General features: G+C 59.5%; 51 protein-coding genes and 7 pseudogenes. 42 read left to right on the plus strand and 16 right to left on the minus strand.

Annotated features, from left to right (window positions below):
* Positions 1-87 precede the first annotated feature (87 nt).
* Positions 88-1223, plus strand: a protein-coding gene (locus AYJ54_RS23500; RefSeq protein ID WP_136623864.1) for an IS3 family transposase whose coding sequence is annotated in 2 segments (ribosomal slippage) — positions 88-346 and positions 346-1223 — 1137 coding nt in all. Because the reading frame shifts where the segments join, the coding sequence is not laid out codon by codon here.
* A 172-nt stretch (positions 1224-1395) separates the two neighbouring features.
* A complete protein-coding gene (locus AYJ54_RS54060) occupies positions 1396-1650 on the plus strand; it encodes a hypothetical protein (RefSeq protein ID WP_063677074.1) in 255 nt (84 codons plus the stop codon).
* Positions 1651-2135: 485 nt separating this feature from the next.
* Here the strand turns inward: AYJ54_RS54060 and AYJ54_RS23510 are convergent, their stop codons facing one another.
* Entirely contained in the window at positions 2136-2798 is a 663-nt protein-coding gene (locus tag AYJ54_RS23510) for a tyrosine-type recombinase/integrase (protein WP_063677073.1), read from the minus strand.
* A gap of 94 nt (positions 2799-2892) precedes the next feature.
* Here AYJ54_RS23510 and AYJ54_RS52670 point away from each other — a divergent pair, with 94 nt between their 5' ends.
* From AYJ54_RS52670 to AYJ54_RS47720, 3 genes and pseudogenes are all read left to right on the plus strand, one after another.
* Positions 2893-3219, plus strand: coding sequence for an IS4/Tn5 family transposase DNA-binding protein (locus AYJ54_RS52670; protein ID WP_245315428.1), 327 nt, complete (start codon positions 2893-2895; stop codon positions 3217-3219).
* 64 nt (positions 3220-3283) lie between these two features.
* On the plus strand, positions 3284-4306 hold the full coding sequence (locus AYJ54_RS23515) for an IS4 family transposase (protein ID WP_245315433.1): 1023 nt from the start codon (positions 3284-3286) through the stop codon (positions 4304-4306).
* A gap of 129 nt (positions 4307-4435) precedes the next feature.
* Positions 4436-5021, plus strand: a pseudogene (locus AYJ54_RS47720) (transposase domain-containing protein); the annotation flags it as partial.
* A gap of 228 nt (positions 5022-5249) precedes the next feature.
* On the opposite strand, the pseudogene AYJ54_RS54065 reads toward AYJ54_RS47720, so the two are convergent.
* Positions 5250-5620, minus strand: a pseudogene (locus AYJ54_RS54065) (transposase).
* Between AYJ54_RS54065 and AYJ54_RS51375 the strand changes: the two are divergent.
* The gene (locus tag AYJ54_RS51375; RefSeq protein ID WP_201723638.1) at positions 5561-5722 is read left to right on the plus strand and encodes a hypothetical protein; all 162 of its coding nucleotides are present in this window, start codon (positions 5561-5563) and stop codon (positions 5720-5722) included. The pseudogene AYJ54_RS54065 and the gene AYJ54_RS51375 sit on opposite strands and share 60 nt — an antisense overlap.
* A gap of 161 nt (positions 5723-5883) precedes the next feature.
* Here AYJ54_RS51375 and AYJ54_RS23530 read toward each other — a convergent pair.
* Both AYJ54_RS23530 and AYJ54_RS23535 read right to left on the minus strand, forming a co-directional pair.
* Positions 5884-6279, minus strand: a pseudogene (locus AYJ54_RS23530) (ATP-binding protein); the annotation flags it as partial.
* A 48-nt stretch (positions 6280-6327) separates the two neighbouring features.
* Positions 6328-7224, minus strand: a complete 897-nt coding sequence (locus tag AYJ54_RS23535; protein WP_082905829.1) for an ISL3 family transposase — start codon at positions 7222-7224, stop codon at positions 6328-6330.
* A gap of 1541 nt (positions 7225-8765) precedes the next feature.
* Here AYJ54_RS23535 and glmS point away from each other — a divergent pair.
* Both glmS and AYJ54_RS23545 read left to right on the plus strand, forming a co-directional pair.
* Positions 8766-10592, plus strand: a complete 1827-nt coding sequence (gene glmS / locus AYJ54_RS23540) for a glutamine--fructose-6-phosphate transaminase (isomerizing) (protein ID WP_063702613.1) — start codon at positions 8766-8768, stop codon at positions 10590-10592.
* Positions 10593-10713: 121 nt separating this feature from the next.
* The gene (locus AYJ54_RS23545) at positions 10714-11994 is read left to right on the plus strand and encodes a glycoside hydrolase family 28 protein (RefSeq protein WP_063702633.1); all 1281 of its coding nucleotides are present in this window, start codon (positions 10714-10716) and stop codon (positions 11992-11994) included.
* 69 nt (positions 11995-12063) lie between these two features.
* On the opposite strand, the gene AYJ54_RS23550 is transcribed toward AYJ54_RS23545, so the two are convergent.
* On the minus strand, positions 12064-13044 hold the full coding sequence (locus AYJ54_RS23550; protein WP_245315426.1) for a pectinesterase family protein: 981 nt from the start codon (positions 13042-13044) through the stop codon (positions 12064-12066).
* 506 nt (positions 13045-13550) lie between these two features.
* On the opposite strand from AYJ54_RS23550, the pseudogene AYJ54_RS47730 reads away from it, so the two are divergent.
* From AYJ54_RS47730 to fdxB, 13 genes and pseudogenes are all read left to right on the plus strand, one after another.
* Positions 13551-14079 (plus strand): annotated as a pseudogene (locus AYJ54_RS47730) (nuclear transport factor 2 family protein); the annotation flags it as partial.
* A gap of 87 nt (positions 14080-14166) precedes the next feature.
* A complete protein-coding gene (queD, locus tag AYJ54_RS23560; RefSeq protein WP_063702635.1) occupies positions 14167-14523 on the plus strand; it encodes a 6-carboxytetrahydropterin synthase QueD in 357 nt (118 codons plus the stop codon).
* A 586-nt stretch (positions 14524-15109) separates the two neighbouring features.
* Complete coding sequence (locus AYJ54_RS23565; protein WP_063677069.1) at positions 15110-15700, plus strand: LabA-like NYN domain-containing protein; 591 nt, start codon at positions 15110-15112, stop codon at positions 15698-15700.
* 223 nt (positions 15701-15923) lie between these two features.
* Positions 15924-16736 (plus strand): SDR family NAD(P)-dependent oxidoreductase, encoded by an 813-nt coding sequence (locus AYJ54_RS23570; RefSeq protein ID WP_245315432.1) that lies wholly within the window; start codon positions 15924-15926, stop codon positions 16734-16736.
* A gap of 550 nt (positions 16737-17286) precedes the next feature.
* Positions 17287-18177 (plus strand): nitrogenase iron protein, encoded by an 891-nt coding sequence (nifH, locus tag AYJ54_RS23575; protein ID WP_063677067.1) that lies wholly within the window; start codon positions 17287-17289, stop codon positions 18175-18177.
* A 74-nt stretch (positions 18178-18251) separates the two neighbouring features.
* Positions 18252-19754 carry a nitrogenase molybdenum-iron protein alpha chain gene (gene nifD, locus AYJ54_RS23580; protein ID WP_063677066.1) on the plus strand — a complete coding sequence of 501 codons (1503 nt, stop codon included), beginning with the start codon at positions 18252-18254 and terminating at the stop codon, positions 19752-19754.
* A gap of 79 nt (positions 19755-19833) precedes the next feature.
* Positions 19834-21393 carry a nitrogenase molybdenum-iron protein subunit beta gene (nifK, locus tag AYJ54_RS23585; RefSeq protein ID WP_063677065.1) on the plus strand — a complete coding sequence of 520 codons (1560 nt, stop codon included), beginning with the start codon at positions 19834-19836 and terminating at the stop codon, positions 21391-21393.
* A gap of 110 nt (positions 21394-21503) precedes the next feature.
* Positions 21504-22884: pseudogene (nifE, locus tag AYJ54_RS23590) on the plus strand (nitrogenase iron-molybdenum cofactor biosynthesis protein NifE); the annotation flags it as partial.
* 91 nt (positions 22885-22975) lie between these two features.
* Entirely contained in the window at positions 22976-24358 is a 1383-nt protein-coding gene (gene nifN / locus AYJ54_RS23595) for a nitrogenase iron-molybdenum cofactor biosynthesis protein NifN (RefSeq protein ID WP_063702617.1), read from the plus strand.
* A gap of 23 nt (positions 24359-24381) precedes the next feature.
* On the plus strand, positions 24382-24777 hold the full coding sequence (gene nifX / locus AYJ54_RS23600; protein ID WP_063677091.1) for a nitrogen fixation protein NifX: 396 nt from the start codon (positions 24382-24384) through the stop codon (positions 24775-24777).
* A gap of 11 nt (positions 24778-24788) precedes the next feature.
* On the plus strand, positions 24789-25259 hold the full coding sequence (locus tag AYJ54_RS23605; RefSeq protein ID WP_063677063.1) for a NifX-associated nitrogen fixation protein: 471 nt from the start codon (positions 24789-24791) through the stop codon (positions 25257-25259).
* Between the two features lie 7 nt (positions 25260-25266).
* Complete coding sequence (locus AYJ54_RS23610) at positions 25267-25467, plus strand: CCE_0567 family metalloprotein (protein WP_063677062.1); 201 nt, start codon at positions 25267-25269, stop codon at positions 25465-25467.
* A 13-nt stretch (positions 25468-25480) separates the two neighbouring features.
* The gene (gene fdxB / locus AYJ54_RS23615) at positions 25481-25765 is read left to right on the plus strand and encodes a ferredoxin III, nif-specific (RefSeq protein ID WP_063677061.1); all 285 of its coding nucleotides are present in this window, start codon (positions 25481-25483) and stop codon (positions 25763-25765) included.
* 84 nt (positions 25766-25849) lie between these two features.
* On the opposite strand, the gene AYJ54_RS23620 is transcribed toward fdxB, so the two are convergent.
* Complete coding sequence (locus AYJ54_RS23620) at positions 25850-26164, minus strand: hypothetical protein (protein ID WP_063677060.1); 315 nt, start codon at positions 26162-26164, stop codon at positions 25850-25852.
* Between the two features lie 19 nt (positions 26165-26183).
* On the minus strand, positions 26184-26600 hold the full coding sequence (locus AYJ54_RS23625) for a hypothetical protein (protein ID WP_136623883.1): 417 nt from the start codon (positions 26598-26600) through the stop codon (positions 26184-26186).
* A gap of 243 nt (positions 26601-26843) precedes the next feature.
* Here AYJ54_RS23625 and AYJ54_RS52675 point away from each other — a divergent pair.
* Positions 26844-27239, plus strand: a pseudogene (locus AYJ54_RS52675) (Rieske (2Fe-2S) protein).
* A 9-nt stretch (positions 27240-27248) separates the two neighbouring features.
* Here AYJ54_RS52675 and AYJ54_RS23635 read toward each other — a convergent pair.
* A complete protein-coding gene (locus AYJ54_RS23635; protein WP_063702619.1) occupies positions 27249-27839 on the minus strand; it encodes a hypothetical protein in 591 nt (196 codons plus the stop codon).
* Positions 27840-28181: 342 nt separating this feature from the next.
* On the opposite strand from AYJ54_RS23635, the gene AYJ54_RS23640 reads away from it, so the two are divergent.
* The 13 genes from AYJ54_RS23640 to AYJ54_RS23705 all read left to right on the plus strand — a co-directional run bounded on the left by AYJ54_RS23640 (position 28182) and on the right by AYJ54_RS23705 (position 37926).
* Complete coding sequence (locus AYJ54_RS23640; RefSeq protein ID WP_063677057.1) at positions 28182-28502, plus strand: HesB/IscA family protein; 321 nt, start codon at positions 28182-28184, stop codon at positions 28500-28502.
* Positions 28503-28542: 40 nt separating this feature from the next.
* Positions 28543-28836: a NifU family protein gene (locus tag AYJ54_RS23645; RefSeq protein ID WP_063702621.1), complete on the plus strand. Its 294-nt coding sequence runs from the start codon at positions 28543-28545 to the stop codon at positions 28834-28836.
* Between the two features lie 12 nt (positions 28837-28848).
* A complete protein-coding gene (gene nifS / locus AYJ54_RS23650) occupies positions 28849-30045 on the plus strand; it encodes a cysteine desulfurase NifS (RefSeq protein ID WP_063702637.1) in 1197 nt (398 codons plus the stop codon).
* Positions 30042-30263 carry a putative nitrogen fixation protein NifT gene (gene nifT / locus AYJ54_RS23655; protein ID WP_027555682.1) on the plus strand — a complete coding sequence of 74 codons (222 nt, stop codon included), beginning with the start codon at positions 30042-30044 and terminating at the stop codon, positions 30261-30263. The genes nifS and nifT overlap by 4 nt, the downstream gene beginning before the upstream one ends.
* A complete protein-coding gene (locus tag AYJ54_RS23660) occupies positions 30263-31129 on the plus strand; it encodes an SIR2 family NAD-dependent protein deacylase (RefSeq protein ID WP_063702623.1) in 867 nt (288 codons plus the stop codon). Before nifT ends, AYJ54_RS23660 begins: the two co-directional genes overlap by 1 nt.
* Before the next feature lie 767 nt (positions 31130-31896).
* Positions 31897-33453 (plus strand): nitrogenase cofactor biosynthesis protein NifB, encoded by a 1557-nt coding sequence (nifB, locus tag AYJ54_RS23670; protein WP_063702625.1) that lies wholly within the window; start codon positions 31897-31899, stop codon positions 33451-33453.
* 16 nt (positions 33454-33469) lie between these two features.
* Positions 33470-33688, plus strand: coding sequence for a 4Fe-4S binding protein (locus AYJ54_RS23675; protein WP_063677053.1), 219 nt, complete (start codon positions 33470-33472; stop codon positions 33686-33688).
* Between the two features lie 333 nt (positions 33689-34021).
* Entirely contained in the window at positions 34022-34339 is a 318-nt protein-coding gene (locus AYJ54_RS23680; protein WP_063677052.1) for a nitrogen fixation protein NifZ, read from the plus strand.
* Entirely contained in the window at positions 34336-34596 is a 261-nt protein-coding gene (locus tag AYJ54_RS23685) for a nitrogen fixation protein NifZ (protein WP_063677051.1), read from the plus strand. The genes AYJ54_RS23680 and AYJ54_RS23685 overlap by 4 nt, the downstream gene beginning before the upstream one ends.
* Positions 34589-34939, plus strand: coding sequence for a DUF3024 domain-containing protein (locus AYJ54_RS52680; RefSeq protein ID WP_063677050.1), 351 nt, complete (start codon positions 34589-34591; stop codon positions 34937-34939). The genes AYJ54_RS23685 and AYJ54_RS52680 overlap by 8 nt, the downstream gene beginning before the upstream one ends.
* Positions 34940-35396: 457 nt before the next feature.
* Complete coding sequence (gene nifH, locus AYJ54_RS23695; protein WP_063677049.1) at positions 35397-36281, plus strand: nitrogenase iron protein; 885 nt, start codon at positions 35397-35399, stop codon at positions 36279-36281.
* A gap of 71 nt (positions 36282-36352) precedes the next feature.
* Positions 36353-37072, plus strand: a complete 720-nt coding sequence (locus AYJ54_RS23700; RefSeq protein ID WP_245315424.1) for a nitrogen fixation protein NifQ — start codon at positions 36353-36355, stop codon at positions 37070-37072.
* Between the two features lie 266 nt (positions 37073-37338).
* Positions 37339-37926, plus strand: a complete 588-nt coding sequence (locus tag AYJ54_RS23705; RefSeq protein WP_063702627.1) for a GNAT family N-acetyltransferase — start codon at positions 37339-37341, stop codon at positions 37924-37926.
* 185 nt (positions 37927-38111) lie between these two features.
* On the opposite strand, the gene AYJ54_RS23710 is transcribed toward AYJ54_RS23705, so the two are convergent.
* Entirely contained in the window at positions 38112-38369 is a 258-nt protein-coding gene (locus AYJ54_RS23710; protein ID WP_136623884.1) for a LexA family protein, read from the minus strand.
* Positions 38370-38408: 39 nt separating this feature from the next.
* Between AYJ54_RS23710 and AYJ54_RS23715 the strand changes: the two are divergent.
* The 7 genes and pseudogenes from AYJ54_RS23715 (at position 38409) to AYJ54_RS23750 (ending at position 45409) form a co-directional block, all read left to right on the plus strand.
* Positions 38409-39529 (plus strand): annotated as a pseudogene (locus tag AYJ54_RS23715) (IS630 family transposase).
* A gap of 748 nt (positions 39530-40277) precedes the next feature.
* On the plus strand, positions 40278-41480 hold the full coding sequence (nifV, locus tag AYJ54_RS23720) for a homocitrate synthase (protein ID WP_063677045.1): 1203 nt from the start codon (positions 40278-40280) through the stop codon (positions 41478-41480).
* A gap of 15 nt (positions 41481-41495) precedes the next feature.
* Positions 41496-41825: a nitrogenase stabilizing/protective protein NifW gene (gene nifW, locus AYJ54_RS23725; protein WP_063677044.1), complete on the plus strand. Its 330-nt coding sequence runs from the start codon at positions 41496-41498 to the stop codon at positions 41823-41825.
* 69 nt (positions 41826-41894) lie between these two features.
* A complete protein-coding gene (locus tag AYJ54_RS23730; protein WP_063677043.1) occupies positions 41895-42104 on the plus strand; it encodes a hypothetical protein in 210 nt (69 codons plus the stop codon).
* A 544-nt stretch (positions 42105-42648) separates the two neighbouring features.
* On the plus strand, positions 42649-43776 hold the full coding sequence (locus tag AYJ54_RS23740) for an electron transfer flavoprotein subunit alpha/FixB family protein (protein WP_063677041.1): 1128 nt from the start codon (positions 42649-42651) through the stop codon (positions 43774-43776).
* Positions 43773-45080: an FAD-dependent oxidoreductase gene (locus AYJ54_RS23745; RefSeq protein WP_063677040.1), complete on the plus strand. Its 1308-nt coding sequence runs from the start codon at positions 43773-43775 to the stop codon at positions 45078-45080. The genes AYJ54_RS23740 and AYJ54_RS23745 overlap by 4 nt, the downstream gene beginning before the upstream one ends.
* Before the next feature lie 32 nt (positions 45081-45112).
* Positions 45113-45409: a ferredoxin family protein gene (locus AYJ54_RS23750; protein WP_063677039.1), complete on the plus strand. Its 297-nt coding sequence runs from the start codon at positions 45113-45115 to the stop codon at positions 45407-45409.
* 58 nt (positions 45410-45467) lie between these two features.
* Here the strand turns inward: AYJ54_RS23750 and AYJ54_RS23755 are convergent, their stop codons facing one another.
* The 7 genes from AYJ54_RS23755 to AYJ54_RS23780 form a co-directional block, all read right to left on the minus strand.
* Positions 45468-46043, minus strand: coding sequence for a Fic/DOC family protein (locus AYJ54_RS23755; RefSeq protein WP_063677038.1), 576 nt, complete (start codon positions 46041-46043; stop codon positions 45468-45470).
* A gap of 6 nt (positions 46044-46049) precedes the next feature.
* Entirely contained in the window at positions 46050-46262 is a 213-nt protein-coding gene (locus tag AYJ54_RS49660; protein ID WP_136623885.1) for a hypothetical protein, read from the minus strand.
* A gap of 635 nt (positions 46263-46897) precedes the next feature.
* Entirely contained in the window at positions 46898-48433 is a 1536-nt protein-coding gene (locus AYJ54_RS23760; RefSeq protein ID WP_063702631.1) for an acyl-CoA synthetase, read from the minus strand.
* A gap of 155 nt (positions 48434-48588) precedes the next feature.
* Positions 48589-50196: an acyl-CoA carboxylase subunit beta gene (locus tag AYJ54_RS23765; protein ID WP_063677036.1), complete on the minus strand. Its 1608-nt coding sequence runs from the start codon at positions 50194-50196 to the stop codon at positions 48589-48591.
* A 1-nt stretch (position 50197) separates the two neighbouring features.
* Positions 50198-50701, minus strand: a complete 504-nt coding sequence (locus tag AYJ54_RS23770) for an acyl-CoA carboxylase biotin carboxyl carrier protein subunit (RefSeq protein WP_063677035.1) — start codon at positions 50699-50701, stop codon at positions 50198-50200.
* 1 nt (position 50702) lies between these two features.
* A complete protein-coding gene (locus tag AYJ54_RS23775; protein WP_063677034.1) occupies positions 50703-52175 on the minus strand; it encodes an acetyl-CoA carboxylase biotin carboxylase subunit in 1473 nt (490 codons plus the stop codon).
* Between the two features lie 932 nt (positions 52176-53107).
* Positions 53108-54243, minus strand: a protein-coding gene (locus AYJ54_RS23780; protein ID WP_136623864.1) for an IS3 family transposase whose coding sequence is annotated in 2 segments (ribosomal slippage) — positions 53108-53985 and positions 53985-54243 — 1137 coding nt in all. Because the reading frame shifts where the segments join, the coding sequence is not laid out codon by codon here.
* Positions 54244-54330 lie beyond the last annotated feature (87 nt).

Below are 54330 nucleotides of genomic sequence, written 5' to 3' on the forward strand. Positions count from 1 at the left end.
AGAGCTGGCTCCGGAAATCTGGACAGGGCGATAAGTGGAGTTTCTGCCTGACGGCGGGCAAGATTGTCCCGCGAATCAGGAGAGACGATGAGCAGACGAGCCCGCCGGCACCACGCACCGGCATTCAAGGCCAAGGTAGCGTTAGCCGCAATCAAGGGCGAGATGACGCTGGCCCAGCTGGCTGAGCATTTCGACGTGCACCCGAACCAGATCACGCAGTGGAAGTCCCAGCTTCAGGAAGCGGCGGCCGAGGTATTTGGTGCTGGCGGTGGCAACAGAACGAGCGAGCCGGCGGTGGACGTGAAAACGCTGCACGCCAAGATCGGGGAGCTGACGCTGGAGAACGATTTTTTAGAAGGCGCGCTCAGCAAAGCCGGTCTGCTGAGCGCAAAGCGATGATCGACCGTGAGCACGGCCTGCCGATCACGAAACAGGCGGAAGTTTTGAAGATCAGCCGTGGCAGTGTCTATTATCTACCACGTCCGGTGTCGCCCGCCGACCTCGCGATCATGCGCCGGCTCGACCGGCTGCACCTGGAGTTTCCTTTCGCCGGTTCGCGAATGTTGCGAGACCTGCTGGCTGCCGAGGGGTGCAAGATCGGCCGCCGGCATGTCAAAACGCTGATGCGGCGGATGGGGATAGAGGCGCTCTACCGCCGTCCGCGCACCACCAAACCCGAACCCGGGCACAAGATCTATCCGTATCTGCTGCGCGGGATCGAGATCACACGACCGAACCAGGTCTGGGCAATGGACATCACCTACATCCCGATGGCGCGCGGCTTCGTCTATCTCGCGGTGGTGCTTGACTGGTTCAGCCGCAGGGTGCTGTCGTGGCGCGTCTCGATCACGATGGAAGCCGCATTCTGCGTCGAGACGCTGGAGGATGCTCTTGCTTGCCACGGCAAGCCGGAAATCTTCAACACCGACCAAGGCTCGCAGTTCACGGGCGCCGCGTTCACCGGCGTGCTCGCCAGTCAGGGCATCGCCATCAGCATGGACGGCCGGGGCGCCTGGCGCGACAATGTGTTCGTCGAGCGGCTGTGGCGCAGTGTCAAATATGAGGAGGCCTATCTGCGCGCCTACGACACCGTGTCCGACGCCCGCGCCTCGATCGGCCGATACCTCGACTTTTACAATGGCCGGCGCCCCCACTCGAGCCTTGACCGCGGCACCCCGGATCAAGCTTACTTCAACCCGCTGCCGTTCCGCGCGGCAGCCTAACTCTGGCAGAAGCTCCACTTATCGACGCGGAATTGCTGTTCAGACAACCGAGACCATCTCACATCTCCAAAAGCCAACCGTCCTCGCCGAATGAGGACGATGCATGCTGACCTTGCTCCGCGGGCTTAATCCAGGTTGAAGTTCGCTCTGGCAAAAGACGAGGACAGAGAGGATGAAGCGCAGCTGCGTTTCGGAAGAGCAGATCATCTGGATTTTGACGGAGCACGAGGCCGTGTGTAGCGCGACGATCTGGGAGAGAGGCGCGCTGCCGCGCACGCTCGACCAAGCCATACCGGCGTCGTTGGCTCTCGAGATTGTTGACGACCTGATACGCTGTGGATTGGCGGATATACACGAAAGCGGCGCGTACCAGGTGCGCGGGGGTAATCTTATTCATTGCCTGCTCCCTTTTTGCCGTTGGCTGTAGGCTCGTTAGCCGGCTTCGTCGCTGCTTCCATCAGCAATGCTCGCAGAAGGGCCGACGCCTTCTGGTGTTTGGTGCCAATCATGTCGCTGGGCTGGGTTAGGGGAAGGAACAGATCCATTTGCGTACGACACTGCCTTATCCTCCGGGGCTTTCTTCCTCCGGACGACAGGGTACGAGATGATCAACCAGATTACGCAATTGAAGGAGTTGGCTGACGGGAAGGCGGGGACTCGTTACAATCTCTGTCGAACATGCCGACGGATCGAACATCCAGCCTGGCACCTGGAAGGAGCCGCCATGCGGTTTCCGAATCAGGCAATAATGAACACCGTCGTGCTCATGGTCGCCGGTCACCAGGACCATCCTGGCCAGCCAGCGGGTGGAACGGATAGGTTATCACGGCTTCGAATGTCAAAAACCCGGCACTATCGCCCATGTCTCGGCGCCTTCACTGCCGGCGAACAAGTAATTCTTCTTTCCCAGGCCTATCGGCTTGATGCTGCGCTCGGCCGAGATCTCAATCGCGCGTCGAGATCGCCGAGCGGGCTTCTGGCCCGTGCGATCAGATTGGTTGCGACTTGCGTGTAGCGCTCCGTCGATGGCAGTGGCGCATGGCCAAGAAGGACTTGGGTGAGCTGGATGTCGGTACCGCGCCCGTAAAGGCGTGTAGCAAAGCTGTGCCGCAGAACATGCGCAGTCACCTGCTTATCGAGGGCGGCATGTTGACGAGCTTTGCGGCAAGCCTCTTGCAGCGTGGCGACGCTCACCGGATCGTCTGGATTGCGCCCCGGAAACAGCCAGTGGCGCGGTTTGGTCAGACACCAGTAGGATCGCAGGATGCTGAGCAGCCGCGGCGACAGCATCACGTAACGATCCTTGCCGCCCTTGCTAGCGGTGATCAGGATCAGCATGCGCTTGCTGTCGATGGCGCTGGGCTTCAGGCGGCTGACCTCGCCGACCCGTAACCCGGCAGCATAGGCCGTCACCAGCGTAACGCGGTCGCGCAGGGCCGGTACAGCCTCCAGGAAACGGGCGACTTCCTCCGCACTCAGCACCAGCGGTTGCTTGATCGGCTCGCGGGCCGGAATAATGTTCTCGACCGCCTCCTTGCGCCGTATGCGTCCGGTGAAGCTTTCAATTACCCACATTTGGCCGAGTAGGCTGAGGGGAGCGCATAAGCTGTTTCATCGCAGGAATCGACCGTGATTCCTTGTCTGGCACCGATTCGCGGGGGCGGTGCCAATGGACGGAGAAGCAGACGCATGGTTTGATCGGGAGCTCGCAGGCTGTAGCCTTGCAGACGAGCGCCTGAACAAGCGGCTCCGCAAACTGGTAGCGCAGATCGGTGGCGCCATGGGCCAAAGCATCCCGTTGGTCTGCCAGGATTGGGCTAACACCAAGGCGGCCTATCGCTTTTCTCAAATGACCGAGTTAGCGAGGCGGAAATCCTGGGTGGTCACTTTCGATCGACGCGTGACCGCACGGTCGCCGCCGATGGTCCCATTCTTGTACTCCATGACACGACGGAGTTCACCTATCAAAGAGAGAACACGGAAGCGATCGGGATAACCAAGAGCATAAACAGCGGGCGCGACAAGGCGGGCGTCTAAGATCGCACACGGTTTGCGGCATCCTGATGCACTCGAGCCTTGCGGTGACGATCGAGGGGCTGCCGCTCGGGCTGGCGGCCGTCAAATTCTGGACCCGGAAGAAATTCAAAGGAACCGCGGCGCTAAAGAAGAAGATCAATCCAACGCGTGTTCCCATTGAGAAGAAGGAAAGCATCCGGTGGTTGGAGAATGTCCAACAATCCACCGAGCGTCTCGGTGACGCGGGACGATGCGTCCACATCGGCGATCGCGAGAGCGATATCTACGAGCTTTTCTGCGCCGCTCGCGAAGCCGGAACGCATTTCCTGATCAGGACCTGCGTCGATCGCTTGGCTGGAGACGGCGATCACACGATCGCTGACGAAATGGAAGAAGTCGCGGTCAAAGGCGTGCATCGCATCGATCTCAGAGACAACAACGGCAATCCGGATCAAGCCGTTCTCGAGATCAGGTATCGCAAGCTTCGCGTCCAGCCGCCGATCGGTAAGCAAAGGCGCTATCCCACGCTAACCTTGACGGTAATCCATGCCGAAGAGCGCGGCACGCCGAAGAACCGAAAGAAGATCGAGTGGAAATTGATTACCGATCTGCCTGTTTGCTCTCGCGGGGACGCCATCGAGAAGCTCGAATGGTATGCTTTGAGATGGAAGATCGAGGTGTTCCACAAGATCCTCAAATCGGGTTGCAAGGCGGAGGAATCGAAGCTCAGGACCGCCCAGCGCCTCGCCAACTTGATCTCCGTCTTTTGCATTCTGAGCTGGCGCGTCTTCTGGATGACGATGCTCAATCGTTCAGCCCCCAACGCACAGCCGACTCTCGCATTGACTGCGACCGCAATTACTGTGCTCGACCGCCTTGTGAACGACAGGCCCCGAGCTCGAAGAAAAACGCTCTCGCATTATCTGAACAAGATTGCCAGGCTCGGTGGCTATCTCGCCCGCGCCAACGACCCCCCACCCGGCAACACCGTCATGTGGCGCGGCCTATCTCGCCTGACCGACATCGCGTTGGGCGCCGCGGTCGGGCCAGAAATTGTGGGTAATTGAAAGCCGGTGAAGGCCGCCTTGTCAGGTGAGGCGCGGTATTGAGAACTGTCCTTATGGACAGTGATAAGGTCAGCGCCCAAGTCGGGCGGATCGAAGTGGTTGAGACGCGATATAACGACGCTGAAGGCAATGCTGCGTGCCGAGCGTGCGGCCCGGTTAGCCGCGGAAGCGGAGGCCCAGGCGCGGACATTGCTGATCGAGAAGCTCAAGCTCACGATCAAGAAGCTGCGGCACGAGCAGTTCGGGCAATCCTCGGAGCGCGGAGCGTTGTTGGATCAGCTCGAGTTGCAGCTCGCCGATCTGGACGTGACTGAGACGCTGGAGCTCATTCCACGGCAGTGGAAAGTGATCCAGCATGTGCGCGAGAAGTTCGTCTGCAGGGCCTGCGAAGCGATCACGCAACCGCCGGCCCCCTCCTCACACCCGATCGCGCGTGGACGTGCGGGAGCCACGCTCCTCGCTCACATCCTGTTCGCCAAATACGGCCTGCACCTGCCGCTCAATCGTCAGAGCGATGTCTACCAGCCACGAAGGCATCGACCTCGATGTCTCGACGCTCGCCGACTGGGTGGGCGCGGCCGCGGCAACCCTGATGCCGCTGGTCGAGGCGATCCGGAACCATGTCTTCGCTGCTGAGCGCATCCACGCTGACGACACCACGGTGCCGGTCCTGGCCAAGGGCAAGACCCGGACCGGTCGGCTCTGGACCTATCTATGGACGGTCCCCGCTTTGCAAGAACATTTGCTTTGTTACGGCTAACGATCGTTTGCAGCTATCTATCCGGCTTTATGGCATTGCCACGAGCCTTGATGAGATCCGCGGATCGGCGCCCAATTACGTTGGCGAGCTCGATGCTCGATAGGTCCAACGGGCTTAGCCGACCCCGGTCCGACCGGTTGCCATCACTCTGCTATTGCCCTCGCAAACGGAACCATGCTCGACTCACACTGGAGAGGGGTATTCTTCACCATTAGCCATGATCGCCCAAGCGATCCGGGCAGTTTTGTGAGCAAGGGCCACCGTCACCACGTTGAAGGGACGCCTGTCCAACAACTCTGTTATCCAGGTATTTGTCACCTGATGGATACGGACGCGATGAACGGCTGCTCTGGCGCCATGTATCAACAATTTGCGAATATATCCGTCGCCCCGCTTACTGATGCCGCCCAAACGCTCCTTCCCCCCGTCGAGTGCTGCTTCGGTACCAACCCAAGCCAGGCCGCAAAATGCCTGGCCGAAGCGAACTGTTGTGGATGATCGACGGCCGCCGCCAGGGCGGTGGCAGCGAATGGACCGATGCCGGCCACTTTCATAAGACGGCGACAAACCTCGTTATCGCGCGCGGTTGCGAGGATCACCTTCTCGGAGCTTTCAATCTTGAGCTCAAGGTCTTCGATCTGTTCGACAAGGGTTGAAAGAGCGCGGCGTGCGCCACTATGAAGCGCAAAGAGGAGACCTGCACCAAATATGCGGAAGACCCCAATCTGGATGGCGAGTCAGTGTCGCGGCGAGGTGATGATTGCCGCGCAGATTGTCGCGCGCAAGAGTTTTGTTGAACTCTGATTGTCGCGGAGCGTCAATCAGCGACGGTTTTGGGTGTCGCGTGCGCGGGCGGCCGTCCCGGACCGCGTTTTCGATCGAGCGCGGTGCGCCTGCGATAGCTCTCGACGTTCATCTCCACGATGGTGGCGTGGTGAACGAGACGATCGATGGCGGCGAGCGTCATGGCGGGGTCCGGGAAGACCTTGTTCCATTCGCCGAACGGCTGATTGGCGGTGATCAGCATCGAGCGCCGCTCGTAGCGCGCGCTGATGAGTTCGAACAGCACGCTAGTCTCGGCCTGGTCCTTGGTGACGTAGGCAAGGTCGTCAAGGATGAGGAGATCGAAGCGATCCAGGCGGTTGATCGCGGCCTCGAGGTTGAGCTCGCGGCGAGCCACCTGGAGCTTTTGCACGAGATCGGTGGTGCGGGTGCTGCCTTGGAAATGGAAGCTCCTGCGCCAAGCCGACAAGGACATCTATCAGCAGGCCGGCCTGCCCCTCATGCAACGCCATCGGAACCGCTCGGTCTGCTGATCGAGCGATCGAGGCTCTTTGCTCAGGAGCCGCGCACAGTTGCGGCGCGAGGGCGGTCGCCACCGCACATTTGACGCAGCCGTCGATGAGCGTTGCTTGCGGGCAGCAGTCCATCGGGAGATGATGGTTTTGCTGCCTTCAAAACCGCGGCGCTTGATTTCGGTCCACAATTGCTGCCCGCGGCGTTCACCTTCCTCCCAGCGCTTTTCCAGATAATCTCGGAAAGGATCGACGAGGACGCAGCGCGCGCATCCCAGCCAGGACGCGACCGCATTGGCATTCCGATTCGGCAAAAGATCGATGACGCGATTGCGCTCCAGATCGCAGATGATGGTGCCGTAGCGTTGCCCCTTGCGCCAGGCCCAGTCATCGATGCCGATCACACGCGGCGGCTCTAGCGGCTTGAATTCGGCTGCGCGGATCATCCGTAGCAGCGTGTCTCCGCTGGTCGGCATGCCAAGTCTGTGCGACAGACGTGCGCCCGGCTCGCCGCCGACCGCGAAACCGATCGCCAGTTGCCTGTCGCGGAGACGGGACGTTCGTCTCGCTTTCGGTCGCGCGGTTTCCGGCAACCGCTCAGTAAATATCTGGCGCGGGCACTGCGAATTCGCGCATCGAAAGCGTCGCGCGTTAAGCCGGATCTCGACAATCCGCTCTTGCCACGGCAGATCAGTTAAGCGTCGTACGTAATGGCTGTGGACGCGGCCCGTCCGGCAGCCGCAGCAAGGACAGAACGAGACCGCTGACTTCGTCCGAGCCACGAGCATCACCTTATCGGCCTGGGGAAGGATCTGGACAATCGAAAGCTCGGGGGAGACCAGCGAGCATAAGGCATGGAACAAGGGCGAATCACGGGCATCGACTGCGATTCTGACCTTATGGCCTTATTCGTGCCTTCCGTGAATCCGCCAACTTGCATCAAATATGCGGAAGAACCATTGATTGTCGCACTCTTCCCACCCAGATCGTCGCGCTATATCCGATCATGATGTATTCAGGCGCATTCTCCGTGCAATCGATTTGTCAGCGATCGATGCCACCATCGGACGCGCGGGGCCGGCCGGCTGGAAACGATACCTTAACGAGCTGTGTGAGGACGTCAACGCCGCTTATGAGCGGGAGAGCGATGAGAGGTGAGGCCGGACGAGCTTGGCACCGGATGCGCGACCCGATTCGCCAATTTGTGGGTGCGCGGGGAGGCTGAAAGCCTCGCCCGGTGGCTGTGGGCGAAGCCGACTGCAAGAATACATATCTAGGATGGATGGATCGTATCAAAACAATTGATTTTACTGATTGTGGAGGCTGACCAATATAGAGCCATCGGTCTGACTAGTTGAGCTCGTTTCAATGATTGACAATTCTGGCGCCTCCGTTTCGCGCAATTCTGGCCTGTGTGCGGACTGTCGAACGAGGCATATGGCGACTTCGCCTAGCATTCTTCCCGTATTGGCAAGCTGGATGGCCCCGATCCCACACCGCAATCCGTCCGGAAATCTGGTGGTCGGCGAACCTTGCATGGCTCTTTGGTGCGAGGCTCGCGCCCTCCGAGCAACTGAACCTGCGTCCTCCTCGTAACGAGCCGACGCAAACGCCAGGAGCTTTTCAGCCGGGCCAAGGGCTCGCATCTCCGCACGTCGTCAAACCGATTGACGGAGATGAGGGGACCGGCCTCCTTGAGTGCGAGAGAGGTCCTTCTTACGCGCTCGAGCCATTCTGATGCGGTGGCAAGATCCTCGCGCCAGCTCTCAGCCGACTCAAGGGGCTTATCTGCGGCACAGCTAGATGCGGAGAAGACCAGTGCGAGGCAAGAGCGTCTGTGATGCGCAGCTTTGCCCTGCGACCGAGAATCGGAGCAGAGCATCAGGAATCGATCTGGTGCAGAACTGGCCGGCAATCATGAAGTGCATATTAGTGAATCGTAGGATGCCGTACGGAGTCTCCCTCTGCGCGGAGTGTCACCGCCCCCTCGAAGGAGGCTACGTACGCGATATGTCTACGCGGGCAGCCTTACTGCGATTACGATTGTTATCTTCACGAGCAGACGAGGCGCCTGTTTATGCCGTGGCGACTTATGACAGGATCCGAGAGTGGCGGAGCGCTCGACTATTCGGCCCATGTGAGAGCTTTCACGTCCTTGGTGGCTGCGTCCTGCTGGTACTCGATCTCATTTGCCAGAGCTGCGCTGCGGGTGGGGCAGCTGATGACCGCAGAACTCTTGAGGAAGTAGCTTGCGCACGATTGCTCAAAGCTGTTGGGGCTGACAGCGGCGGGCGGTCGTACCTTATTGCCGTTCTGCAGGACTGACAGCTGGTCCTGACGCGTGAATTTCGTGAGTGACGCTTGCCGTTTTTGAAGATGATTCGAGCTGGAGTTCGTTACCGTCGTGTGTGGCATTATTGGTATTGTGGGCCGCGAACCGGTTGTGGATCGTTTGATCGATTCACTCAGACGGCTCGCATATCGCGGCTATGATTCTGCAGGTATTGCGACGCTGGAGCACGGAGCCCTTACCTGCCGGCGTTCCGTAGGCAAGCTGAACAATCTCGAGCACTGTTTGCGAGAGGGGCCGGTGGGCGGACACACCGGGATCGGCCACACCAGGTGGGCTACACATGGCAGACCGACGGAAAGCAACGCGCATCCCCAAATAACCGCGAATGTTGCCGTGGTCCATAACGGCATCATCGAAAACTTCCGCGAGCTGCGTGCCGAGCTCGAAGCCGAAGGCGCCAGATTCGTCTCCGAAACCGATACCGAGGCGGTTGCGCAGCTTGTCGAATTCTATCTGAAACGGGGTTATTCGCCACAAGAGGCGGTGAAGGCATCCTTGCCGAGGCTACAGGGCACCTTTGCGCTCGTCTTCTTGTTCAAGGGCCATGATGATCTCATGATCGGCGCCCGCAAGGGCTCGCCGCTCGCGATCGGATATGGCCGCGGCGAGATGTATCTGGGCTCGGACGCCATGGCGCTCGCGCAGCTCACCGAAGACATCTGCTATCTTGAAGAAGGCGACTGGGCCGTGCTGACGCGGAACGAGAGCGTGATTTATGACGCGCAAGATAGGCTTGCCCGCCGCGAGGTGCTGAAATCCGACATATCGCCGTTCCCGGTAGACAAGGCGAACTACCGCCACTTCATGGCCAAGGAAATTCATGAGCAGCCGGAGGTGATGGGCCGCACGCTAGCGCGCTATGTCGACGTGACGGCCGAGCGCATTAAGCTGTCGCAAGAACTGCCCTTTCACTTTTCGGACATTCAGCGGATCTCGATCACGGCTTGCGGCACCGCAAGCTATGCCGGCTCTATTGCCAAATATTGGTTCGAGCAGCTCGCCCGTATGTCGGTCGAACTCGACGTCGCCTCAGAGTTCCGCTATCGCGAGCCGCTTCTGCGAAAGGGCGATCTCGCAATCTTCATCTCACAATCGGGCGAGACGGCCGATACGCTCGCGGCGCTGCGCTATGCCAAAACACAACAGGTGCACACGCTCTCGGTCGTCAACGTGCCGACCTCGAGCATTGCGCGCGAGAGCGAGACCGTGCTGCAGACGTTCGCCGGTCCGGAGATCGGAGTCGCCTCGACCAAAGCATTTACAGGCCAGCTCATGGTGCTGGCAGCGCTCGCCGTGGCGGCGGGAAAGGCTCGCGGCGAGCTGTCCGAGTCAGATGAGATCCGGCTCGTGCGGGAATTGTTGGAGATCCCAAGGCTGATTGCCGCCGCGCTTGGGAGCGAGCCCCAGATCGAAAAGGTCGCACGCGAGATCGCCAAATCGCGCGACGTGCTCTACCTTGGCCGCGGCACTTCGTTCCCGCTGGCGCTCGAAGGCGCGCTGAAACTGAAGGAAATCTCCTACATCCACGCGGAAGGCTACGCCGCCGGCGAGCTTAAGCACGGACCGATTGCCCTCATTGGCGAGAACATGCCGGTGGTGGCGATTGCGCCGTATGATCAGGTATTCCATAAGACTGTCTCGAACATGCAGGAAGTCGCAGCACGTGGCGGCAACATCATCCTCATGACGGATGCGAAGGGTGCCTCGGAAGCAATAGCACACACGCTCGCCACCATCGTGCTCCCGGATATGGCTGCCACGTTTGCACCGATGGTCTATGCCATCCCGGTCCAGCTTTTGGCCTATCATGCTGCGGTGATGATCGGCACGGATGTCGACCAGCCGCGCAATCTGGCGAAATCGGTGACCGTCGAATAGGTCGTCTCCGAGCTAGTTCGAGCACCTGGCGCTGTGCCTCCGGATCAGACGAGCTGCGGCGCTCCGCTTCACGATTGATCAGCCACTCCAAGCGAGGTGAGCAAGACATATGGCGCTATCGATGAGAAATGCCCTCCGCTACCCGCCATTGCTGTCCGCCGTTATCGTGCTGGCTCTTTACGCCGTCGCCCAGGCGCAAGATCGCCGCCACGTCGTCCAACCCGTTGCGCCCACAGACGTCTGCGCCCGCCTGGTGCCCTCCAGCACGAACGAGACGGCCAGGCTACAAGAGGCCATTGCCCACTGTCGCGCCGGCGCAGCTGTCTATTTGTCAGGCGGGGCCTTTCTCGCAGGCCCTCTTGAGATGAAATCCGGCGTAACGCTCTGGATCGAGCGCGGCGCGACACTTTTTGCGATCGCCGACCCGACCCTCTATGACAAGGGCCCAAGAAGCTGCGGTCGCATCGATCGCAGAGGAGACGGCTGTCGCCCGTTCATCAGCTTTTCGAAGACGCGCGGCGGCGGCGTCATGGGGGAGGGCTCCATCGATGGCCAGGGCGGTGCGGTCATGACTGGCACCAAAGAGACTTGGTGGCAGCTGGCGCGGCGCGCGCAAAGCGAGGGCGGCAATCAGAACGTCCCGCGCCTCATACAGATCGATCATGCACAAGACATTGCCTTCCACCGCATCACCTTGCGCAATGCGGCGAACTTCCACGTGGCGATGAACCGGGTCGAAGGTGCGACGTTCTGGGGCGTCACCATCGATGCCCCGGCCGACGCCCGCAACACCGATGGGATCGATCCGGGCGCAAGCGAGGATGTGACCATCACCCACAGCTCTATCCGCACCGGCGATGATAATGTGGCCATCAAAGCCGGCAACAACGGCCCTAGCCGCCATATCTCGATCGTCAATAATTACTTCGGTTGGGGACACGGCATGTCGATCGGAAGTGAGGTGAACTCTGGGGTCAGCGACATATTGGTGCGCGATCTCGCCCTGGACGGCACGACCTGGGGCTTGCGCATCAAAAGCGACGTCAGCCGGGGCGGCCCCGTGGAGAGGGTAAGTTATGAGAATGTCTGCCTGCGTGGTAACCGTTGGCCGATCTATTTCGATACACGCTACGATGCTCGCGCGCGCGGCGACAAAATTCCGGTGTACCGCCAGATCGCTCTGCGTCGTGTGCGCGGCGGTGATGGCGCATTGGTCATGCGCGGACTGGACCAGGGGCACGCTCTGAAGCTCCTGCTTGACGACGTGCGATTTTCCGATCGCGCAACCTGGCAGGTGGAGAATGCCGATGTGGCGGCTTCCGGCATTTGGCCGCCTTTGCAGGGGGCAGCTGGCGCGCCGGCCTCCGGCTCGTGGGTCGGATGCGCCAAGGCATTTCGCTGACATCTTTCCTTGGACCGGTCGTCGTGAGACCAAAGCGGCGGCAAGCGGTCCAAGACGCCATGGCTGCTCCTATTTCATATCTTGATTGCCGGCTGGAAGCCAGGCGGTGTCGTTGCCGAAAAATGCCCTTAGCGACCATCCTCCGGCTTCGCTGTCTGTCAGCTGATGGGAGTAAGGCTCGCGTCGTCCGGGAGTGGCCCCGATACCCGTCGATTTGTATTCGGCATAAAAGGCTGTCTTCAGTCTCTCGGTCTTGTCGCGATCCCACTCGCTCCAGCCTTCTGCGATCACCGGCGCATCCATCTTGGTGAAGAGGAAAATCACCGTTGCGTAAGGGCGCCAGGGGCGACCGAGCACAATTTCGTGTGCACGAGGATCAGCCGTCAGGATGCAATGATCGAAGACATAGGCACTGTCCTGATCCGGCGCGTCCTTGCTTTGAGCAGTGTAGACGACGGCGTGATTAGCAATGCCGTGCAACTCACAGTGATCAAAATAGGCCCTGGCATTGCCGAATACGAAGTCCACGTGTCCCTCGATGTAGCAGTCCGAGAAGTATTGCCGCGACATTTTGCCCTTCGACTTGCTACCTGCAAACAGCGTGTCCTGTGCGCCCAGCAGGCGGACGCGAGTGATAACGTTCCTGTCTCCGACAAGCGACAATGCCACGGCCTGCGACGGCGGATTGTCGGGATTTTGCGAGTAATCGTTTTGGATGCTCAGATTGTCGAGCCGAAAGTCGTCTCCAGACGATTCCAAGGTCGCGGAATGCGAGGTTCCTCCCACTTTGATGGCACCGTCGCCATAGAGTAAAATTGTATCGTTCGGCCTCTTTCCAGTGCCCCGCAGATGAACGCCGGGTTTGAACACCTTGATCTTCTCACGATAGATGCCCGGCGCTATCAGGATATCGCCGCCCAGCGCTGGTAAGGCGTCTATGGCCTCCTGTACGGAGCGGTAGGCTCTGCCGCCGGATTGAGAGACCAGAAGTGGCTCGGCGCGTGCCTGAAGGCCGAAGCATCCGGCCAGGACGGCGGCGGGAATCGACAAGAATCGTATAAGCAGCGCAATCTCCTTCTGGTTAGCTGCAGGACTGATTTGTCGGACGCCTCGAACCGACACTCGACTTCTGACGGTCCGAGCCGAAATGAAATTCCATCAATAGCTACAGTGTTGGATCCGAGCCAAGTCAGTCCTCCAGTCTAGCCGGAGCGTCCCAAACGTTACATCCTGACATCCTTTCATACCGCCACAGACGACGGCATGAGCCGGAGTAGGGGAGCGGCGCATCGCATCGGTCCCGGCGTAAGCGCAAGCGCGCAGCACGACGCAATCGCGTGGCATTCCGCCGTGTCCATTTTGCGACATCCATGTCCGAAGCACGACGCGAGGATTGAATGGATTGTCACTCCAACACGAAATGTGGCCTTTGCCTTCTGCGCTCCAAGTCGCACAAACCGGCTTTTGGCACGCCGATTGCTGTAGCCAAAAGGCCATTTGAGGCGCCGCTCGCGGCTCGAGGCGACGGCCTCTGATCAGCTTAAGGTAATTGGTGGATGCAACCTCGGGATTTGTCCGAACTCCTCGATAGAGAAGCGATTCGCGATTGCATCTACCGCTATTGCGGGGGCATCGACCGGGCCGACGAGGCTACCCTGCGGAGCACCTACTGGCGGGATGCAACGGATCAGCATGGTATCTATGCCGGCCGGTACAAGGCTTCTTTGAGTGGGCACGCGAGATTTTCAGAACGAACGGCCGCAGCTTCCACATGGTCGGCAACAGCCTGATTGAATTTCTCGTTTCGGATCACGCGGCTGCAGAGACTTATTTCATGGCCTTTCAGCGACTTCCGATGCCAGATGACGTTGTCGAGCAGCTTCTGATCGCAGGGCGATATTGTGACCGTTTCGAGAAGCGCGGCGACGAGTGGCGGGTGTCCAAGCGAATTGTGGTCTTCGACTGGATCGAAGAGCAGTCAACGCCGCGCGAAAGCGAAGAACTCAAGTTCGGTTCGCGAACGCCGATCGGAGCAAGGTTCCGGACGACCCGATATACGACGGGCTCAACCGTTCACGCAGTCCGTCGAAATTGGCGTCTTGTTCAGATCCGCGCCAAACAGCTGATTGGTTCAGCTCAATCCTATTGATGCGATCCAACATGGGGCCTGCCATGAAGATATCACAAGCGTTCAAGTTTAGAGCCGCTCACCGGCTCCCGAATGTGCCGTCGACGCATGGGTGTAGCCGCGTGCACGGACATTCCTATAGAGTCGAAGTTTATCTTGAGGGGCCCGTGGATCCGGTCAATGGAATCGTCGCCGACTTTTCCGCCATCGACGAATCCATTGTTGGAATCATGACGACACTTGATCACCGCTATCTGAACGAAGTTCAGGGTTTGGAGAACCCGACGGCAGAAAGGATTGCGGAGTGGATCTGGGAGAGACTGAACGACGGGTTACCTCGAATGTCGTCCGTTCGAGTTTATGAAACCGCGGACTGTTGGGCTGAGTACGATGGACGATGAAGAAGGCTGCCGCCGAAGAAGCGAGTGTGGAGATCTCGGTTTGGTTCAGCGTCAGCGTGTCCTCAAACGGCTTGCGTCGCCGTCATGGACGACGACTTTTCGTCACCACGAAAGGGCAGTTTGGCAAAGTACAATGTGACGCAACGTCAGGTTCAATAGGTTTGCGAGATTCCGAGAAAGATATTCGCTGCCGCTTGCAGAGTGGGTTTGTTGGCCTAAGTTTTGCCACGCTACTCGTTTCATTCAACTCGGCATCATCACGGATGTACCGGTGGTGCAGAGGGGGACCCGGCGCGCTTTTTAAGACCTGGCAAGGTGCGTCGGGTACCTCGGCTGGCGCGGGCGATCTCCCTCAGAACGTATCCGGTTACGCAGCGGAATGGCTCTCTCAAAGGCGTTGGGAGCTTCCCGGCACGCCGTCCGAGAGGGGCATTATCTCAAGTCGAGGAACTTAGAAGCAGATATGATGTTGTCTTGCTCCTTCGCAAGCAGCTGATCTGGTTCGCGGCTAACGGTTGGGTCGGTCGGAGCCGCTTTGTCTTACAATCGAATTACTCGCGGAACTTTCGCGGCAGGTGAACAGAGCATGTCCTATTCCAAACGCAAGATCGCACTCTTTATCGATGGGCCAAATCTCTATGCCGCAGCCAAGTCGGTCGGATTCGATATCGACTACAGGCACTTGCTCAACGAATTCAAAGACCGCGGCTCATTGCTGCGTGCGTTCTATTATACGGCGATCATTGAGGATCAGGGGCACCCGCCGGTCCGTCCGCTCGTCGACTGGCTCGACTACAACGGTTACACCGTCGTCACCAAGCCAGGTAAGGAATTTGTCGATGTCGGCGGACGCCGCAAGGTTAAAGCCAACATGGACATTGAGCTCACCGTCGATGCGATGGATCTCGCTCAACACATCGACGAGATGGTTCTGTTCTCCGGCGACGGCAACTTCCGGTCACTTCTCGAGGCCGTGCAGCGACGGGGCGTCCTTGTCACCGTAATCTCCACGCTTGCTAGTCAGCCGCCGATGATCGCGGATGAGTTGCGTCGTCAAGCCGACGTCTTCACGGACCTTGTCGAATTGCGACCACGGATTGGACGCGACCCGTCCGCTCGCGCCTCGTTCCGCGAGCCGCGTCTCGTACGCAATAGCGCCGTCGGCGTGCCTTCATGATCTAGAAGCTAGCTTCCTTTCAGCTAGAAGACGATAGCGTTTGGCTAAAGCAAGCGTGGCTCTCGTTTAAGCCCACCATGGTGCCGCGAGGCCGATGTCGGACCGGAGGTTCTGATCCGCTGCTCATGGCCCAGTTCTTGCTCAGAGCGCCGCTGTGGATGTCGCGCCACATCAATAATGTTTAGGAGCTAGCTTGCCTCTCGATCGACCGTATCGCGACAGTATTGCTGGTCCGATCTCTCAATCGGCCCTCGCGCTTTGTCCGGCTCACGGCGACAGGTCGCCTGCGCAACGATATGGTGAGGTAAAAACGGTTGTCTTGACCGGCGCCTCGCGCGGTATCGGTCACGCCACGGGGAAACTGTTTTCGGAGGCGGGTTGGCGGATCATTTCCTGCTCACGCCAGCCCTTCGATGGCGGTCGATGCCCATGGCATTCCGGGACCGACAACCATATCCAGGTTGAGCTGAGCGACCACCGCGCATTGCCGCGCCTGATCGCCGAGATCAAGGCGCGCCTGGACGGTGAGCCGCTTCATGCCTTGATCAACAACGCCGGCATTTCACCAAAGACGGCAAACGGCAGCCGGATGAATTCGCTGAGCACGCCGGTCGACACTTGGATGCAGGTATTCCACGTCAATCTACTCGCGCCGATCTTGCTGGCACAGGGTTTGTTTGACGAATTGAAGGTGGCGTCAGGCTCTATCGTCAATGTCACCTCAATTGTCGGTTCTCGCGTGCATCCGTTCGCCGGGACCGCCTATGCGACCTCCAAGGCCGCGCTTGCCTGCTTAACGCGCGAGATGGCGCACGACTACGCGCCGTTCGGCATTCGCGTCAACGCGATCGCGCCCGGCGAAATCAAGACCGATATTCTGTCGCCAGAAACCGAGGCTCAACTGGCGCCGGTCATACCCCTGCACCGTGTCGGCACGCCGGACGAGGTTGCAAAGGTTATCCTCTTCCTTTGCTCGAACGCGGCGAGCTACATCACGGGTGCGGAAGTGCCAATCAATGGCGGACAGCACGTGTGATCTACGAAAGGCCGGTCGCGAAAATCCACGACTTGTGCTGAAAAAAGCCAATAGGTCTCTTTCGCGATACGCCACGGGATGCATCCGCAGAAAAAGAGACGATTGCGCTAAGGCGGAGCGCCGGCATCGGATGTGCCCTAGAGTCGCTTGTCAGTAGGACTGATCGCCAGCTTCTCCACTCGGGGCAAGTTGCTTTGCAAGAAACCGAAACGAGTTGATGGACGCCCGTGGAGTGAGCGTTACATCGTGATCGATCCAGCCTCGCCGGAGCATGGCCGATATCACTTCTCACTCACTGTTTCATTTCTGACACGAGACTTCGAAGTCAAACTCGGATGCTGGCCGCGCGTCGCATTTGCGACAATCTCCATCTGCGCCCGTATCTATCTCTACTTGCGCGGTTTTTTCTGTCGGGCCTGGGCTGGCACACTCGTTGCACAACACTTGGCAAGTCGAGCCCACGTATCAGGAGAGGATGCGAGCCGGGCAAGTGGCGATGGGACATGAGAGAGCAGGACGGCGATCGTCGATCGGCCGGAGGGAGAATAGAATGTCTTCACTGAGACAAATTGCGTTTTACGGCAAGGGTGGTATCGGCAAATCGACGACATCTCAGAACACGCTCGCAGCGCTTGCGGAGATGGATCACAAGATCCTGATCGTCGGCTGCGATCCCAAGGCGGACTCGACCCGACTGATCCTGCACGCCAAGGCGCAGGACACGATCTTGAGCCTGGCAGCGAACGCCGGCAGCGTTGAGGACCTCGAGATCGAAGACGTCATGAAGGTCGGCTACAAGGATATCCGCTGCGTCGAGTCCGGCGGGCCGGAGCCAGGGGTGGGGTGCGCAGGCCGGGGCGTCATCACCTCGATCAACTTCCTGGAAGAGAATGGGGCCTATGAGGACATCGACTACGTGTCCTACGACGTGCTCGGCGACGTCGTCTGCGGCGGGTTTGCAATGCCGATCCGGGAGAACAAGGCACAAGAGATCTACATCGTGATGTCCGGGGAGATGATGGCGATGTATGCCGCCAACAACATCTCGAAGGGCATTCTGAAGTATGCCAGTTCCGGCGGCGTGCGCCTCGGCGGGCTGATTTGCAACGAGCGGCAAACGGACAAGGAGTTGGAGCTGGCGGAAGCACTTGCCAAGAAGCTCGGAACCCAGCTGATCTACTTTGTGCCGCGCGACAATATTGTGCAGCACGCGGAGCTGCGCCGCATGACGGTGCTGGAATATGCCCCCGACTCCAAGCAGGCGGATCACTATCGCAATCTCGCGGCGAGAATCCACAACAATGGCGGCAAGGGCATCATTCCGACCCCGATCAGCATGGACGAACTTGAGGACATGCTGATGGAGCACGGCATCATGAAGGCGGTCGACGAGGACCAGGTGGGCAAAACCGCCGCCGAGCTGGCAGTCCAGTCGGCCTGAGACGGACGCCAAATTCGGGGTCTTGAGCGAGTATCGGTTTGTATAGCGCAGAGGATGACACGAAGGAACTTCGTATGACCCAAGCCACCAGCCAGAGCGCCGCAGAGATCAAGGCGCGGAATAAACAGCTCATCCAGGAAGTTTTGAAAGTCTATCCGGAGAAGACCGCCAAGCGGCGCGCCAAGCACCTCAACGTCCATGAGGCCGGAAAATCCGATTGTGGCGTCAAGTCGAATCTCAAATCGATCCCCGGCGTGATGACCATCCGTGGCTGCGCCTATGCCGGCTCCAAGGGTGTGGTGTGGGGGCCGATCAAGGACATGGTCCACCTCAGCCATGGTCCGGTCGGCTGTGGCCAGTATTCCTGGGGGTCTCGGCGCAACTACTATGTCGGCACCACCGGCATCGATACTTTCGTGACCATGCAGTTCACCTCCGATTTCCAGGAAAAGGACATCGTCTTCGGCGGTGACAAGAAGCTCGTCAAGATTATCGACGAGATCCACGAGCTGTTTCCGCTCAACCACGGCCTCACCATCCAGTCGGAATGCCCGATCGGTCTGATCGGCGACGACATTGAAGCCGTGTCGAGATCCAAATCCAAGGAATATAACGGTAAGACCATCGTGCCGGTGCGCTGCGAGGGATTCCGTGGCGTGTCGCAGTCGCTGGGTCACCACATCGCCAACGACGCCGTGCGCGACTGGATATTCGACAAGATCGCGCCGGATAAGGCCCCGTCCTTCGAGTCAACGCCCTACGATGTCGCGATCATCGGCGACTACAACATTGGGGGCGACGCCTGGTCCTCGCGCATTCTCCTGGAAGAAATGGGGCTGCGAGTGATTGCGCAGTGGTCTGGTGACGGAAGTCTTGCCGAGCTCGAGGCGACGCCGAAGGCGAAGCTGAACATTCTGCACTGTTATCGGTCGATGAACTACATATCTCGCCACATGGAGGAGAAGTTCGGCATTCCCTGGTGCGAATACAACTTCTTTGGTCCGTCGAAGATCGCCGAGTCGCTGCGCAAGATCGCAACGTACTTCGACGACAAGATCAAGGAAGGCGCCGAGCGCGTCATCGCCAAGTATCAGCCGCTGATGGATGCGGTGATCGCCAAGTACCGCCCGCGCCTGGAAGGCAAGACGGTGATGCTCTTCGTCGGGGGGCTGCGGCCGCGCCACGTGATCGGTGCCTATGAAGATCTCGGCATGGAGGTCGTCGGCACAGGCTACGAGTTCGGTCACAATGACGACTACCAGCGCACCGCCCAGCGCTACGTTAAGGACGGAACGCTGATCTATGACGACGTGACCGGCTACGAATTCGAGCGCTTTGTCGAAAAGATCCAGCCGGATCTTGTCGGTTCCGGAATCAAGGAGAAATACGTCTTCCAGAAGATGGGCGTGCCGTTCCGGCAGATGCATTCATGGGACTATTCGGGCCCGTATCACGGCTATGACGGATTTGCGATTTTCGCCCGCGACATGGACATGGCGATCAATTCGCCGGTCTGGAAAATGACCAAGGCGCCTTGGACGAACTCCCCTCAGCCGACCCTGATGGCGGCGGAATGAGCAAACGACACGGCTCGCCCCAAGCGGTGCGAGCTGGTGCGACAGGCGATGAAACAGGAAGCCGATAAAGAGTGCCACAATGACGCAGAACGCCGAACACGTGCTCGATCATCTTGAGCTGTTCAAAGGCCAGGAATACCAGCAGATGCTGGCCAATAAGAGGGCGCTATTTGAATGCCCGCATGATCCCGCAGAAGTCGAGCGCATCCGGGAGTGGTCCAAGACACCTGAATACCGAGAGAAAAACTTTGCTCGCGAAGCCTTGACTGTGAACCCGGCGAAGGCCTGCCAGCCTCTCGGAGCCGTGTTTGTTTCCGCCGGCTTTGAGGGAACGCTGCCCTTCGTGCATGGTTCGCAGGGCTGCGTGGCCTATTATCGCAGCCATTTGTCCCGGCATTTCAAGGAACCCAGCTCCTGCGTCTCCTCCTCGATGACGGAAGATGCAGCCGTGTTCGGCGGCCTGAACAACATGATCGACGGGCTTGCCAACTCTTACAACATGTACAAACCCAAAATGATCGCGGTCTCCACCACCTGCATGGCCGAGGTGATCGGCGACGATCTCAACGCCTTCATCAAGACCGCAAAGGAAAAGGGCTCAGTGCCGGCGGAGTTCGACGTTCCGTTCGCCCATACGCCAGCTTTTGTCGGCAGTCACGTCAACGGTTACGATCATGCACTCAAAGGCATATTGGAGCACTTCTGGGACGGCAAGGCCGGCAGCGCGCCCAAGCTAGAGCGCAAGCAAAATGGTAAGATCAACGTCATCGGCGGCTTCGATGGCTACACCGTCGGCAACCTTCGCGAGATCAAGCGAATTCTGGAACTGATGGAGATCGAGTACACGATTCTCGGCGATAACAGCGACGTGTTCGACACGCCGACCGATGGCGAGTTCCGCATGTATGGCGGTGGCACCAGCTTGCACGACGCGGCGAATGCGGTTCACGCCAAGGCAACCATCTCTATGCAGCAGTATTGCACGGAGAAAACGCTGCCGTTTGTTGAGGATCATGGCCACAAGATTCTCGCATTCAACTATCCCCTCGGCGTCGGCGCCACCGACGATTTCCTGATGGCCTTGTCGCGTATCACGGGCAAGCCAATACCGAAGGCCTTGGAGCAGGAGCGTGGGCGGCTGGTCGACGCCATCGCGGATTCCAGCAGCCACATCCACGGCAAGAAGTTTGCAATCTACGGCGATCCCGACCTGTGCTACGGACTTGCAGCCTTCTTGCTCGAGCTCGGTGCCGAGCCGACCCATGTGCTCTCGACGAATGGCGGCAAGGCCTGGGAAGAGAAAATGCGGACGCTGTTTGCCAGCTCGCCCTTCGGGCAGAATTGCCATGTCTATCCTGGCAAGGACCTCTGGCACATGCGCTCGCTCTTGTTCACCGAGCCGGTCGACTTCCTGATCGGAAATACCTATGGGAAATATCTGGAGCGCGACACAGGCACGCCGCTGATCCGGATCGGCTTTCCGATATTCGATCGACATCACCATCACCGATACCCCGTCTGGGGATATCAGGGCGGTATCAACGTGCTGGTGAAGATCCTCGACAAGATCTTCGACGAAATCGACAAGCACACGAACATCGCGGGCAAGACGGACTACAGCTTCGATATCGTTCGCTGATGCGGCCACGCATCTTGGCCTTATCGCCCGTTGTCGCAGCTTCCGGCGCGGGCGCAGACTATCGTCTGCGCCTGGACCGGGAAGCCATCGGCCCATGCAAGGGGACATTGATGAGTTCGCTATCGACCAAGATCCAGGATGCCCTCAGCGAGCCGGGCTGCGCGAGGAACGTCAATAAATCGGAAGCCGAGCGCAGGAAGGGCTGCACCAAGCAGCTGCAGCCGGGCGGCGCCGCCGGCGGCTGCGCCTTCGATGGCGCAAAGATAGCGCTGCAGCCGGTGACCGATGTCGCCCACCTTGTCCACGGCCCGATCGCCTGCGAAGGCAATTCCTGGGACAACCGCAGCTCCGTCTCCTCCGGCCCCGACCTCTGGCGCAGGAGCTTTACGACGGACATGGATGAGATGAACATCGTGTTCGGTGGCGAAAAGCGGCTCTATAAAGCGATCCGGGAGGTCGTCGAGAAGTACGATCCGCCGGCCATCTTCGTCTACCAGACGTGTGTGCCCGCCATGATCGGCGACGATATCAATGCAGTCTGCAAGGCAGCTGCGAGGCGGTTCGGAAAGCCCGTCATTCCCGTCAATTCGCCGGGTTTCGTTGGCTCAAAGAACCTCGGCAGCAAGCTTGCCGGCGAGGCGCTGTTCGAGCACGTTATCGGCACGCAGGAACCCGACATCACGACACCGTACGACATCAATCTCGTCGGTGAGTTCAATCTGTCCGGCGAGCTCTGGCAGGTCAAGCCGTTGCTCGACCAGCTCGGCATCCGCATTCTGTCCTGCATCTCTGGCGATGCCAGATATCGCGACATAGCCTGCTCGCACCGCGCAAAAGCCGCGATGGTCGTTTGCTCCAAAGCGTTGATCAACGTCGCGCGCAAGATGAAGGAGCGCTACGGTATCCCCTTCTTCGAAGGCTCGTTCTACGGCATTCAGGATTCCAGCGACTCGCTACGCAATATTGCGCGCATGCTGATTGCACGCGGCGCGCCAACCGAGCTGATGACCCGGACCGAGGCCGTCATCTCCCGAGAGGAGGCAAAGGCCTGGGCCGCGATCGACGGTTTCAAGCCGCGGTTTGCCGGGAAAAAGGCGCTGCTGGTCACGGGCGGCGTAAAGTCCTGGTCGGTCGTGGCCGCGCTGCAGGAAGCGGGCCTCGAGATTGTCGGAACGTCCGTGAAGAAGTCGACGAGGGAAGACAAAGAACGCATCAAAGAGCTGATGGGCCAGGACGCTCACATGATCGAAGAGATGAGCGCGCGCCAAATGTACGAGATGCTGAAGGACGCGAAGGCCGACATCATGCTGTCCGGCGGAAAGTCGCAGTTCGTTGCGCTGAAGGCCGCCATGCCGTGGCTCGACATCAACCAAGAACGGTCTTACGCCTATTTGGGGTATGCCGGCATGGTGAAGCTCATGGAGGAGATCGACAAGGCGTTGTACAATCCGATCTGGGACCAACTCCGCAGACCGGCGCCATGGGAATCCGTAAGCCACAGCGCTTGCGAGGGGAGGATGCGTGACAGACCGGCTGTGCATGCTGCGCCTCGCCTGCAGGCGGCGGAGTAGGGCAGCGCGGCATGGCGACCGTCACAATGTCGAAGAAAGCCTGCTCGGTCAATCCGCTCAAAATGAGTCAACCGGTCGGCGGCGCTTTTGCCTATCTCGGCGTGCGCGGCGCTATGCCCCTGTTGCACGGCCCGCAAGGATGTACGTCCTTTGCGCTGACGCTATTGGTGCGGCACTTCAAGGAAGCTGTGCCGCTGCAGACGACTGCGATGAGCGAAGTCGCTACGGTGCTCGGCGGTTACGACAACGTCGAGCAGGCAGTCCTGAACATCTATAGCCGGACCAAGCCCGAGATCATCGGCATCAATTCAACAGGCGTCACCGAGACAAAGGGCGACGACGTCGAGGCGTTCATCCGACAGGTCCGGCAGAAGCACCTGCAGCTCGAAAAATGTCCGCTGGTCTACGTCGCGACTCCAGATTTCAAGGATGCGTTTCAGGATGGCTGGGGCAAGACGGTGGCGCGAATGGTAGAGGTCCTCGTCGACCCCGTTGACGCGGCGGCGCCGCGCGACCTCTCGCGCGTGAATGTGCTGCCGGGCTGTCATCTGACGCCCGGCGACATCGACGAGTTGCGCACGACTTTTGAGGACTTCGGACTGGATCCATCCTTCCTTCCTGATATCGGCGGCTCGCTGGATGGCCACATACCGGACAAGTTCACGCCCACCACGATCGGAGGAATCGGCGTCGAGGAAATCGCGAGCATGGGGCGCGCGGCCTGGACGGTCGCAATCGGTGCACAGATGCGCCGGGCAGCGGCCGCCATGCATGCCAGAACCGGGACGCCAGTCCGCCTGTTCGAGCGGCTCTGCGGCCTCATCCCCAATGACGAATTCATCGCCTTCCTGAGCGAGATCAGCGGGCGGCCCGTCCCGCTCAAATACCGTCGTCAGCGCGGACAGCTCGCAGACGCGATGCTGGATGCTCATTTTCACATCGGAGGCCGCAAGCTCGCGATCGGCGCCGAGCCCGACCTGCTGTTTGATGTTTCCAGCATGCTGCACGAGATGGGCGCCCAGATCGCGGCAGCAGTGACCACAACCGCCTCGCCGGTGCTCGAGCGCGTCAAGTCCGAGGAGGTGCTGATCGGCGATCTCGAGGACCTGGAAGAACGCGCCAGGGTGCGCAACTGCGATCTCCTGATTACCCACGCGCACGGGCGCCAGGCAGCCTCGCGGCTGAAGATCCCGTTCTACCGCGCCGGCTTTCCGATATTCGACCGGGTCGGCGCCGGGCATCTGAAGACCGTCGGCTATCGCGGCACGCGGGAGCTGATCTTCGATCTGGCGAACCTCATTATCGCCGATCGCGAGGACAATCGCCAGCCGACGCCGGACACTTGGCGGACCTGCGATCCCGGCTTCCAGGTCGTTCCGCCGCAGCTGCACTGATGCCAGAGGAGGGACCCAAGTCGATGAAGGTCGCATTCGCCACTCAGGATTTGAAGCGCGTCGATGCCCATTTCGGCTGGGCCAGAAACATCGCCATCTATGACGTCCAACCGGACGGCCATCGCTTTGTCGAGGCAATCCAGTTTGACGGAGATCTCAAGGAAGACGGCATTGAGGATAAGCTCACGCCGAAGATCGAGGCGATCAAGGACTGCGCCATTCTTTATGTCGCCGCGATCGGCGGCTCGGGGGCCGCGCGGGTGGTTGCTCAGAAAATCCATCCAATGAAGGTAGCCGAGCCGGAGGCGATCGACGATCTCTGTGTCAAGCTCGAAGGCGTCCTGAAGGGCTCTCCGCCGCCTTGGCTGCGCAAGGTGCTCGCCAAGGGTGGGGAACGCAATCTGGAGTTCGAGGACTGATGGGACCTGTCATGAACAAACCGGCTGAGCCCACTCCTCGCGATCAGGTGGTGGACGCGCCCTTCGTCCGGGAGCTCGTCAAGATTTGGCGGGCGCAGGACACCCACGGCGCGTGGGAAGGCAAGAGGGATATCGACCTCCTCGAGCCCTACCTGCTCGACAAGGAGAAGCGGCGCATCCTCCCAATCGTCGGCGATCCAGATCCGGATACGATCTGGCGGCTTGAGCTCTTCTTCGATGCCGTTGCGCTTTCGATCGAAAGAGAAACCGGAGTAGGGGTGTCCCCGATGCTGAAGATGCACCACGAAGGCTTCGGTCGGCTGGTCCTGATCGCAGGGCGGCTTGTCGTCGTGAGCAAGCGGCTACGTGATGTACATCGCTTTGGCTTTGACAATCTTGCAAAGCTCGCCGCCGAGGGCGACGGGCACGTCAACAGCGCGGTCGAGATGATCCGCAGGTTTCCGGAAGTTGCGAACTACTGAGGCGATCATGCGCGATCTTGAATCACTGAAAGCCGAGGTCAAAAAACTATCGACCAAAGCGACCCAGGCTAAGATGGATCTCCACGATCTCTCCGAAGATCTGCCCGCCAACTGGACCTCGATCCTGGAAGTCGCTCAGAAGGCCTACGACGCCTTCGCCGTTCTCGAACGCAAGCGTCAAGAGCTCAACAAACTGGAAAGAGCATAGGCGATCAACGATTATGGCATCAGTAACCCGCGACGGCCGCGAGTGGAGCCCGGAATACCTGATCTCGATCGACCCGGAGAGGTGCATCGGCTGCGGCCGCTGCTACAAGGTCTGCGGCCGCGACGTCATGACGTTGAAAGGTCTCAATGAGGACGGCGAGATGATTGACCTCGATGACGATGATGACGAGATCGAGAAGAAGATTATGGTCATGACCGATGTCGGCGCTTGTATCGGCTGCGGCGCGTGCGCCCGCGTCTGTCCCACCAATTGTCAAGTTCACGCTGTCGTCGCCTGAGCCGCTCACTTGCGAGGTCGCTCGCTTTCGAAGCTGGGGCCTAACGGCGGCGATATCCCCATAAGCCAAAAATGTGAGTAGGTCCTATTCGATCCCCTGGTCACGTGCTTTCATCATTGCAGCGACCCGAAATCGCTCATGAATGGCGACCGCACTTGCGAGCAGAGCGGTCTGCGCGCTCTTGAGGGCCTCGATTACAATCCCAGCTTCCTCGCGCGTCAACGGGACGCGCCCGGCCATGTGGCTGGCATCGGGCACGACTGCCCAGATCGCGCGGCGATAAGGATGATCCTTCACCTCGATCAGGCTGTCGCTTTCGAGTTCGCCGCCAAGTGTAATAGCGAGCCCTGTCACTTCGAGCTTGCGACCGTCCTGCGTGAGCTTCACAAAAGTTGGCATCGATGGCTCAGCTTCTGGCTTAGAGGTGGTCAGGCCATCCCCGCCAGTTCCCCTCGGGGGAGACATTCGAGGCCATCTTCCTCGACGTTTGTTGCGTGCAAGACGCTTCAACCGAGTTGACCTTGACCTTGTCCTTGCCGCGACCAGCAGAGGGATCCCCAACCATGATCCCATCCGCCCTGGCGGCACGTGCGGCGCACGGTGCGACGGCGCGGGCGGTGGGCATGGGATTGGCTGCGAATTGCGAAGCCTCCAGATCGCCGGAGGTCGCGTCGAGAACCGGCTCTTCGAATTTGAAGCTGACAGCCACGTGGGTGCAATTGACCTCGCACACCGTGATCGGGCGCGCCATCGAATACACAGTCGGCGCGGTATGATCGAGCAGAGATTTGAGTTCGTTTGCGGAGCGATGGACGAGTTGCGGCGACGTGTTCATGTCAATCTCCATGCAAGCGTATGCTTCAGGGCGAGGATCAAATCTCGTGCCATATCCGTGCTTCCGCGCCAGCGAGGCGTCGTGCAAGCGGGTGAAAAAGCCCCCTGGCGAACCCGCATGCGTGGCGTAGCACCTTGCATCGCACCTGGCCCCTGAGAGGTGGTTTGACCCGGGCGGCCGCGAGATCTTGCGCGACTCTTGCAATTGCCTGGCCGAGAGACCTGGTCCCTTAGTGAGGACGACATGGAGCGGAACATCGCGTGCGCGATCTGCAACTCCGGCGATGTTCCGAACCGGCGAGCGATCGGCTTTCAGCTCATGATTATCGGTGACGACGGTGCGCCCGGGCCAGGCCGATCGTGATCGTGCGCTCGGGTAAGGACGTGATCGGCTATCGCAGGGTTTGCCCGCATGATCACGTGAAGCTGGAGTGGGAGCGCAACCAGTTCCTGGATCCCAATGGGTTCGCGCCTGATGTGCGGCAAGCACGGCTCGACGTTCGAGCTCGGTACAGGACTTGCGGTGGACGGCCCCTGCAAGAGGCAGCGCTTGACGCCGATTGCGCTCTCAGTGCTCGATGGCGACATCTGCGTAACGGGAGTTGAGCTTGTTGAAGATGACGAGGCAAAGAGGGTCTGAGCCAAAACGCTAAACCGGACGATTCTCGTTCCGGTTTTTGACCGGCCCCATCTTTGACAGGCCCTCTTTATAAGAAAGCTCAGTGCAGGACACCTCAATGTCTTTGGCCGCGTCGATGAGGTAGTCGAGCTTGCCCGCCGTATCGAAGGTCTTGATGTCGTTCTTGTCGACACCGGCCAGGTCCATCATCTCCTTCCATACCGTCGACTCCTCGCATGGCAGCACGCAGAACGTGATGTCACCAATTTTGGTGCGGTATTTCGCGAGCAAGTCGATGTTGTTGCAGAATATGAAATATCTTCCATCCGGGCTCAGCGTACCATCAAGCACCTGTGCGACATCGGCAAGATAGGTAAAGGAGTGCAGATAGCCGGCCAATATCGGAATCGTCGGATCTCCCCGTTCCGCGATCGTCAGCACTTGTTCAATCGAATAATCTGGCGGCCTCTTCTCGTTGGCGAGTTGGGGCTGGAACCTTAATGCGATGTCGCCGCGAAAGCCAAAACGGCCCTCTTTTTTGGTCCAGCCCTTCAGCACCGCATTCACAAGCCTGCCTTCCTTCTCAAGACGGCCCAGAGCAGTGTTGTCGATCGATGTCATGAGTCCTCCTCTTCGAGTGCCGAGCGGAAATTTCGGTCCGCGGGATTTGCGCGTACCACTTTATGCAAGTTGCCTGCCGTCAAACCTACTGGGCGCGCAAGCTAGCGGCAGGTCGGCGCGGTTGCAGGGCGTGTCTCGCCGCACCTCGGGCGCCACTGGTCCGTGTGCCCGCAAATACGTCGTGTCGCACACCCGACACGCGTCGACAACCAAACAATGACGTCGGCAAATGCGAGCGCTTTTTATTGCGCAATCGATGGCATGGGACTTGCCAAGAACGACCTGTCGCGACGACTTGCCAATGAGTACGACAGCAAATCGTCCAAAGCAGTTGGAGGTAGAATGATCAATTTGACTGAGAATGCGGTGAACGCGGTGAAGAGTGCGATCGCCGCAAAGGGCGTCCCTTCGCGCGGCCTGCGAATCATGGTCGAAGCCGGCGGCTGTTCCGGATTCAAGTACACGATGGGCCTCGCAGAGGCGGCTGAACCCGACGATAGCATCGTCGAGCGCGATGGCATCAAGGTGTTCGTGGACAATGCCAGCCGGGAGCATCTTGCCGGCACCACAATCGATTTCGCGGTGACGCTCGAGGGGTCTGGTTTCACGTTCGACAATCCGAACGCGAACTCGCACTGTTCCTGCGGCAAATCGTTCAGCTGATTTTCCGCGCCAGAGCGTCTGGCAGAAAGGTCATCGCAACATGCAGGTCGAGGTCCACGACAAGAAATTTGCGACAGCCGAATCTTCTGCAGATCGCGAGCGGATCGTCCGCGCTGTGCTCGACGAACTACGGCCAAACCTCAAGCGTGATGGCGGAGACTGCGAGCTGATCGAGATTGACGGTAACAAGATCATCGTCAAGCTTACCGGTGCCTGTGTGCTCTGCAAGCTCGCGAGCGCGACGTTGGAGGGTATCCAGGCGCGCTTGATCGAGCGGCTAGGCGAGTTCGTCCGCCTGATCCCCTCTGCTGGAGCTGCTAAAGTGCGGCATTGAGTGAGGCGCTTCGTGCGGCCAATTTATCTCGACAATAACGCGACCACGCGCACTGACCCGCTGGTCATCGCGGCGATGCTACCGTTCTTCTCGGAGCGGTTTGGCAATGCCTCATCAGGGCATGTGTTCGGAAGCGATGTCGCGGGAAGCGTCAGGGAGGCCAGAAAATGTGTGCGGGCCCTGATCGGTGCGGAATTTGACAGCGAGATTGTGTTTACCTCGGGCGGTACAGAGTCCGACAACACAGCCATTCTGTCCGCGCTTGCGGTGCAGGAAGGGCGTGACGAGGTGGTCACCGCGGCGGTGGAGCATCCGGCCGTGCTATCGCTCACCAACGAGCTCACCCGTCGCGGCACGATATGCCATCTTGTTCCCGTCGATAGCTGCGGCCGGATCGACCTCGAGGCATACCGCGGGGCTCTGTCGCCTCGGACCGCGGTTGCTTCTATCATGTGGGCAAACAACGAGACGGGAACAATCTTTCCGGTAGAATATCTGGCTAAAATGGCGCGCTCGGTCGGCGCCCTGTTCCATACCGACGCCGTACAGTCCGTGGGACGGATCCCAATCGATCTCAAGAGGGCGGAGATCGATATGCTCTCGCTCTCCGCCCATAAGCTCCATGGGCCGAAAGGGATTGGCGCGCTTTACGTGCGCAAGGGCACCAGGTTCAGTCCGCTCATCACGGGCGGCCCACAGGAGCGGCGGCGCCGCGCGGGTACCGAAAACGTCCCGGGGATCATCGGCTTGGGAAAGGCGGCGGAGCTTGCCGCGGCAAGGCTCGAGCAGGAACAGGCGCGGATTGGCGCATTGCGCGACCGCCTGGAGCAACGCCTTCTGAATCTCGGTCATTGCATGGTGCTCGGCGACGTCAACAGCCGCTTACCGAACACAATTGGCATCGCGTTCGAGCATCTCGAAGGCGAGGCGATCATCCATCATCTAAGCCGCGCCGGCATTGCCGCATCCGTTGGCTCGGCCTGCACGTCCGGTTCGATGGAACCTTCGCATGTGCTGCGCGCGATGAAGGTGCCGCCAGACTCACTGAACGGAGCGATACGCTTCTCGCTGTCGCGCGAGACGACAAGCAGCGAGATTGAACACGTCGTTCAGGTAATGGCCGATGTCATTGCGAGCTTTCGGGCAACGTCAACCGCGAAGCAGGAGCGTGCGAGCGGCACCTCTCTTCCCATGGAGCTGAGCCCATGAAAGTCATGCTTCGACGGTCGCCGGAAACAGGCTTTTCAATCTACGTGCCAAAGAAGGATCTCGAAGAGCCAATCGTGGAATCGGAGAATGAGGCCTTGTGGGGTGGCTGGATCAGACTAGCCAATGGATGGGTTCTTGACCTGCCTCAGATGGCCGGCGACACCAGCCTGCCGATTACGATTAACGCCAAGAAGCGGGGCGGGGACAAAGAGGACTGATGAACGCGCTGGCCCCTCGCATCGACTTCGCCAGCTCGGCGGACGCCGAGGCCACCCTCCGAGAAGTCGCACAGCACCTGCGGAAGGGCCGCGTCGTTCCATATCTCGGGCCTGGCTTGGCCGAGCTCTCCATCTCGACAGCGCCGATGGCTCCAGATGCGCTCGCTGCATTCTTCGCCAGCAAGGTCGCGCTGCCGCGCCGGGCCAGGGGAAACGCTTGGGCCTCGGCTCAGTACATCGAAAACACAAGGCATCGTGCCACTGTGAGCGCGCTGATGGCAGAAGCATTCGCGGCGGCAGCCGCGCCGACAGCATTGCACCAATATCTGGCCACGCTGGCGCTACCATTAGTGGTCGATAGCTGGTACGATGGAGCGATGCGAGCGGCCTTCGGCCTGCGCGAGGACTGGGGCGAGATCCAGGGTATCACTCGCGCCGGAATCGGCGAGGAACGCTGGTATCGCTTCTACGATGCGGCGGGCCAGGAGGTCGATGGTCAGATCGCCGGGCGCTGGACCACCATTCTCTACAAACCGCATGGCAGCGTCGTGCCGGCAAGGAATTTCCTGATCTCGGATGCGGACTACGTTGAGGCATTGACTGAGATCGACATCCAGACGCCAATTCCGGATGAGGTGAAGGCGCGCCGTACGGATCGTAGCTTTCTGTTCGTCGGTTGCCGGTTCAACGACCAGCTCCTGCGTACCTATGCTCGACAAGTGTTGAAGCGTTCGGCGGAGACCCACTACGCTGTGGTGGATCCGAATGCGCTCTCGAAAAATGAGTTGCGCTTCCTCCTCGCGCAGGGCATCGCGCCGCTCGCCATCCCGCTTTCGCGTGCTATCGAGCTCCTGTGCGCGGCTTAGCCTTCTTTGCTCCCTTGCGCCAACAGGGACGTTCAAATCCAAAGAGACCGTGCCATCTCACCTGTTTCGGCGGTGGTTCCCAATGCGGAGGCAATGGTCGTAGTTCAGGCGCTGCTCCAGCTCCTGCGCCTGGCTTATCGATTGGTGTAGTGAATCCACGAGCCGTTTGCTTTCCGAGATAGCCCTGTCGGCCCTCTGAAGAAGCTGATCCCGCTCGCGCTCGATCGAGAGACGATGTACTGCCATCTCGCGCTCCGTGGGTCCATGCAGCCGGGAGCGTTATCAGCCTATTAGCCACGTGGAAGTCCGGAAATATCACGCCGAAAAGAAGTCGCAACAATTCGATCTGCTTCCGCCCCCTGTCTCCACCACCCTAGCCACCGTGTCAAACGATTGTACCGGATAGGGAAAGCTGTGGAGTGGCGATTTGCTTGCCGCGGACCGACTTCAGTTCGTTCAGCCTATGTCAAACCACATTATCGCTGCGCCCGGGGTCCCAGCTTCTCCGAATGGTATAAGGGAGGCGAGTAGCGATTTTTGCAGCAGGGTCGATCGACACTGTCGGAAACAGTACGGCGTGTCAGCCTTACGACATCCCTCAGCACGGTCTCCAAATTCCGTGTCCCTACACGCTTCCCCTTAAACCATTGAACCAAGCAGCTAGGTCGCGCGATGCCACCATGGCACGTGAGTTGCTAATGGTTCTACAGAACGGCTCCAGGAAATGAATCACGGAGCCGGTTCGACCCTCTATGGAGACCGGGTATATGGACGTGTCAGCGGAACGCAAGGCATCGGATGGCAGCGCCACCATGGGTAAAGCCAGACAGGCCTTCACGGAGCGCATGAGTTGCAGCGGGACCGGCGCTGGCGGAATGGCGGGCTGTACACCGCACGCAGTCTCGGCTGATCTGACGTCCGAGATCTGGGAGAAGGTCAAGAATCATCCGTGCTACAGCGAGGAAGCACACCATCACTATGCCCGAATGCATGTCGCGGTGGCGCCGGTCTGCAATATCCAGTGTAACTATTGCAACCGAAAATATGATTGTGCCAATGAGTCGCGCCCGGGAGTCGTCAGCGAGAAGCTGTCGCCTGAGCAGGCGGCGGACAAGGTGCTGGCTGTGGCTTCCACAATTCCACAGCTGACGGTGCTTGGGATCGCGGGCCCGGGTGATCCACTTGCCAATCCGGCAAAAACCTTCAAGACATTCGAGCTCGTCAACAAGGTCGCACCCGACATCAAGCTCTGTCTGTCGACCAACGGACTCGCTTTGTTGGATCACGTGGATGCGATCGCGAAATGCAACGTCAATCACGTCACAATCACCATCAACGCGATCGATCCGCATGTCGGCGCTAGGATCTACCCCTGGATATTCTACAAGCACAAGCGTCATGTCGGCATTGATGCCGCAAAGATCCTGATCGAGCGGCAGCTCCAGGGGCTTGGCGTCCTCGCAGCGCGCGGCATCCTCTGCAAAATCAACTCGGTCATGATCCCGGGGATCAACGACAGGCATCTGGTCGAGGTCAACAAGGAAGTGAAAGCGCGCGGAGCGTTCCTGCACAACATAATGCCGCTGATCTCTTCGCCAGAGCATGGCACGGTGTTTGGCCTGAACGGGCAGCGTGGTCCGACGGCATGGGAACTGAAGACGCTGCAGGATAGTTGCGAAGGGGAGATGAAAATGATGCGGCACTGCCGCCAATGTCGTGCCGACGCAGTCGGCCTCCTGGGTGATGACCGCAGAGCCGAGTTCACCACCGAACGGATCGCGGCGCTTGGGCACAAATACGATGTGGAGGCCAGAAAGGCCTATCAGGCCAGGGTCGAAAATGTGCGCCATGCCAAAGTTGCGGCCACACGTCGGCAGCTTGCGGAGCTCGCGGATTGCGCCGACGCCGTAAAGGTGCTGGTAGCGGTCGCGACCAAAGGCTCGGCACTGATCAACGAACATTTTGGCCACGCCAAGGAGTTCCAGATCTACGAACTATCCGCCACAGGCGCAAAGATCGTGGGCCATCGCCCCGTCCAGCTCTATTGCGGCGGCGGCTATGCCGAGGAAGATCGGCTCCCAACCATTATCCGCGCAATCAACGATTGCCACGCGGTCTTCGTCGCGAGGATCGGCGGTTGCCCCAAAGCCGAGTTGATCAAGGCTGGCATTGAGCCAGTCGATGAATACGCCCATGCGTTTATCGAAAAGTCGGCGATCGCCTGGTTCAAGCGCTATCTCGACAGGGTTAAAACCGGCGAGATTAAGCATGTGGAGCGTGGCGAGGCCGCGACCGCGCACGCCTCCATTATTTCAGCGGCGTGAGGCGGGGAGCAAAACAATGCCGTTCAAGATCGTCGCCTCGCAGTGCACGGGCTGTTCTGCTTGCGAACAGGAGTGTCCCAATGTCGCAATCTCGGAGAAAGGCGGGATTTTCGTGGTCGATCCAAAAAAATGCACCGAATGCATCGGCTATTTCGACGAGCCGCAGTGCGTGGCGGTCTGCCCGGTCGACAACACTTGCGTGCTTGACATGGCGCGACCGCGCTACGCCTCTTGAGGGCAATAGGCTATGAGGGGCGGGCCTTTCCCATGCACGGAACAAGTGAGACCAGCCAATACTGCGGTCGATAGGACGCCCGCGCCGTTGAACGCGGCAGCATCAAAGCTGAATCTGCCGGCCATGCAGCCGGTCGAGGACCAGATGTGGAGAGAGAGCTCGCTGAAATGGCTGCTTGGCCTATTCCACAAGTGCAAGGAAATGCTCGCTCAACCCGTGCCGCCGACGACCGACACGCGTTTCAGTGCGCGACGGGACAGTGAGCGAGACGTCGCCGCCTGAACCCTGTTCCACGTGGGCTGCGAGCGCAAACCGAGGCCGAGAGAGTTGAACATGAGCAATATGGCTGATGATGACGTCGTCGAGTTGACGTCGGCGCCCTTCTTCAATTGCGGCGAGAAAGTCCGGGCCAAGTATACGATCCGTAACGACGGCACCTACGCTGGCAAGCAGGTCGGCGACATCCTGGCGAAGAAGGGAGAGATCGGCTACGTGATCTCGATCGGCACGTTCCTGCAGAAATTCTACGTCTACGGCGTCGAATTTGTCAGGACCGGGCACCGGGTCGGGATGAGGCGGAAGGAGCTCGATCTGGTCTTGGCGAATGAGGACGCCGAGGAACGGCCTTTGCCCGGAGCTATTTGTCGATGATCGAACGCAGGCGACCGAAGTATCAGTCTGGCCAGCAAGTCAAGGCAAAGGTTGGGCTGGTCAATGACGGCTCATTGCCGGAAGCACCGCCGGAAGGCGTTCTGGTCAGCGTCGGCGACGTCGGCGAGGTCGTCCGGATTGCGCAGCACGCCGAAGCGAATTTGCCAATCTATCTCGTCAAGTTCGGCAAGCAACTTGTCATCGGTTGTCTCGAAGAAGAAATTGCACCGATCCAGGAAGGTGGAGCTGATGACTGAGGCGGTTCATGAGCCCGTACGGCCGGCACATCCTAATCATCTTGATCGTAGACGTATCGAACGAACGTTGGACACGCGTGAGTACTACCGTTATGTGTCACCGAGAGTGACTGGCGTTCCGGGTGGTTACTTGATCGAAAGTCCATGCTGCTCACGCCATATCGACATGGAAGGTGGTCTCATCGATATCGCGCTCCTGCGCCACGATTGCAGGAGCGCAAGCTGGCAGCTGTTTCGTAAGAATCACGATAACAGCCTTTGGGAACTCTACTCCACGCACAAGTGCCTAAAGGCCGCCGCCGACTTCTTGAGCGCCGATCCCGAGCGCGCATTCTGGCCATAACAAATCCGTACGACGGTCTTGGCTGCTCGAAATCGAGCTGTTGGGCTCGGCGACGCCGCATGTCGGATCGATATTTGTCGACAGGGCTAGTTGTGCCGCCCGATATGAATTGAGTCTGAACTCGCTCCGATTGACCAGGCGATTTGCGATCTGCGCTGCTTGCAGTGGCAACAAGACCGCCTCACGTTCCCCTGTCGTACATCTGACACAAGCAATTCATCTGTGCGTTTCGACGAGCTTTCATCTCCGTCGTACTGTCATGATGACGCGCGTAGCGCCCACTCGGAGAATGGCACGCCGCTTGCTACTCGCTACTGCGAGCAGGACTCAAGGACGTGCCCTCGTCAGTGGCGGCGAGATCGGTCTTCCCGAAAGCCGTCCACGCGCCGCTTAAAGAGCTTCAACATCGCTGAAGTACGGGCGAAATCATCGGCAGTGGGCTGGATGGAGAACAAGAATGTCTTCACTGAGACAAATTGCGTTTTACGGCAAGGGTGGTATCGGCAAATCGACGACGTCACAGAACACGCTGGCGGGGCTTGCCGAGATGGGTCATAAGATCCTGATCGTCGGGTGCGACCCCAAGGCGGACTCGACCCGACTGATCCTGCATGCAAAGGCACAGGACACGATCTTGAGCCTGGCGGCGAACGCCGGCAGCGTCGAGGACCTTGAGATCGAGGACGTCATGAAGGTCGGCTACAAGGACATCCTCTGCGTGGAGTCCGGCGGGCCGGAGCCGGGGGTCGGCTGCGCCGGCCGCGGCGTCATCACCTCGATCAACTTTCTGGAAGAGAACGGGGCTTATGAGGACATCAACTACGTGTCCTACGACGTGCTCGGCGATGTCGTCTGCGGCGGGTTTGCAATGCCGATCCGCGAGAACAAGGCCCAGGAGATCTACATCGTGATGTCCGGCGAGATGATGGCGATGTATGCCGCCAACAACATCTCCAAGGGCATTCTGAAGTACGCCAGTTCCGGCGGCGTTCGCCTCGGCGGGCTGATCTGCAACGAGCGGCAAACAGACAAGGAGCTGGAGCTGGCGGAAGCGCTTGCCAAGAAGCTCGGAACCCAGCTGATCTACTTTGTGCCGCGCGACAACATCGTGCAGCACGCGGAGCTGCGCCGAATGACGGTGCTGGAATACGCCCCCGACTCCAAGCAGGCAGATCACTATCGCAACCTCGCGACGAGAATCCACAACAATGGCGGCAAGGGTATCATTCCGACCCCTATCAGCATGGACGAACTTGAAGACATGCTGATGGAGCACGGCATCATGAAGCCGATCGATGAGGACCAGGTGGGCAAAACCGCCGCCGAGCTCGCCGCTCAATAGGTGGTCGCGGACACCCCAAAGATGGGCAATCACAGTCGCATGAGATGCAGGAAAATCGAGCGGAGTCGCAGGTGACCGCAGCGCGATCGAGTTCGTTGGACGAAGCGTCACCCTCGCTGGCTAGCTCTTCTACGGAAGGTCGGGACGTCGGAATAGAATTCTACCGTCTTCTGGTCGGCTGCGATCCCACGGATGCCGACCTAACCGACGATCGCGATTTTGATCGTCATGTGCTCGCCTCCGTCCTTTCCATCGCCGCGATGGATGGTGGGCCTCTTTCCGAGAAGGTCGGGCTGGTTGAGCAGGAGCTCGATCAGCTTCGCGCCAAATACTTCCCATCTGGGCCCGTTTGGCCGGTCGCTCGGACGACTAAGCCGGGCTTAACTTACGAGGACGAGATCATCATGGTGCGCGACCTCTTGCTCGCGCAGCGATCGACTGAAGGCGAGGTCAGCCGCTGGCTCGCTGCCATGATTGCGCGCCGCGCAATGGAGGCGAACCATCTGTGGGAGGATCTCGGGTTGCGCCAGCGGGCTGAATTGTCGCGTCTTTTGACACGCCATTTCGCACCACTGGCTGCACGAAATACGAAAAATATGCGATGGAAGCGCTTCATCTATCGCACCTTGTGCGAGGACGATGGCCTGGTGATGTGCACGACACCGGTGTGCACGCAATGCAATGATTTCGATCTTTGTTTCGGCGAAGAGAGTGGCGAAAGCCGCATGGCCGAGCGCCGCCGGGAATTTATGCGCGACGTCGAGGAGCATGTCAAAGCCGCCAGTCATTGACATAGGGCGACAGTTGGCGATCGAGGCGGCCCACTGATCATTGGCCTCCACGTGAACGCGACATCACGACGGCGTTACTCGATCATGAACCCATCTCGTGGGGACGCGGTCCAGGGCAGCCTTCTGAGATGGTCCATCCGATCAAGTGGTTGCTCGCGCTGCGAGCCTCGTTTCTGCAGCCGCCGGATGTCCCTGATGCGGCGGCTCCCGTGCTGTGCTCTGGGTTTTAGATCGGATCGTTGGACCGAAAAAATGGGAACGACACTATGATAGCGGAGTGCGAGATCAAATCTGCGCACGTGGAGATGCGAGTAAACACCGTCTGGACGATCGTGCTCGGCTTTGAAGCCGATCCATTGGCACGCTGGAGCTGGCCGGACTCGAACCAATATCTCAGTAGTATGCCGGAGTTCGTCGTCGCATGCGGCGGTCGAGCATTCGAGAATGGTACGGCCTACATCGCAGCAGGCCTCCGGGCCGCAGCCCTATGGCTGCCCCCCGGCGTGCAGCAAGATGAGCCGGCGCTAGACGCGCTCATGGAGCGGTCTCTGCGTCCGGAGATTGCGGAGGATATGGCCTGTCTTCGCAACGGAATGGCTGAACATCATCCGCCAGAGCCGCATTGGTATCTGCCCCTCATCGCCGCCGACCCGAACTGGGCCGGACAAGGTCTTGGCTCGCAGCTCATGCAGCACGCGCTTCGAAGATGTGATGAAGAAGGCGTCGCCGCCTATCTCGAGAGTTCAAATCCGCAAAACATAACGCTTTACAGACGCCACGGCTTCAAAATCATTGGCGAGATACAACACGGCTCCTCGCCGCCGCTCACGCCGATGTTGCGACTGCCGACTTGAGCGGAATCCTTTGGCGAGGATACACACCAGCAGCGACAACTAGGACCTTCTCATACCTTACAAGGTGAAGACGCCAGAATTGGTCAGCGTCCTTTCGACCAACAGCTGCGAGCGTAGGCATGGGCGAGAGTGCCGCCAGCTAGTAGCTCTGCACAGTGATTTTGACGGGTTGCGTTGTGCGGCAGTCAGATTAGTTCCGGCAGGCTTTTGGGATCAACGAGCACCTCGATGCTGCGAGGCGTCGCTGGCTGCCTTCTGATGAGGCCAGCTCGTTCCAGCGTCAGCACCATTTGGTGAACCGAGGGCGGGCTGACGCGAAAATATTCTTGCATGTCGGTTTCCGCCGGCGGTCTGCGGTGTAGCCGCGTATAGAGGTGGATGAAGGCAAGGTACTGCCCCTGTTTGGGCGTGAAGGTTTTTGCCGAAGGACTCACGCCGGCCATCCGATTCAGTTGTTCGTGCGAGCCTCGAAGGAGGCAGGCATGAATTTACGATATCGGGTCGAACTGAGCCAAGTCGAGCGCACCAACTCAAGACGCTGCTCGGCGGCGGCAAGCATGCGTCCCGCAGGCTCAAGCGAGCACAGATCTTGTTGGCTGCCGATGCCGGGGCCAGCGACGAGGAGATCGCCAGGAGCGTTGGCGTGAGCGGCTCGACCGTGTACCGGACCAAGCGACGCTTCGTGGAAGGCAATCTGGAGCGAGCGCTGAGCGAAGAGCCCCGTCCCGGCGCTGAGCGCAAACTCACGGGCAAGGAAGAGGCTCTGCTGGTGGCGACCGCCTGTGCCGGTCCGCCGGCGGGCCGTGCCCGCTGGACGCTCAAGCTGCTGGCAGGCGCGATGGTCAAGCTCACCGAGCACAAGAGCCTGTCCCACGAGACGGTTCGCCGGCGTCTGGCCGAAAATGACCTCAAGCCCTGGCGCAAGGACATGTGGTGCATTCCGCTGGTCGACGGCGAATACGTCGCTCGCATGGAAGACGTGCTCGATCTCTACGCCGAGGCGCCCGACCCCGATCACCCGGTGGTGTGCTTCGATGAAAGCCCGGTGCAGCTCATCGGCGAGGCGCGTCAGCCAATCCCCGCCGAGCCCGGCCGGCTCGAACGTTACGATTACGAGTATCGTCGCAATGGCACCGTCAACCTCTTCGTCCTGCTCGATGTGCATCGTCCCTGGCGCAAGGTCAAAGTCACCGAGCGGCGTGCGGCAGAAGACTACGCCCAATGCATGCGCGAACTCGTCGATATCCATTATCCCGACGCCGAGACCGTCCGGGTCGTCCAGGACAATCTATCAACCCATTCTGCCGGCGCCCTCTATCAGGCGTTCCCGCCTGCCGAAGCCAGACGGATTTTGCGACGACTTGAGTTCCACTACACCCCCAAGCACGCAAGCTGGCTCAACATGGTCGAGATCGAGATCGGCGTCTTGCGGGGACAGTGCCTCGACCGCAGGATCGACAACCCCAAGCGACTGCGCCGCGAACTCGCCGCCTGGGAACGGCAGAGGAATGCCGCACGCTCCCGCATCAAATGAATGTTCACTACAGACAAGGCGCGCACCAAAATGGGCCGCGCCTATCCCGACACTTCCAAAGAGTCATAATCACTGTGCAGAGGTACTAGTTGCGCATTCGCAGGCGGGCATCTCCAGTTGCTCGGTCAAGAGGGGGACGGCGCGCGCTTGGTCCGAGCCGTTCAGATCAGTCGATGCGATCTCATCAATGCGGGGCTTGTAACATTGGTGACAATTCACCTGACGTATCTTGGCGTGCGAATCACAACAAGCGAAAGGCACCGCAATGCAGAACCTAGCGACCTTACAGCGCCCAGTATGGCACGGTGCTTGCCATAGTCCTGACTGCATCACTTAAGTCGTCGCGTGATGCACGGAGCGGACTCGGCGCTTGTTGGTTCATGGCGTCGGGTCCGTTCCGTTCTGGTCTCGCCAGCCCAGGGCGGCTCGACGTGCATCGAGGAGGCTAGCGGAGCCCATCCCTAGATCCCGAAGTTTCGCAATTTCAAGAAGAAATCGGTTCTGAAGGGGGGCCGCGCGAAAACTCTGGTGGGTCGGACCCGTCGGCTAGAGCCGCCGTCCGATCAGGAGTCTTCGTATCGAGGTAGCATGAAATGAGCAGGAACCACGGAGGACCGGCCCGACCACGAGGATCCAGGTTCGACATGATCATCAATGTCGCCCGCAAGCGACGCAGATCTGAGCTGGTGCGCTGCCGACGTTGTTCGTTTCGCGACAAAGTCCCTCCGAACGGCTCCGTATGTTCGAGCGTCTAAACTCTATCGTGATCTGGCATGCCGGTTGCTCGCCGTCAGAGAAAGTGGAGTATTGACCTGAGATGAGCTTCGATGCTGCGATGCAGTCCGATAAAGCGCCGCCGCGACCGATCGTCCTGAACGACACGACGTTGCGCGATGGCGAGCAGGCGCCTGGTGTCGCCTTTACGGCTGCAGAAAAAGAATCCATCGCCCGGGCGCTGGCGCGGGCCGGAATTAACGAGATCGAGGCCGGTACGCCGGCCATGGGCCAAGAAGAGATCGGCGCGGTCCGGGCTATCGTCGAAGCCGGTCTGCCGGCGACGATCATCGCTTGGTGCCGGATGCGGACTTTTGACGTCGAGTCAGCGCTCAGCGCCGGTGTGTCAATGGTCAATTTGTCAATTCCATCCTCCGACATCCAAATTGCGGCCAAGCTGGGGGGCGGCCGCCCGGCTGCGTTGGAGCAGGTGAGGCGGGTCGTCGGCTATGCGCGTGAGAAGGGGCTTGATGTCTCAGTCGGCGCGGAAGACTCCTCGCGGGCCGACGTCAATTTCCTGATCGAATTGCTGGCTGCGGCAAGCGGCGCAGGCGCACGCCGCTTTCGTGTCGCGGACACGCTCAGCGTACTCGACCCAGATACGGCCTTTGCCATGGTCTCGGCGCTACGCGCCACCACCGATCTCGAGCTCGAATTCCACGGCCATGACGATCTCGGTCTTGCGACGGCCAACACGCTCGCGGCCATAAAAGCGGGCGCGACACATGCGTCCGTCACCGTGATCGGCCTTGGCGAGCGCGCCGGCAACGCGCCGCTGGAAGAGGTCGCTGTCGCGCTCAAGCAGCTTTATGGCCGCGACACGGGCGTCGTACTGTCGGAGCTTGAGAACGTCGCGGCCGTGGTCGCGGCGGCCGCCGTTCGCGCGATTCCACTCAATAAAGCGATCGTCGGTGAGCATGTTTTTACCCATGAATCGGGCATACATGTCGATGGTCTCCTGAAGGACCAGCGCACCTATCAGGCACTCGACCCACGGCTGCTTGGTCGTTCCAATCGTTTCGTGATCGGCAAACATTCAGGTCTCGCCGCCATCACGGCGCTGCTCTCCGAACTGCAACTATCGGCGACCGACGATCAAGCGAGGGCGGTCCTTGCCCGGGTCCGCAAGCATGCTGTCGAGTGCAAGGGGGCGGTCACGCGAGAGACCGTGATAAAGATCTGGCACGACGTCCGCGACCGCCCGCCGCCCAGCTGCTTCCAGGACGGCGCTTCGGTACAAAGGTGATGACGGAGACAGCAAATGGTTGATGGCATCCTCGCGCGATTGGACAAGGCTGCGGCGGCCGAGGAAATCTTTGCGATATTGGAGGTCGACTACGACCCGAAAGTGGTCAATGTTGCACGGCTCCACATTCTAAGACGCATGGGACAATATCTCGAAGCCGAGGATTTTACTGGCGCGCCGGATGAAGCTGTAGCGAAACGGTGCAAGGAAGTGCTGGAGCGGGCTTATGCTGATTTCGTCACCTCCTCTCCAATTGACCAGCGCGTGTTCAAGGTTCTGAAGGACGCCGTGAGTCGACGGCCGAAAGAAGCTCAAGCTCTCGTTCAGCTCGACGCCTTGAAGTGAACGGGCTGACTTGCCTGCGCTTGGAACGCCATCCTCAATTCCAGGCCAACTTAGCTCACCGGATCTTTAATGCGTGCGCGTGAAGGCATCGATCAGTCAATCGAAGTTGCGGCGGGAGATGGGCATGTCGCGTTCTCGACGACGTTGGTTTCAGCGATCGCCGTGGCCTTGTCGTGTTTCCGACGTCTGCCGCTTGTCGGCGCCGCTACCCAATTGCAGGCGAGCGATGAGCGGCTTACGCAAGATCCTATAGCCGCGCAGGATTTGCCAGACATGTAAACTTGGTACGACACTTGCTGTCTGCTATGCGCAGCTAAGCTTGGAGAAGCGCATGCGCACCGCTGTTTGCAGCAACAGCTGCCTCACTCCCCTCGGGCAGGAATGCTGCCCGTGACCGATCCTATACTGCGCCAGGAGCGCATACGACTGTCGTCCCCTGCGGGCGGTCCATCCTTGTGGCGCTCCGGGCAGGCCCGCGGCAAGGCGACCTCGTGGACCATGGGTCCACTTGCGGCCGATGTGTATTTGCCCAAGGCGCGCATCTTCGGGGCTAGTTGCGCCATGCGAGTGACCGATTGCTACCTGGCCGCCGGTGATAGGCCTGTAAACGTCGGCCAGCACTTAACCGCAACCGGTAAACCTTGGCCGGTTCCGCGAGGGGCCGAGCGGGCCCAACTCGAGTCCGCCCGTGCGGTCGGCGCCGCTTGCGCGCAGGCCGAACGTGGCGAGCGGCCGCCCGAAGCATTCCTCGAGGCGCTCTTCAGAAGGTGGACGAAGCTGGAGCTCACGGCACTTGCGCGGGCCTTAGAGAGGAAGAAGTACCATGAGCAGTAAATCCAGAACTCCCGCTCCGGCCGCCGCAGCAGGCCGTGCCGCGACGAAGAAAGAGTTGCCCGAGCGTTTCAGGGCCTACAAGCACGTCTGGGTCTTTATTGAGCAGGAGCGCGGGGTCGTGCACCCCGTCTCCTGGGAATTGATGGGCGCCGGCCGCAGGCTCGCGGACAAGCTCAAGGTCGATCTTGCCGCTGTTGTCATCGGGCCGGAAGGCGTCGCAACACAGCAGGCCGTGGCCATGTCGTTCGGCTACAGCGCCGACCTCGTGTACCTGGTCGCGAACAACATCTTGGCTGACTATCGCAATGAGTCCTACACCAAGGCGCTGACCGAACTCGTCAACACACATAAGCCGGAGATACTGCTCTTAGGCGCAACCACCCTCGGCCGCGATCTTGCGGGCTCGGTCGCGACCACTCTGCTCACCGGGCTCACCGCCGATTGCACGGGACTCGACGTTGACGCCGATGGCTCCCTTGCCGCGACACGACCGACGTTCGGCGGTTCGCTCCTTTGCACCATCTACACGCTGAACTACCGGCCGCAGATGGCGACGGTCCGTCCCCGCGTGATGCCGATGCCCGAACGCACCGCGCGTCCCGTCGGTCGGGTCATCACCCATGCACTGGACCTCCGCGAAGACGATATCGTCACAAAAGTTCTCTCCTTTCTGCCCGATCGGGACTCCGCGAAATCCAACCTTCCTTATGCTGACATAGTCGTTGCCGGCGGCCTGGGCATTGGATCGCCGGAAAATTTTCAGCTGGTTCGGCAGCTCGCGACCGTTCTGAAGGCCGAGTATGGCTGTTCGCGGCCGCTGGTGCAAAAGGGGTGGGCCACCGCCGACCGCCAGATCGGGCAGACGGGCAAGACCATTCGGCCCAAGCTTTATATTGCAGCGGGCATTTCGGGGGCTATCCAGCATCGGGTCGGCGTCGAAGGCGCCGATCTCATCGTCGCCATCAACACCGACAAGAATGCGCCGATTTTTGACTTCGCCCATATGGGCATCGTTGACGACGCCATCCGCCTGTTGCCGCCGCTCACCGCGGCGTTTCGCGCGCGGCTGATGAGCGAATCGCGTGGCCGATCGAAAGCTGCAGGAGCATCGTCATGATCGATGAAAAGTTCGACGCCATCGTTGTTGGGGCGGGCATGGCTGGAAACGCGGCGGCGCTCACGATGGCCAAGAATGGCATGAAGGTGTTGCAGCTCGAGCGCGGCGAGTATTCTGGCTCCAAGAACGTACAAGGTGCGATCCTTTACGCTGACATGCTGGAGAAATTGATTCCCGACTTCCGCGAAGACGCCCCGCTCGAGCGGAACCTGGTCGAGCAGCGCTTCTGGATGATGGACGATCACTCGCACACCGGCCTGCACTACCGCTCAGATGACTTCAATGAAGAGAGACCAAACCGCTATACGATCATTCGAGCCCAGTTCGATAAATGGTTTTCTCAGAAAGTTCGCGAAGCCGGCGCCACGGTATTGTGCGAAACCACTGTGACCGAGCTTGTTCGGGATACCTCCGGCGGCGTGGTCGGCGTTCGGACCGATCGCCGCGACGGCGAGATCCATGCCGACGTCGTCGTCCTGGCGGAGGGCGTCAACGGCCTGCTCGGTGCGCGCGCCGGCCTGCGTGAGCGGCCGAATCCCGCGCACGTCGCGCTCGCGGTGAAAGAAATGCATTTCCTGCCGCGCGAGACTATCGAGGCACGCTTCAATCTCAAAGGTGATGAAGGCGCCGTGATTGAAGCCGCAGGCACCATAACGCGCGGCATGACCGGTATGGCGTTTGTTTATACGAACAAGGAATGTATCTCGCTCGGGATCGGATGTCTCATCGCCGATTTTGAGTCGGCTGCCGAGACACCTTACGGGCTGCTCGAGCGGTTCAAGCGGCACACCTCAGTCGCGCCGCTGATAGAAGGTTCGGAGGTGAAAGAATATTCTGCACATCTCATTCCAGAGGGGGGCTATAAGGCAATCCCGCAACTCTACGGCAAGGGCTGGGTCGTGGTCGGCGACGCCGCGCAGTTCAACAACGCTATTCATCGCGAGGGATCAAACCTCGCAATGACTTCCGGTCGTATCGCAGCGGAAGCGATCCTAAAGCTCAGGTCTCAGAAAAGGCCGATGACAGCCGAAAATCTCGCCCTGTACAGGAGGATGCTCAATGAGTCCTTCGTGATGAAGGATCTGAAAAAGTACAAGGATATGCCTGCGCTGATGCATACGCAGTCACAAAACTTCTTTTTGACCTATCCGCAGCTCTTCTCGAAGGCGATGCAGGGCTTTTTGCGCATCGACGGCACGCCGAAGGTCGAAAAGGAAAAGCTGGCACTCAAGTCGTTCGTAACGGCGCGCTCGCGCAGGGGGCTGTTCAGCGACGCTTTCCGTTTTGTGCGGGCGTGGCGTTGAATTGAGCAACGGTAACTGACGGAGATTGGACTATGTCGAACGAGCCACCCGTACGCGTCCAGGACAAGCTGTTCTATAATCGTTACCGTGTGGATACGGGCCGTGCGCACATCAAAGTGCGGCCGCACGGCACGCCCTCGCCGCAGCTCTTGTCCCTGCTGAAGGCCTGCCCGGCGCGCTGCTACGAGCTCAATGACCAGGGGCAGGTCGAGGTGACCATCGACGGCTGCATGGAATGTGGCACTTGCCGGATCATCTGCGAGGAGAATGGCGACATCGAGTGGAGCTACCCCCGCGGCGGTTACGGAGTGCTATTCAAGTTCGGCTGAGCTCGCTATTTCAAGGAAATAGAGCGGAAAATTTAGGAGGTCGCGCTCAACGGTCAGTCTAGTGCCGGACCAGACCGCTGATGATCGCAGCGAGAGGCTCTTCGTCGCCGTCAAAGCTGGCAATCATCGCATTGAGGAAAGCATCGGGATCAAGGTCCTCAAGATTGATCGCATACCCAGCGTGATCCGCCAGAAGGAGGAAGAACGACAGCTGAGTGCGGCCATTGCCTTCGCGGAAGGCATGAATAACGTTGAGTTCGGAGAGGAAGTGGGCTGCCTTCTTGGCAAATGTCTCTGGCTCCAGTCCGATCAGAAACTTGTCTTTCTTCAGCTCTACGAACAGCTTACTTGCTTGGTTCTCGACGTTTTCCGGAAAGCAGAACATACTTCCGCCCTTTGACATGCGAACGGTCCGAATCTTCCCGGCCCAATCGTAGACGTCCTGGAACAGGTGTTCATGGATGGACTTGAAGTGCGCGAAATCGAGATTGCCGGCCGGGAGTTCCTCGTCGGCTCTAGCGTCGCTTACTTCCGCTTCGAAGGCTTCGAGCTCATCTGCGTCTGTGAGATCGAGTTTGTTCTTCAGGACGGTCGTGCCAAGATAGCAGTAGTCGTCGGCCACAGCATCGTACATGCCGGATTACGCCTTGCGGTAAGCCTTGATGATCGCTTTCCGGCGCTCTTCTGGGGTGCGCGCCTTGCTCTCGACGATTGCGCTGCTGCCTTTCATCCTCGGCGAATAGATGATGCCCTCCACGGAACTGATCTTCCTGAAGCGTGCACTGCCGATCACAAAGCCTGATGCTTTGCCTTTCTTGGGGGGGGATTTCGGGGGTGATTTCTTCGATGCCATATTAGACACAATAGCACAGATCGGGCCGACTCGCACGAGGCGGCGCACTCGCGCGGCGGAGCGTGACTTGCGTACCGGTAGGGCTCTCGCCGTCGCCTCCGCCGTTTGTAGTTCCGGCTAATGGCCCAGCTGGACCCGGCGACGTCAGCAGCAATCACTTAATGTCAAAGACTCGGCGAGAAATGTGGTTCCGTGGGGGCCTCTTCGAAATTTAGCTTCGTGTGACGCGGTACTGGGCCGAATCTGCACAAATATAGAGTTAGTGTCCACTTAAGACAACTTTTAATTGAGCTTGTGCCGCGCTCCCCCGCTCGGCAGCCAAACGCCGAGTCTGAGCGGCTTGCGCCGCACCGACGTTCTCGTCCGGTAGATCGCCTAGATCGCTGGTGGGATCACCTTGCGGTCCTTCCAGGAAACGAGTGCAAGGCGTCTCTGGGTCTAGTGGACGCGCTGGCATTTGCGGGTAGACCGGCATCGTCGCCTTGCGAATCCCTTCGGTCGGTCAACCTCGGCAAATCGTAGTCGTCGTCGCCGCGCGCCGTTCGTTTTGATCCGCCGGCACCATTTGGCGTGCCGCGCTCGGGGAGAGGCAATATCGGCACACAGCATGGGCTACGAAACGTCAGATTGGATCCTCAATCAGCGTCGCCGTCCTCGCTGGATCGAGAATCGAGTTCACTAAGTACGCTATGCTGGATCTTGCCCAATGCTGTTCGCGGCAGTTCTTTCGTGAAAATGATCTCGCGTGGCACCTTGAACCGAGCCAGATGGGATTGCACGTGCGCCACCAAAGTCTTTGCGTCAGTCCGAGTTCCCGCCTGCATGACCACGTAGGCGATCGGCACTTCATCCCATTGCGGATGGGGTCGACCAATGACCGCACACTCTGCGACATCGGGGTGGTCTAGAAGTACGCGCTCGACTTCCGCCGGATAGATGTTCTCGCCACCAGAAATGATCAGGCGCTTCTTCCGGTCCTTTATCCAAAAATAGCCGTCAGTATCTCGACTTGCGATGTCACCAGTGCGATACCAGCCGGCGCGCAGTGCCTCACGCGTTGCTTGCTGGTTGCCCCAATACTCCTGCAAAACGTTGGGCCTGCGCACGCCGATCTCTCCCGGTGTGCCTGCGGGTAACTCGTTGCCGCTATCATCCATGACAATCGCCTCACAGCATAGTCCCGGTAGGCCGGTCGAGCCCTCTCGGGACAGCTCGCCGCCCAGCCTCGTGTAGATTGCAATGGGGCTCGTTTCGGTGGAGCCATAGACCTGCAGTACGGGGATGCCGCGTCTGATCAAGCGAGCAATCAGATGCTGCGGCACGATCGTGGAACCCACAGACACGGCCCGGAGCGACGATAGATCGGCCGTTGGCCACCTGACGCTATCGGTCATGGCCTGAATGATCGCAGGCACGAGCACCGTCAATGTCGGCCGACCGTGGTTGAACGCGTCGAGCGCCGCATCTGGGGTAAAGCGTGGATGGATCGAAACTGTCGCGCCGACATGTAATGCCGGGGTCGTCTGGATGTTGAGCCCGCCGACGTGGAAAAGCGGCAATACCGTCAGCACGTGGTCGTCCGACGTGAGGGCGTGCATATGCTGGCTCATCACACCGTTCCACAGTAAGGCCTGCTGGCTCAACACCGCACCCTTTGGCCGTCCTGTCGTACCTGATGTGTAGACGATCAGGAGCGGGTCCGTCAGGTCCGAGGGAGAGTCGCAGCTGTCGCGCGACCCCTCGTCCAATAGGGATTCCCACATCCGCCCGCCGGGAGGCGCAAAGTCCAAGCCAACTGTCGCGATCTTGGGCAGTGTTTCCGCGATCATTGGCAGAAGGCCGCCAAAGGCCCGCTCGAGCACAAGCACCTTGGCACTAACGTCGGATAGGATGAAGCTCTGCTCGGCGAGCGCCAGACGCCAATTCACCGGAACCAATATCGCCCCGATCCGTGCGCAAGAATACAGAAGAACGAGATAATCAGGGCGGTTGAGGCTGAGGACGGCGACACGATCGCCTTTATGGACTCCGAGCGCAGTCATAAGGGCTTGTGCCGTCTGTTTGATACGTCGATCAAAGTCGGCGTAGCTCAAGCTGTCGCCCTCGAAGCGGATTGCCGGCTTGTTGGGAGCGAAGGCGGCATTGCGCTCAATGAGTGTGCAAAGATCCATGAGTCATCCCGCTTTCGTTGACCGGCACATCGAGCCGGGCCTCAACTCCTTACGTGGCGATTGTACCGGCGCATGGAACGCGTAAGAGCCGGTTGTCGTAACGTTGTTATCGATGCGGAGGGGTCTGTGGTCCGAGCCGACAGCCTCATCCGCCGCTACATCCTGAAAACGCCATAGTGTGGCGCTTCGATTGAAGCATTGAGCGATGCGCTCAAGGCGATTGACAGCGCGTTTCTGGTGTCTACGGGATCTAGAATGCCGTCATCCCAAATCTCGGAAGTCGCGTAGTAAGCGCTCGACCGCTCGCGATATTCTTCCAATATCGGCTCTCGAATGGCCGCTAGTTGTTCGTCGGACAGACGTCCACCTTCACGAGCCAGTTGCCGTGCCTTGACATGAGTGAGGACGCCAGCCGCTTGCTCCGCCCCAATGGCGGATATCTGAGATTGTGGCCACGCAAATACAAAGCGCGGATCGAAGGCACGTCCGGCCATGGCGTATGTTCCTGCTCCATGGGAGCTGTTGCAGATCACCGTGAACTTAGGCACCGACGCGCCTGACAGCGCCATGATCAGCTTGGCTCCATCTTTGGTGATGCCGCGCCGTTCGTATTCGCGACCAACCATGAACCCGGTGATGTTCTGCAGGAAGAGCAGGGGCGTTCGGTTCTTGTCGCACAATTGAATGAAGTGCGCGCCCTTAAGCGCGCTTTCGTTTAGAAGCACGCCATTGTTGGCAAGTACGCCGATTTGATATCCATGAAGGCGCGCGAAACCGCATACGAGCGATTGGCCATAGCTTGGCTGGTATTCGTGGAATCGGCTGCCGTCGACCAGACGAGCAAGGATCTCCCGCATATCGAACTGAACGCGAGAATCGCTTGGGATGATTCCATAAATTTCGGTTGCATCATAGGCTGGTGGTTCCGGGGCGGTTTGATCAACCGGCGCTTTCGTGGGGCGCGTCGTGCGGGCGACAATGTCCCGTGCGATGGCAATCGCATGCATCTCGGAGGTCGCGAAATAGTCACCCGTTCCCGAGATGCTCGTATGCATGTGAGCGCCGCCAAGCTCCTCGGCTGACACGTCCTCTCCAGTGGCGGCCTTTACAACCGGGGGACCCCCAAGGAAGACCGCTCCGGTGCCCTGCACGATGATGTTGTAGTCGCTAAGGGCCGGAACGTAGGCCGCCCCCGCGGAGCAGTGACCCATCACCACCGCGACCTGAGGAACCCCCATCCTGGAGAGGATCGATTGGTTGCGTAAAATCCGACCCGCGCAATAGCGGTCGGCAAAGAACTCCGCCTGCAAGGGCAGAAAGCCGCCTGCGCAGTCGCACAGATGGACCACGGGCAGACGATTCTCTATCGCGATATCCAAAGCACGCACGAGCTTCTTCACGGACAGCGGGTACCATGCGCCGCCCTTCACGCTGGCGTCATCTGCATGAATGATGACCTCCCGACCTGCTACCAGGCCGATGCCGACGACCTGTGCCGCGCCAGGGACCTCGCCGTTATAGGCTTTGTTGCCGGCCAAGGTCGACAGCTCGAGGAACGGAGTCTCTGGATCGAGCAAAGCCTCGAGCCGTTCGCGAACGAACAGCTTGTTTTGTCGCCGCAGCCGCTCAAGATCTCGCTCGGGGCGGTCGAAACGGGTTGAATGCTGGCGTTCCTTCAATTCTGCGGCAAGCCGTCCGTTATGAAGTGCGTTCAGGCGAAACGCCTGCGAGTTGATGTCGAGCCGTGAAACAATCCGTTGCATGTCAGCGACCTGTCTCGGATAGCGTGATCAGCGTGGCGTCTCGCTCGAAACTCTCGCCTTCTCTAAAATGAATCTGGTCGACCCTGCCATGCCTCGGAGCGTAAATGACAATCTCCAGCTTCATACTCTCGATCAGCATGAGCGCCGTACCTGCAGCAACGACGTCATCTTGCGAAACCTTAGTCGCAACCACAAGCCCGGGCATCGGTGCGCGGGCCACGAGATGCTCGGCAGCTGCGTCATCGCAAGCGAGTGCCCGCAATGGATCGAGGTATCGCAAACTGTGCGTCCTGCCACGGATGTGCAGATGGATCGTGTCACCATCGATCGCGAATTTGACGGGAATGGCGTCGCCCTCAATCACAAGCAAGCCGCTGCCGTCGCTTTGATGCGAGAACGCGACCTGCTTAATCGTGCCTCCCGGCAAGTGAAGCCGATAGCCCTGTTGGCAAGGTGAAAGCCATACTTCCCAGTTGTAGCCATTGAGCTCGAAAAGGTGCTTCACGTCAGTTTCTCCACTTGCCAAGAGCTGCGTGGAGGGCGGGCACGGCGTCCGCCGAATCGCGAACCGGTCTGGTCAGGAGCGCGGCAGCCGCCAGGAAGGGAGACATGTCGCTCGTAGATCCAAGGGCGAGGCCTGGGTTGTCATCGAGATATCCAGTATGCATATCTCCGCTCTGAAACGTGCTATCCGTCAGCAGATGTGCAAGAAAGCTCGCGTTTGTCTCGCAGCCGAGAAGGACCAGCTCTCGAATTGCCCGTTCCAATTTGAGGGTAGCCTCGGAACGCGTTGAAGAGTGTGCGATGATCTTGGCCAGGAGAGGGTCGAATGCCGCCGTGATCTCTTGACCTTGAACGATACCGCTGTCAATTCGCACATCTGCGCTTTCTGGGTACTCAAGCATTAGTATCTTGCCCGTCGTCGGTGCGAATCCAACTTCGGGAGCTTCGGCATACAGTCTGGCCTCAATCGCGTGACCTCTCAAGACGATATCCGACTGCGAAAATGAAAGTTCGTGTCCCGCGGCGACATGGAGTTGTGCCGCAACAAGATCTATTCCGGTGACCACCTCGGTCACAGGATGCTCGACTTGCAGCCGCGTATTCATTTCAAGGAAGTAGAACTCGCTTCCCGAAAGGATGAATTCCACAGTACCGGCGCCTCGATACTTGATGCTACGGGCAATACTGACGGCGGTGTCGCAGAGCCGCTTCCTCATCTCTTGTGGCAGGGCCGGCGCGGGAGTCTCCTCGATGATCTTTTGGAACCGGCGCTGGACCGAGCACTCGCGCTCGAACAGGTGGACGACATTTCCGAAGCCGTCACCCAGCACCTGAACTTCAATGTGGTGTGGCCTTTCGACATATCGCTCCGCGTAGAGCCTGCCATCCCTGAAATACCGCCGCGCCTCGCGACGCGCTTGAGCAATCGCGTCATCCAGAGCGCGGACATCCTGTACAATCCGCATACCTTTGCCTCCGCCGCCCGCTGAAGGCTTGATGAGCAAAGGCAGCCCAAGGGCCCGCGCCCTTGACGCGAATGTCGATGCATCGTCGTCCTCGATGGCCGAGGGCACGACCTGAAATCCGCTCCCCTGAACGAAATTGCGAGCCTGGATCTTGTCGCCCATGAGTTCGATGTTTTCGGATGTGGGCCCAACGAATGTTATGCCAGCCAATTCAACGGCCCGGGCAAACTCCGCGCTCTCTGATAGAAATCCGTAGCCTGGATGCAGTGCGCCAGCGTTTGCGCTGCGAGCGGCGGCAATGATTTGCTCGGAATCGAGGTAGGCGGACATTGGCGGATGGCCGCCAATAGCGATCGCGGTATCAGCCATGTAGACAGCCGGCGTCCGGGCATCGGCTTCATGGTAGACAATTGCAGAGCGAAGCCCCAGGTTGCGCAACGTCTTGATGATGCGTACGGCGATCTCACCCCTGTTAGCTATCAGAACCGTGCCGAATGGAAACGTCTGCATTCGTTTACTCTCCGAAAAATCAGGGGCTGAATTTCGAGGCTCGCGAGTGATTGACCCGCAATTGCCGTGTCGTCCTCGCATATCCTAGCTCCGTGCCGCCTATGGCCCCGGGACGGATGGGACGAGCCCAACGATGGTCGATCGAAACTTGTCGCGATGTAGTCAATTCGAACTGGTGCGTCCTTTTGCACGACCTCAAACTGTCATCACATGGCGAGATCACTCGAACTGACGACTCTCGTTCGCAGTCAGGCGGTGATCGTGTTCGATAGGTGAGGGAGAAGGTCTTGTCGGGTATCCGACACAGCGGCCAATCCAAATGTGCTGGGCCTCAGATGGGTGGTCTGCTGGATAGGCTGTGTCCGCGTCAAGTGTTGGAGCGAGGCCACCTCACCTTGGTGGGCTTGTGTCGTGGGAGGCTGAACGGGCAGAGACATTGAGAATCCCCAACTCATGGGTGGCGATGACCTAGCCAGAAACCGCCGTAGTATTGTTCGAGATCGTACAAGTTGACGCGACGTGTGATTCAAGCCCTCGGATAGGCTCGCCTGCTGAAATTGAGCAGATTTTCGTGGTGGGCGGCTCGAGCCGGTCGGCCGATCAGTTGGCGACATTCGGACCGTAGGGATTGCCTTGATCGCTGCGATCTCCATAAAGAGGCCAAGAAAGCTGAACTGCTCGCGTGCAGGAGCCAGGTTGCAACGGCGCACGGATCCGACAGCTTGGCAAACGGATCAAAAATCGGTCCCGGCTGGTGACAAACGCTGTCATTGAGCGTCGCGCCTTCAACGAAGGTGAAGACCCCTTGGTACCTCCTGCGGCTTCGGCGTCGACCATGGCGCCTAGTTAGCTCGATTGGTCGGCGACATGCTGAGATGGTCTCGGTTGTCTGAACAGCAATTCCGCGTCGATAAGTGGAGCTTCTGCCAGAGTTAGGCTGCCGCGCGGAACGGCAGCGGGTTGAAGTAAGCTTGATCCGGGGTGCCGCGGTCAAGGCTCGAGTGGGGGCGCCGGCCATTGTAAAAGTCGAGGTATCGGCCGATCGAGGCGCGGGCGTCGGACACGGTGTCGTAGGCGCGCAGATAGGCCTCCTCATATTTGACACTGCGCCACAGCCGCTCGACGAACACATTGTCGCGCCAGGCGCCCCGGCCGTCCATGCTGATGGCGATGCCCTGACTGGCGAGCACGCCGGTGAACGCGGCGCCCGTGAACTGCGAGCCTTGGTCGGTGTTGAAGATTTCCGGCTTGCCGTGGCAAGCAAGAGCATCCTCCAGCGTCTCGACGCAGAATGCGGCTTCCATCGTGATCGAGACGCGCCACGACAGCACCCTGCGGCTGAACCAGTCAAGCACCACCGCGAGATAGACGAAGCCGCGCGCCATCGGGATGTAGGTGATGTCCATTGCCCAGACCTGGTTCGGTCGTGTGATCTCGATCCCGCGCAGCAGATACGGATAGATCTTGTGCCCGGGTTCGGGTTTGGTGGTGCGCGGACGGCGGTAGAGCGCCTCTATCCCCATCCGCCGCATCAGCGTTTTGACATGCCGGCGGCCGATCTTGCACCCCTCGGCAGCCAGCAGGTCTCGCAACATTCGCGAACCGGCGAAAGGAAACTCCAGGTGCAGCCGGTCGAGCCGGCGCATGATCGCGAGGTCGGCGGGCGACACCGGACGTGGTAGATAATAGACACTGCCACGGCTGATCTTCAAAACTTCCGCCTGTTTCGTGATCGGCAGGCCGTGCTCACGGTCGATCATCGCTTTGCGCTCAGCAGACCGGCTTTGCTGAGCGCGCCTTCTAAAAAATCGTTCTCCAGCGTCAGCTCCCCGATCTTGGCGTGCAGCGTTTTCACGTCCACCGCCGGCTCGCTCGTTCTGTTGCCACCGCCAGCACCAAATACCTCGGCCGCCGCTTCCTGAAGCTGGGACTTCCACTGCGTGATCTGGTTCGGGTGCACGTCGAAATGCTCAGCCAGCTGGGCCAGCGTCATCTCGCCCTTGATTGCGGCTAACGCTACCTTGGCCTTGAATGCCGGTGCGTGGTGCCGGCGGGCTCGTCTGCTCATCGTCTCTCCTGATTCGCGGGACAATCTTGCCCGCCGTCAGGCAGAAACTCCACTTATCGCCCTGTCCAGATTTCCGGAGCCAGCTCT

The sequence above is a fragment of the Bradyrhizobium centrolobii genome (assembly GCF_001641635.1).
Lineage (GTDB): Bacteria > Pseudomonadota > Alphaproteobacteria > Rhizobiales > Xanthobacteraceae > Bradyrhizobium > Bradyrhizobium centrolobii.

Coding starts and splice junctions, on each gene's coding strand:
- AYJ54_RS54060 (WP_063677074.1), top strand. CDS start 1,396: ATGAAGCGCAGCTGCGTTTCGGAAGAGCAGATCATCTGGATTTTGACG.
- AYJ54_RS23510 (WP_063677073.1), bottom strand. CDS start 2,798: ATGTGGGTAATTGAAAGCTTCACCGGACGCATACGGCGCAAGGAGGCG.
- AYJ54_RS52670 (WP_245315428.1), top strand. CDS start 2,893: ATGGACGGAGAAGCAGACGCATGGTTTGATCGGGAGCTCGCAGGCTGT.
- AYJ54_RS51375 (WP_201723638.1), top strand. CDS start 5,561: ATGATCGACGGCCGCCGCCAGGGCGGTGGCAGCGAATGGACCGATGCC.
- AYJ54_RS23545 (WP_063702633.1), top strand. CDS start 10,714: ATGAGAAATGCCCTCCGCTACCCGCCATTGCTGTCCGCCGTTATCGTG.
- queD (WP_063702635.1), top strand. CDS start 14,167: ATGAAGATATCACAAGCGTTCAAGTTTAGAGCCGCTCACCGGCTCCCG.
- AYJ54_RS23565 (WP_063677069.1), top strand. CDS start 15,110: ATGTCCTATTCCAAACGCAAGATCGCACTCTTTATCGATGGGCCAAAT.
- nifH (WP_063677067.1), top strand. CDS start 17,287: ATGTCTTCACTGAGACAAATTGCGTTTTACGGCAAGGGTGGTATCGGC.
- nifD (WP_063677066.1), top strand. CDS start 18,252: ATGACCCAAGCCACCAGCCAGAGCGCCGCAGAGATCAAGGCGCGGAAT.
- nifK (WP_063677065.1), top strand. CDS start 19,834: ATGACGCAGAACGCCGAACACGTGCTCGATCATCTTGAGCTGTTCAAA.
- nifN (WP_063702617.1), top strand. CDS start 22,976: ATGGCGACCGTCACAATGTCGAAGAAAGCCTGCTCGGTCAATCCGCTC.
- nifX (WP_063677091.1), top strand. CDS start 24,382: ATGAAGGTCGCATTCGCCACTCAGGATTTGAAGCGCGTCGATGCCCAT.
- AYJ54_RS23605 (WP_063677063.1), top strand. CDS start 24,789: ATGAACAAACCGGCTGAGCCCACTCCTCGCGATCAGGTGGTGGACGCG.
- AYJ54_RS23610 (WP_063677062.1), top strand. CDS start 25,267: ATGCGCGATCTTGAATCACTGAAAGCCGAGGTCAAAAAACTATCGACC.
- fdxB (WP_063677061.1), top strand. CDS start 25,481: ATGGCATCAGTAACCCGCGACGGCCGCGAGTGGAGCCCGGAATACCTG.
- AYJ54_RS23620 (WP_063677060.1), bottom strand. CDS start 26,164: ATGCCAACTTTTGTGAAGCTCACGCAGGACGGTCGCAAGCTCGAAGTG.
- AYJ54_RS23625 (WP_136623883.1), bottom strand. CDS start 26,600: ATGAACACGTCGCCGCAACTCGTCCATCGCTCCGCAAACGAACTCAAA.
- AYJ54_RS23635 (WP_063702619.1), bottom strand. CDS start 27,839: ATGACATCGATCGACAACACTGCTCTGGGCCGTCTTGAGAAGGAAGGC.
- AYJ54_RS23640 (WP_063677057.1), top strand. CDS start 28,182: ATGATCAATTTGACTGAGAATGCGGTGAACGCGGTGAAGAGTGCGATC.
- AYJ54_RS23645 (WP_063702621.1), top strand. CDS start 28,543: ATGCAGGTCGAGGTCCACGACAAGAAATTTGCGACAGCCGAATCTTCT.
- nifT (WP_027555682.1), top strand. CDS start 30,042: ATGAAAGTCATGCTTCGACGGTCGCCGGAAACAGGCTTTTCAATCTAC.
- AYJ54_RS23660 (WP_063702623.1), top strand. CDS start 30,263: ATGAACGCGCTGGCCCCTCGCATCGACTTCGCCAGCTCGGCGGACGCC.
- nifB (WP_063702625.1), top strand. CDS start 31,897: ATGGACGTGTCAGCGGAACGCAAGGCATCGGATGGCAGCGCCACCATG.
- AYJ54_RS23675 (WP_063677053.1), top strand. CDS start 33,470: ATGCCGTTCAAGATCGTCGCCTCGCAGTGCACGGGCTGTTCTGCTTGC.
- AYJ54_RS23680 (WP_063677052.1), top strand. CDS start 34,022: ATGAGCAATATGGCTGATGATGACGTCGTCGAGTTGACGTCGGCGCCC.
- AYJ54_RS23685 (WP_063677051.1), top strand. CDS start 34,336: ATGATCGAACGCAGGCGACCGAAGTATCAGTCTGGCCAGCAAGTCAAG.
- AYJ54_RS52680 (WP_063677050.1), top strand. CDS start 34,589: ATGACTGAGGCGGTTCATGAGCCCGTACGGCCGGCACATCCTAATCAT.
- nifH (WP_063677049.1), top strand. CDS start 35,397: ATGTCTTCACTGAGACAAATTGCGTTTTACGGCAAGGGTGGTATCGGC.
- AYJ54_RS23705 (WP_063702627.1), top strand. CDS start 37,339: ATGATAGCGGAGTGCGAGATCAAATCTGCGCACGTGGAGATGCGAGTA.
- AYJ54_RS23710 (WP_136623884.1), bottom strand. CDS start 38,369: ATGGCCGGCGTGAGTCCTTCGGCAAAAACCTTCACGCCCAAACAGGGG.
- nifV (WP_063677045.1), top strand. CDS start 40,278: ATGAGCTTCGATGCTGCGATGCAGTCCGATAAAGCGCCGCCGCGACCG.
- nifW (WP_063677044.1), top strand. CDS start 41,496: ATGGTTGATGGCATCCTCGCGCGATTGGACAAGGCTGCGGCGGCCGAG.
- AYJ54_RS23730 (WP_063677043.1), top strand. CDS start 41,895: ATGCGTGCGCGTGAAGGCATCGATCAGTCAATCGAAGTTGCGGCGGGA.
- AYJ54_RS23740 (WP_063677041.1), top strand. CDS start 42,649: ATGAGCAGTAAATCCAGAACTCCCGCTCCGGCCGCCGCAGCAGGCCGT.
- AYJ54_RS23745 (WP_063677040.1), top strand. CDS start 43,773: ATGATCGATGAAAAGTTCGACGCCATCGTTGTTGGGGCGGGCATGGCT.
- AYJ54_RS23750 (WP_063677039.1), top strand. CDS start 45,113: ATGTCGAACGAGCCACCCGTACGCGTCCAGGACAAGCTGTTCTATAAT.
- AYJ54_RS23755 (WP_063677038.1), bottom strand. CDS start 46,043: ATGTACGATGCTGTGGCCGACGACTACTGCTATCTTGGCACGACCGTC.
- AYJ54_RS49660 (WP_136623885.1), bottom strand. CDS start 46,262: ATGGCATCGAAGAAATCACCCCCGAAATCCCCCCCCAAGAAAGGCAAA.
- AYJ54_RS23760 (WP_063702631.1), bottom strand. CDS start 48,433: ATGGATCTTTGCACACTCATTGAGCGCAATGCCGCCTTCGCTCCCAAC.
- AYJ54_RS23765 (WP_063677036.1), bottom strand. CDS start 50,196: ATGCAACGGATTGTTTCACGGCTCGACATCAACTCGCAGGCGTTTCGC.
- AYJ54_RS23775 (WP_063677034.1), bottom strand. CDS start 52,175: ATGCAGACGTTTCCATTCGGCACGGTTCTGATAGCTAACAGGGGTGAG.